54 protein-coding genes and 1 pseudogene (2 of these 55 only partly in view) are annotated in these 57272 nt (G+C 57.5%); 15 read left to right on the top strand and 40 right to left on the bottom strand.

Going from position 1 to position 57272, the window contains the following annotated elements:
• Positions 1 to 717 carry the 3' portion of an alpha/beta hydrolase gene (locus tag J3P85_RS08495; protein ID WP_434705470.1) on the top strand. The gene continues 297 nt to the left of window position 1, outside the view, so the window shows 717 of its 1014 coding nt (coding positions 298-1014); its start codon lies beyond the left edge, outside the window; its stop codon occupies positions 715 to 717.
• 242 nt (positions 718 to 959) lie between these two features.
• Here J3P85_RS08495 and J3P85_RS08490 read toward each other — a convergent pair whose 3' ends face one another.
• Positions 960 to 1529, bottom strand: coding sequence for an elongation factor P (locus tag J3P85_RS08490; protein WP_003199385.1), 570 nt, complete (start codon positions 1527 to 1529; stop codon positions 960 to 962).
• 48 nt (positions 1530 to 1577) lie between these two features.
• On the bottom strand, positions 1578 to 2711 hold the full coding sequence (gene earP / locus J3P85_RS08485; RefSeq protein WP_434705469.1) for an elongation factor P maturation arginine rhamnosyltransferase EarP: 1134 nt from the start codon (positions 2709 to 2711) through the stop codon (positions 1578 to 1580).
• Between the two features lie 121 nt (positions 2712 to 2832).
• Here earP and J3P85_RS08480 point away from each other — a divergent pair, with 121 nt between their 5' ends.
• Together J3P85_RS08480 and J3P85_RS08475 are read left to right on the top strand one after the other, a co-directional pair.
• Positions 2833 to 3219, top strand: a complete 387-nt coding sequence (locus J3P85_RS08480; protein ID WP_434705468.1) for a cytochrome b/b6 domain-containing protein — start codon at positions 2833 to 2835, stop codon at positions 3217 to 3219.
• Between the two features lies 1 nt (position 3220).
• Positions 3221 to 3703 carry a GreA/GreB family elongation factor gene (locus J3P85_RS08475; protein ID WP_434705467.1) on the top strand — a complete coding sequence of 161 codons (483 nt, stop codon included), beginning with the start codon at positions 3221 to 3223 and terminating at the stop codon, positions 3701 to 3703.
• Between the two features lie 7 nt (positions 3704 to 3710).
• On the opposite strand, the gene cysB is transcribed toward J3P85_RS08475, so the two are convergent.
• The 4 genes from cysB to J3P85_RS08455 all read right to left on the bottom strand — a co-directional run bounded on the left by cysB (position 3711) and on the right by J3P85_RS08455 (position 7273).
• Positions 3711 to 4685 carry an HTH-type transcriptional regulator CysB gene (gene cysB / locus J3P85_RS08470; RefSeq protein ID WP_003199376.1) on the bottom strand — a complete coding sequence of 325 codons (975 nt, stop codon included), beginning with the start codon at positions 4683 to 4685 and terminating at the stop codon, positions 3711 to 3713.
• A gap of 110 nt (positions 4686 to 4795) precedes the next feature.
• Positions 4796 to 5296: a universal stress protein gene (locus J3P85_RS08465; RefSeq protein WP_250962368.1), complete on the bottom strand. Its 501-nt coding sequence runs from the start codon at positions 5294 to 5296 to the stop codon at positions 4796 to 4798.
• 96 nt (positions 5297 to 5392) lie between these two features.
• The gene (locus tag J3P85_RS08460) at positions 5393 to 6298 is read right to left on the bottom strand and encodes a 5'-nucleotidase (protein ID WP_434705465.1); all 906 of its coding nucleotides are present in this window, start codon (positions 6296 to 6298) and stop codon (positions 5393 to 5395) included.
• A 21-nt stretch (positions 6299 to 6319) separates the two neighbouring features.
• The gene (locus J3P85_RS08455; RefSeq protein ID WP_434705464.1) at positions 6320 to 7273 is read right to left on the bottom strand and encodes a putative 2-dehydropantoate 2-reductase; all 954 of its coding nucleotides are present in this window, start codon (positions 7271 to 7273) and stop codon (positions 6320 to 6322) included.
• Positions 7274 to 7513: 240 nt separating this feature from the next.
• Here J3P85_RS08455 and J3P85_RS08450 point away from each other — a divergent pair, with 240 nt between their 5' ends.
• A complete protein-coding gene (locus J3P85_RS08450) occupies positions 7514 to 8590 on the top strand; it encodes a 3-deoxy-7-phosphoheptulonate synthase (protein ID WP_003199364.1) in 1077 nt (358 codons plus the stop codon).
• A gap of 166 nt (positions 8591 to 8756) precedes the next feature.
• On the opposite strand, the gene J3P85_RS08445 is transcribed toward J3P85_RS08450, so the two are convergent.
• On the bottom strand, positions 8757 to 9038 hold the full coding sequence (locus tag J3P85_RS08445) for a GNAT family N-acetyltransferase (protein ID WP_186705362.1): 282 nt from the start codon (positions 9036 to 9038) through the stop codon (positions 8757 to 8759).
• A gap of 634 nt (positions 9039 to 9672) precedes the next feature.
• Here J3P85_RS08445 and oprI point away from each other — a divergent pair.
• Positions 9673 to 9924 carry an outer membrane lipoprotei OprI gene (gene oprI / locus J3P85_RS08440; RefSeq protein ID WP_003183784.1) on the top strand — a complete coding sequence of 84 codons (252 nt, stop codon included), beginning with the start codon at positions 9673 to 9675 and terminating at the stop codon, positions 9922 to 9924.
• 140 nt (positions 9925 to 10064) lie between these two features.
• Here oprI and J3P85_RS08435 read toward each other — a convergent pair whose 3' ends face one another.
• From J3P85_RS08435 to J3P85_RS08425, 3 genes are all read right to left on the bottom strand, one after another.
• Positions 10065 to 11036, bottom strand: coding sequence for a L,D-transpeptidase family protein (locus J3P85_RS08435; protein ID WP_434705463.1), 972 nt, complete (start codon positions 11034 to 11036; stop codon positions 10065 to 10067).
• A gap of 231 nt (positions 11037 to 11267) precedes the next feature.
• Positions 11268 to 11561 carry a hypothetical protein gene (locus tag J3P85_RS08430; protein WP_003199347.1) on the bottom strand — a complete coding sequence of 98 codons (294 nt, stop codon included), beginning with the start codon at positions 11559 to 11561 and terminating at the stop codon, positions 11268 to 11270.
• Positions 11562 to 11617: 56 nt separating this feature from the next.
• Entirely contained in the window at positions 11618 to 12223 is a 606-nt protein-coding gene (locus tag J3P85_RS08425; RefSeq protein ID WP_186705364.1) for an arylesterase, read from the bottom strand.
• A gap of 10 nt (positions 12224 to 12233) precedes the next feature.
• On the opposite strand from J3P85_RS08425, the gene J3P85_RS08420 reads away from it, so the two are divergent.
• The 3 genes from J3P85_RS08420 to greB are packed head-to-tail and all read left to right on the top strand — an operon-like array spanning position 12234 to position 15953.
• A complete protein-coding gene (locus tag J3P85_RS08420) occupies positions 12234 to 12917 on the top strand; it encodes an ABC transporter ATP-binding protein (protein WP_060738553.1) in 684 nt (227 codons plus the stop codon).
• Positions 12917 to 15421 carry an ABC transporter permease gene (locus J3P85_RS08415; RefSeq protein ID WP_434705462.1) on the top strand — a complete coding sequence of 835 codons (2505 nt, stop codon included), beginning with the start codon at positions 12917 to 12919 and terminating at the stop codon, positions 15419 to 15421. The genes J3P85_RS08420 and J3P85_RS08415 overlap by 1 nt, the downstream gene beginning before the upstream one ends.
• A gap of 34 nt (positions 15422 to 15455) precedes the next feature.
• Positions 15456 to 15953, top strand: coding sequence for a transcription elongation factor GreB (gene greB, locus J3P85_RS08410; RefSeq protein WP_134923374.1), 498 nt, complete (start codon positions 15456 to 15458; stop codon positions 15951 to 15953).
• 8 nt (positions 15954 to 15961) lie between these two features.
• Here greB and J3P85_RS08405 read toward each other — a convergent pair whose 3' ends face one another.
• From J3P85_RS08405 to J3P85_RS08395, 3 genes are all read right to left on the bottom strand, one after another.
• Entirely contained in the window at positions 15962 to 16270 is a 309-nt protein-coding gene (locus J3P85_RS08405; protein ID WP_053120460.1) for a hypothetical protein, read from the bottom strand.
• A gap of 1033 nt (positions 16271 to 17303) precedes the next feature.
• Entirely contained in the window at positions 17304 to 17738 is a 435-nt protein-coding gene (locus tag J3P85_RS08400; RefSeq protein ID WP_186710836.1) for a DoxX family protein, read from the bottom strand.
• A gap of 100 nt (positions 17739 to 17838) precedes the next feature.
• The gene (locus J3P85_RS08395; RefSeq protein WP_250962378.1) at positions 17839 to 19260 is read right to left on the bottom strand and encodes a transglycosylase SLT domain-containing protein; all 1422 of its coding nucleotides are present in this window, start codon (positions 19258 to 19260) and stop codon (positions 17839 to 17841) included.
• A gap of 236 nt (positions 19261 to 19496) precedes the next feature.
• Between J3P85_RS08395 and J3P85_RS08390 the strand changes: the two genes are divergently transcribed.
• From J3P85_RS08390 to J3P85_RS08380, 3 genes are all read left to right on the top strand, one after another.
• On the top strand, positions 19497 to 20303 hold the full coding sequence (locus J3P85_RS08390; RefSeq protein ID WP_434705461.1) for a TatD family hydrolase: 807 nt from the start codon (positions 19497 to 19499) through the stop codon (positions 20301 to 20303).
• A gap of 247 nt (positions 20304 to 20550) precedes the next feature.
• Entirely contained in the window at positions 20551 to 22032 is a 1482-nt protein-coding gene (locus J3P85_RS08385) for a methyl-accepting chemotaxis protein (protein WP_434705460.1), read from the top strand.
• A 228-nt stretch (positions 22033 to 22260) separates the two neighbouring features.
• Positions 22261 to 22635 carry a terminase gene (locus tag J3P85_RS08380; RefSeq protein WP_434705459.1) on the top strand — a complete coding sequence of 125 codons (375 nt, stop codon included), beginning with the start codon at positions 22261 to 22263 and terminating at the stop codon, positions 22633 to 22635.
• 12 nt (positions 22636 to 22647) lie between these two features.
• On the opposite strand, the gene J3P85_RS08375 is transcribed toward J3P85_RS08380, so the two are convergent.
• The 3 genes from J3P85_RS08375 to J3P85_RS08365 form a co-directional block, all read right to left on the bottom strand.
• Positions 22648 to 23445: an acyl-CoA thioesterase gene (locus J3P85_RS08375; RefSeq protein WP_434571566.1), complete on the bottom strand. Its 798-nt coding sequence runs from the start codon at positions 23443 to 23445 to the stop codon at positions 22648 to 22650.
• 250 nt (positions 23446 to 23695) lie between these two features.
• A complete protein-coding gene (locus J3P85_RS08370; protein ID WP_186710807.1) occupies positions 23696 to 24457 on the bottom strand; it encodes a CHAD domain-containing protein in 762 nt (253 codons plus the stop codon).
• Between the two features lie 109 nt (positions 24458 to 24566).
• Positions 24567 to 24857 (bottom strand): hypothetical protein, encoded by a 291-nt coding sequence (locus J3P85_RS08365; RefSeq protein WP_014337256.1) that lies wholly within the window; start codon positions 24855 to 24857, stop codon positions 24567 to 24569.
• A gap of 208 nt (positions 24858 to 25065) precedes the next feature.
• Between J3P85_RS08365 and J3P85_RS08360 the strand changes: the two genes are divergently transcribed.
• Positions 25066 to 26103, top strand: coding sequence for a patatin-like phospholipase family protein (locus J3P85_RS08360; protein WP_186710805.1), 1038 nt, complete (start codon positions 25066 to 25068; stop codon positions 26101 to 26103).
• A 123-nt stretch (positions 26104 to 26226) separates the two neighbouring features.
• On the opposite strand, the gene J3P85_RS08355 is transcribed toward J3P85_RS08360, so the two are convergent.
• The 6 genes from J3P85_RS08355 to kdpF form a co-directional block, all read right to left on the bottom strand.
• The gene (locus tag J3P85_RS08355) at positions 26227 to 26925 is read right to left on the bottom strand and encodes a response regulator (protein ID WP_411386868.1); all 699 of its coding nucleotides are present in this window, start codon (positions 26923 to 26925) and stop codon (positions 26227 to 26229) included.
• Positions 26926 to 27003: 78 nt separating this feature from the next.
• Positions 27004 to 29655, bottom strand: a complete 2652-nt coding sequence (locus J3P85_RS08350) for a DUF4118 domain-containing protein (protein WP_434705457.1) — start codon at positions 29653 to 29655, stop codon at positions 27004 to 27006.
• A 132-nt stretch (positions 29656 to 29787) separates the two neighbouring features.
• Positions 29788 to 30333: a potassium-transporting ATPase subunit KdpC gene (gene kdpC, locus J3P85_RS08345; RefSeq protein ID WP_434705456.1), complete on the bottom strand. Its 546-nt coding sequence runs from the start codon at positions 30331 to 30333 to the stop codon at positions 29788 to 29790.
• 252 nt (positions 30334 to 30585) lie between these two features.
• Positions 30586 to 32640 carry a potassium-transporting ATPase subunit KdpB gene (gene kdpB / locus J3P85_RS08340; RefSeq protein ID WP_434705455.1) on the bottom strand — a complete coding sequence of 685 codons (2055 nt, stop codon included), beginning with the start codon at positions 32638 to 32640 and terminating at the stop codon, positions 30586 to 30588.
• Positions 32641 to 32650: 10 nt separating this feature from the next.
• Positions 32651 to 34345, bottom strand: a complete 1695-nt coding sequence (gene kdpA, locus J3P85_RS08335) for a potassium-transporting ATPase subunit KdpA (protein WP_434705453.1) — start codon at positions 34343 to 34345, stop codon at positions 32651 to 32653.
• 8 nt (positions 34346 to 34353) lie between these two features.
• Complete coding sequence (gene kdpF, locus J3P85_RS08330; protein ID WP_003218754.1) at positions 34354 to 34443, bottom strand: K(+)-transporting ATPase subunit F; 90 nt, start codon at positions 34441 to 34443, stop codon at positions 34354 to 34356.
• 393 nt (positions 34444 to 34836) lie between these two features.
• Between kdpF and eat the strand changes: the two genes are divergently transcribed.
• On the top strand, positions 34837 to 36201 hold the full coding sequence (gene eat / locus J3P85_RS08325; RefSeq protein ID WP_434705452.1) for an ethanolamine permease: 1365 nt from the start codon (positions 34837 to 34839) through the stop codon (positions 36199 to 36201).
• Between the two features lie 120 nt (positions 36202 to 36321).
• Positions 36322 to 36489, top strand: coding sequence for a DUF2897 family protein (locus J3P85_RS08320; RefSeq protein ID WP_003183831.1), 168 nt, complete (start codon positions 36322 to 36324; stop codon positions 36487 to 36489).
• A gap of 183 nt (positions 36490 to 36672) precedes the next feature.
• Here the strand turns inward: J3P85_RS08320 and J3P85_RS08315 are convergent, their stop codons facing one another.
• The 5 genes and pseudogenes from J3P85_RS08315 to J3P85_RS08295 form a co-directional block, all read right to left on the bottom strand.
• A complete protein-coding gene (locus tag J3P85_RS08315) occupies positions 36673 to 37524 on the bottom strand; it encodes an urea carboxylase-associated family protein (protein WP_434705451.1) in 852 nt (283 codons plus the stop codon).
• 15 nt (positions 37525 to 37539) lie between these two features.
• On the bottom strand, positions 37540 to 38193 hold the full coding sequence (locus J3P85_RS08310; RefSeq protein WP_434705450.1) for a GntR family transcriptional regulator: 654 nt from the start codon (positions 38191 to 38193) through the stop codon (positions 37540 to 37542).
• Positions 38194 to 38335: 142 nt separating this feature from the next.
• Entirely contained in the window at positions 38336 to 38671 is a 336-nt protein-coding gene (locus tag J3P85_RS08305) for a ComEA family DNA-binding protein (protein ID WP_434705449.1), read from the bottom strand.
• 114 nt (positions 38672 to 38785) lie between these two features.
• Positions 38786 to 38928: pseudogene (locus tag J3P85_RS08300) on the bottom strand (hypothetical protein); the annotation flags it as partial.
• Between the two features lie 195 nt (positions 38929 to 39123).
• Positions 39124 to 40215: an acyltransferase family protein gene (locus tag J3P85_RS08295; RefSeq protein WP_434705448.1), complete on the bottom strand. Its 1092-nt coding sequence runs from the start codon at positions 40213 to 40215 to the stop codon at positions 39124 to 39126.
• Between the two features lie 389 nt (positions 40216 to 40604).
• Between J3P85_RS08295 and J3P85_RS08290 the strand changes: the two genes are divergently transcribed.
• Entirely contained in the window at positions 40605 to 42347 is a 1743-nt protein-coding gene (locus tag J3P85_RS08290) for an SGNH hydrolase domain-containing protein (protein ID WP_434705447.1), read from the top strand.
• Between the two features lie 150 nt (positions 42348 to 42497).
• Here J3P85_RS08290 and J3P85_RS08285 read toward each other — a convergent pair whose 3' ends face one another.
• The 13 genes from J3P85_RS08285 to ihfB all read right to left on the bottom strand — a co-directional run.
• Positions 42498 to 43697 (bottom strand): glycosyltransferase family 4 protein, encoded by a 1200-nt coding sequence (locus J3P85_RS08285; protein ID WP_434705446.1) that lies wholly within the window; start codon positions 43695 to 43697, stop codon positions 42498 to 42500.
• Positions 43694 to 44263 carry an acyltransferase gene (locus J3P85_RS08280; protein WP_434705445.1) on the bottom strand — a complete coding sequence of 190 codons (570 nt, stop codon included), beginning with the start codon at positions 44261 to 44263 and terminating at the stop codon, positions 43694 to 43696. The genes J3P85_RS08285 and J3P85_RS08280 overlap by 4 nt, the downstream gene beginning before the upstream one ends.
• The gene (locus J3P85_RS08275; RefSeq protein ID WP_434705444.1) at positions 44260 to 45603 is read right to left on the bottom strand and encodes an O-antigen polymerase; all 1344 of its coding nucleotides are present in this window, start codon (positions 45601 to 45603) and stop codon (positions 44260 to 44262) included. Before J3P85_RS08275 ends, J3P85_RS08280 begins: the two co-directional genes overlap by 4 nt.
• A gap of 9 nt (positions 45604 to 45612) precedes the next feature.
• Positions 45613 to 47073, bottom strand: a complete 1461-nt coding sequence (locus J3P85_RS08270) for a lipopolysaccharide biosynthesis protein (protein ID WP_434705443.1) — start codon at positions 47071 to 47073, stop codon at positions 45613 to 45615.
• Positions 47074 to 47660: 587 nt separating this feature from the next.
• On the bottom strand, positions 47661 to 49655 hold the full coding sequence (locus J3P85_RS08265) for a polysaccharide biosynthesis protein (RefSeq protein WP_186704729.1): 1995 nt from the start codon (positions 49653 to 49655) through the stop codon (positions 47661 to 47663).
• Positions 49656 to 49769: 114 nt separating this feature from the next.
• On the bottom strand, positions 49770 to 50786 hold the full coding sequence (locus J3P85_RS08260; RefSeq protein ID WP_434705441.1) for an MraY family glycosyltransferase: 1017 nt from the start codon (positions 50784 to 50786) through the stop codon (positions 49770 to 49772).
• 18 nt (positions 50787 to 50804) lie between these two features.
• The gene (locus J3P85_RS08255; RefSeq protein WP_434705439.1) at positions 50805 to 51779 is read right to left on the bottom strand and encodes an NAD-dependent epimerase/dehydratase family protein; all 975 of its coding nucleotides are present in this window, start codon (positions 51777 to 51779) and stop codon (positions 50805 to 50807) included.
• Positions 51776 to 52906, bottom strand: a complete 1131-nt coding sequence (locus J3P85_RS08250; protein ID WP_434705438.1) for a glycosyltransferase family 4 protein — start codon at positions 52904 to 52906, stop codon at positions 51776 to 51778. The genes J3P85_RS08255 and J3P85_RS08250 overlap by 4 nt, the downstream gene beginning before the upstream one ends.
• A 205-nt stretch (positions 52907 to 53111) precedes the next feature.
• Positions 53112 to 54134, bottom strand: coding sequence for an NAD-dependent epimerase/dehydratase family protein (locus J3P85_RS08245; protein WP_434705437.1), 1023 nt, complete (start codon positions 54132 to 54134; stop codon positions 53112 to 53114).
• A 42-nt stretch (positions 54135 to 54176) separates the two neighbouring features.
• Positions 54177 to 55460, bottom strand: a complete 1284-nt coding sequence (tviB, locus tag J3P85_RS08240) for a Vi polysaccharide biosynthesis UDP-N-acetylglucosamine C-6 dehydrogenase TviB (RefSeq protein WP_434705436.1) — start codon at positions 55458 to 55460, stop codon at positions 54177 to 54179.
• Between the two features lie 165 nt (positions 55461 to 55625).
• Positions 55626 to 56675: an LPS O-antigen chain length determinant protein WzzB gene (locus J3P85_RS08235; protein WP_434705435.1), complete on the bottom strand. Its 1050-nt coding sequence runs from the start codon at positions 56673 to 56675 to the stop codon at positions 55626 to 55628.
• A gap of 181 nt (positions 56676 to 56856) precedes the next feature.
• Positions 56857 to 57081, bottom strand: a complete 225-nt coding sequence (locus tag J3P85_RS08230; RefSeq protein ID WP_434705434.1) for a LapA family protein — start codon at positions 57079 to 57081, stop codon at positions 56857 to 56859.
• A 26-nt stretch (positions 57082 to 57107) separates the two neighbouring features.
• Positions 57108 to 57272, bottom strand: partial view of an integration host factor subunit beta gene (ihfB, locus tag J3P85_RS08225; RefSeq protein WP_003199243.1) — the 3' portion only. 132 nt of this gene lie beyond the right edge of the window; 165 of the gene's 297 nt are visible here — the last part of the coding sequence; its start codon lies beyond the right edge, outside the window; its stop codon occupies positions 57108 to 57110.

Raw genomic sequence — 57272 nt, 5'->3', positions numbered from 1 at the left:
CCCGTGTTCATGTTCTTCCACGGTGGTGGTTGGGTATTGGGCGACTTCCCGACCCATGAACGACTGGTTCGGGATCTGGTGGCGGGTTCGGGTGCTGTCGCGGTATTCGTCAACTACACGCCCTCACCCGAGGCGCATTATCCAGTGGCGATCAACCAGGCCTATGCGGCGACGAAGTGGGTCGCCGAGCATGGCAAGCAAATCAATGTCGACGGCAAGCGCCTGGCCGTGGTGGGCAACAGCGTCGGCGGCAACATGGCGGCGGTCGTAGCCTTGATGGCGAAGGACAAAGGCACACCGGCGATCCGCTTCCAGGCATTGCTGTGGCCGGTGACCGATGCCAGCTTCGAGACGGCGTCCTACAACCAGTTCGCTGAAGGTCACTTCCTCAGCAAAAACATGATGAAGTGGTTCTGGGACAACTACACCACCGACGCCGGGCAACGCGGCGAGATCTATGCCTCGCCATTGCGGGCAACCACCGCGCAACTCAAGGGCCTGCCGCCCGCGCTTGTACAGACCGCCGAGGCAGACGTGTTGCGCGACGAAGGTGAAGCGTACGCTCGCAAGCTGGACGCGGCCGGTGTCCCGGTCACGGCTGTACGGTACAACGGCATGATCCACGACTATGGCTTGCTCAACGTGGTCAGCCAAGTGCCGGCGGTGCGTTCGGCGATGTTGCAGGTGTCCGAAGAGCTCAAGCAGCACTTGAAGTAATTGCACGCCGAAGCTGAAGTGACTGCACGCCGAAGCTTTTGTGGCGAGGGAGCTTGCTCCCGCTCGGCTGCGCAGCAGTCGTCATCGGGTCAATGCGGTATGACTGGATGACCGAGTTGCCTGGGGTGGGGCTGCTACGCAGCCCAGCGGGAGCAAGCTCCCTCGCCACAGGGGCCGGGTCGAAATAGAAATATAAAAAAGCCCGACTCAATAGTCGGGCTTTTTTATACAGAAGGCTTCGCTTATTTAGCGCGGCCTTTGTAGGAACCGCCTTCGCGGGTATCGATCTCGATCATGTCGCCGATTTCGATGAAGTCAGCAACCGACAGCTCGGTGCCGTTCTTCAGTTTGGCAGGCTTCATCACCTTGCCGGACGTGTCACCGCGAGCGGAGCCTTCGGTGTAGTCAACCTGACGCACGATGGTGGTCGGCAGCTCTACGGAAACCAGGCGCTCTTCGAAGAACACGGCTTCGCAGACGTCGGTCATGCCTTCTTCGATGAACGGCAGAACGCTTTCGATGTCTTCGGCGTTCAGCTCGTACATGGTGTAGTCAGTGGTGTCCATGAACGTGTAGGTGTCGCCGCTGATGAAGGACAGGGTCGCTTCCTTGCGGTCGAGGATCACGTCGTCCAGTTTGTCGTCGGCGCTGTAGACGATCTCGGTCTTGTAACCGGTCAGCAGGTTCTTCAGCTTGGTCTTCATGATCGCGCTGTTACGACCCGACTTGGTGAACTCAGCTTTCTGAACCAGCCAAGGATCGTTTTCGAGACGGATCACGGTCCCGGGTTTCAGTTCTTTACCAGTTTTCATTGCGAATATCCGAATTTGGATGGGATTTACAAAAATCTAGGCCGCGTATCATATCCAATTTACATAAAACTTCACCAGCGCTGCGGCAAGATCGGGTCGCGAGGCCTGTTCCAGACACCACGCCTGGGCGTGTTCGAGCAGTTCCGGCTGCTGTTCGCGGCTGGCTTTCCAATGTTCGGCCATGTCCTGGCCGGCATTCCAGGCCCGCCACAGACCACTGGTCGCTTTTTGCGCGGCTGGCGAAAGCCCCTGATTGTAGAGGGTGAGAAACGCCTCGAGCTTTTCCAGGTGGACGTCCTCTTCCTGCTGGTAGATATGCCACAGCAGCGGCCGGCCGGCCCATTGGGCGCGCACGAAGGAGTCTTCGCCGCGCACGGCATTGAAATCACAGCACCACAACAAATGGTCGTACTGGTCCTGGCGGACGAACGGCAGCACCTGCACCGTCAGCGCGCCGCGTCGATGCAGCGCACCGGTCTTCAGGCCTTCGACACCGAGCCAACGCTCGACATCGCCCAACACCCGCCCTTCGGGAACCAGCACATGGAACGCCTGGGCATCGGTTGCCATTGCGTCAAACCAGCTCGCCAAACCTGCGTTCTCATAGGCAAACAGCGAGATCAGGCAAGTCTCCGGCGCCCGCTCGACGCCCAATCCTTGCAGGAAAATACGTTGAGCCTCGGCATCCTGCTGGAATTGCCGACGACGCTCCAGCAAACCGGCCTCACGCAGCAAGCCACCTGTTCCCTCCCGAAAGCCCGGAAAGAAGAAGTATTTCTGCACGTGTTTGTATTTGACCGACGGCAAGCCGTGGCAACCGATCACCCAGTCCTCGGCGCTCAGGTAATCGAGGTTCATCCACAAGGGCGCGGTCGGGCGCTCGGCCATCGCCTCCATGTAGGCACTCGGCAATTGGCAGGCAAAAGCGGCGATCACCACCTCCGCGGCCTCGGTAGCCGGCCAGTCCGCAGACCAGTGGCGCACCTGTACGCCTTGCTGCCATTGCTCGGACAGGGTGATATCGATTTCCGGACACAGCCGTTCGAAGGCGCGTAGATCGTCAACCCAGAGCCGCACCGCGCATTGGTGCTCGGCCACCAATTGCCGAGCCAGGCGCCAAGTGACACCGATGTCGCCATAGTTATCGACGACGGTGCAAAAAATATCCCAGCGCACAGCCATTCCCGACTCCCTGTGACAAAGGCCTGATTGTCCCGAATAAACCGATCGCGCAGAAGAGCCGACGGCGATTAATCTTCATGCGACAATCACCGCCTGCCCATGCCCCTGCCAGGAAGCAGCCATGCCCGATCACCCGCCAGCCCCACGTCTCAGCGCTTTGAAATTGACCGTCAGTATTGCCCTGGGCCTATGGTTGGGGTTTCTCGCCATCGTCCTGACCGGCTGGCTGCTGTCAAGGTTCCTGTTCGACGAACAACTGGCGCCCGTGGCCGCCGCTGTCCATCAATTGGCGCAACCGCCGGTGGTGCAACCGGCCCCGGAACCGCCCGCCCCTATGTTCGAGCAGTACCAGCAGAACCTGCAAAGGAACGAGCAGCGCCAGGCGCTCGATCAGGCCAGGAGCAATCCGCGCAACCTGTCCAACCCCAAGTGCCAGTTCTGGTTGCAGCAGGACCAGAATGCGCCCAGTGAAAAAAGCCGCGCCAACGTCCTGCAATTCTGCGAATGATATGAACAAACAGACCGTCCACCAGTTGATTCTCGACAAGCTCAAGATTGATCTCGACATCGCCGAACGCGCCGCGCAGACCGCCTACGAAACCGCGACCCACGAAGAAAACATCGCCGAGAACAAATACGACACCCTGGGCCTCGAGGCGTCCTACCTCGCCGCCGGACAAGCCAGGCGCGTGGAAGAAATCCGCCAGGCCCTCACCCTCTGCCAGAATTTGGCGTTGAGGCCCTATGACGAGGAGCGCGGCATTCAGGTCGGCACGTTGATCGGCCTGGAAGATGAGGACGGCCGCCAGCAATGGCTCTTCCTGGGGCCCGATGCGGCAGGCTTGAAGGTTTCGCTGGTGGGCCAGCCGATCACCGTCATCACCCCTCGCTCACCGCTGGGCCGAGGCCTGCTGGGAAAGTTCGAAGGGGATGAAGTGGAGATCGTCGTCGCGGGCGCCCGGCAACAGTTCGCAGTCACCGAGGCGATCTAGAAAGGCCTTAGTGCACCGGCAGCTCGACACCGTCGAACAACTCTTCGAGTTCCTGCTTGTTGTGGCACTGGATGGCTTTGGCCATGACTTCACGGGTCAGGTGCGGCGCGAATTTCTCGATGAAATCGCACATGAAACCGCGCAGGAACGTGCCACGACGGAAACCGATCTTGGTCACGCTGGATTCGAACAACTCGCTGGCATCCAACACCACCAGGTCACTGTCGAGCTTGGTATCGACGGCCATTTTCGCGACGATGCCCACGCCCAGGCCCAGGCGAACGTAAGTCTTGATCACGTCGGCGTCGGCGGCGGTGAACACCACTTTCGGCGTCAGGCCACGATGGCTGAAGGCTTCGTCGAGTTTGGAACGACCGGTGAAACCGAATACATAGGTCACGATCGGGTATTCGGCCAGGGCTTCGAGGGTCAGCTTGGGCAGCTTGGTCAACGGATGGCCCTGGGGCACGACCACGCAGCGGTTCCAGCGGTAGCACGGCATCATCACCAGGTCACCGAACAGCTCCAGGGCCTCGGTGGCAATGGCGAAATCCACCGTGCCGTCGGCCGCCATCTCGGCGATCTGCATCGGCGAACCCTGGTGCATGTGCAGCGCCACGTCGGGGTACTGCTTGATGAAATTGCTGATCACCGGCGGCAGCGCATAACGAGCCTGGGTGTGGGTGGTGGCGATCGAGAGGGTGCCTTTTTTCTCGTTGGAGAATTCCTGGGCGATCTGCTTGATGCTCTCGACCTTGCGCAGGATCTCGCCGGCCGTGGTGATGATGCGCTCACCCGCCGGGGTCACGCGGGTCAAGTGCTTGCCGCTGCGGGCGAAGACTTCGACGCCCAGTTCATCTTCCAACAGGCGGATCTGCTTGCTGATGCCGGGTTGCGACGTGTAGAGGCTTTGGGCAGTAGCGGAAACGTTGAGGTCGTGGTGCGCCACTTCCCAGATGTAGCGCAGTTGTTGAAGCTTCATATGTATCCCTCAAAGCAGTTGGACGCCACGGGCATCAGCGACGGTATATAACTATATGGAAGGTCACGACAATAAATCTAGAACTTTTTATAAAACGCCATCATTTAGCCTCAGGCCTCGCCCTGGCGTCGGCGCTGCACCAGGGGGACCAGGTAGACCGGCACCCGGGATAACTGCAATACCCGCGCAGCGGTCCTGCCCAAGGGGGTTTCACCGCTCGCTCCTTGGCAATGACTGCCCACGATCAACAAATCCACGGAGAGTTTCGCAGCCTGTTCCAGGATGACCTGGGAAGGATCGCCCTGGTACACCCTGACCGATTTGATCAGTTTCAAGTCCTGTTGCCCGTCCCCCAACTCCTCGCGGAAATTATCGAGCACCCGCTGTTCGATATTGGCCATCACCGTACTCAGACCTTGGCGATGGAATTCGTTCAGCGCGTGCTCGTCGAGATAGCTTTGCAACACCGATTCGGCGAACAGCCCCATCGGTTCTACCGCATGCACCACATACAACTCGGCTTCAAACGTCCGTGCCAGCGCCAAGGCATGCTGCATCACATAAGGGGCGTAGAGACCCAGGTCTGTGGCGTACAGCATCGAACGAATCATGTGACCTCCTCGAGTGCCAGAATGGCGGAGATTGATTCAGCTTAGCAGCGCCTTGGAGACTGCGACGTGCGGCCTGACGTCCCGGCCCCGAGGTCGTCAGGGCTTTATTTCGTTACTGATGCCATGGGGCACGTGACCGGTGGCGACCACCTCCCGAGCCAGTTCGCAATGGCCCGTCTGGTCATCGAAAAACACATCGGCGGCGAAGGCCTCCAGAAAGGCCGATTTGGTCAGGCCGCCGAGAAACAACGACTCATCCAGACGGATGTCCCATTCACGCAAGGTCCGGATGACCCGCTCGTGGGCCGGTGCCGAACGGGCCGTCACCAGCGCCGTGCGGATGGGGCAGGCGTCCTCGGGAAACTCGCGTTGCAGCGCATTGAGCGCCGCCAGGAAGCCCTTGAACGGCCCGCCCCGCAGCGGCTCGCGGGCGGCCTGTCGCTCGCTGGCCTGGAATGCCTCCAGACCACCGGTCTGATAGACACGCTCCGACTCATCGGAAAACAGCACGGCATCGCCGTCGAAGGCTATGCGCAATTCCCCGCTGGCGGCGCGACTGGCCCCACCCGAAAGGATAGTCGCCGCGGCAAAGCCGGCGTCCAGGGCGCTGCGCACGTCTTCAGCGTGAGTGGACAGAAACAGATCGCAGTCGAAAGCCTTGAGATACGGGTAAGGGCTACGGCCGCCAACGAAGGCCGCGCGTGAAATCGCCAGCCCATAGTGATGAATCGAGTTGAACACCCGAAGGCCGGTGTCGGCACTGTTGCGCGAGACCAGGATCACCTCGACCCGGGCACGCCCCAGGTGCTCGTTGAGGTCCAGCAGTTTCTGCACGAGGGCGAACGCGTCACCGGGTGCCAGGACTTCGTCTTCATGCTCGATCTGATATTGCCGATAGGCCTCGACGCCACTCGCCAGGTACACCTTGTGGCTTTCCCTCAGGTCGAACAGCGCCCGCGACGAAATCGCCAGCACCAATTTGTCGTCGATGTTGTTTGCCATGCCGCTCCCCCTTTCGCCCGCTCAGCGGTTGTTCCGATCCATGAACGCCAACGCCTGATACAAGGCTTCGATTTTCGGCAGCTCACACCCTGCCGCTTTCGCCGCCGCCAATGGCCGGCCATAGATCGCGTCCAGTTCCAGCGCACGCTTGTGGGAATAATCGTGGTACATGCTCGGCCAGTAGTCGGGCATCTTCTCGGTCATCGCGAACAGGTACTCGGCATAACCCGGCGCGATCTGATGCCCGCAGGCTTGGGCACCGCGAACCACCTCCCCCATCAGTGCCTGGATCAATTCGCGGCTATGGTCGTTGGCCATCAACGGCGTGGTACTGGCGCCCAGCAGAACCGAAAGGCCGTTGTACGGCACGTTCCACACCAACTTCTGCCAGCGGGCCTGTTGCAGGCCGGGCATGGCCTGGGCCTCGATACCGGCGCTGCGGAACATTGTCGTCGCTTCTTCGACGATCGCCATGCGTTGTGCCTGATCGGCGCAAGGACCGCTGTGATAACCGACGTTGACCGCGCCAAGTGCCTGGTGGGCGACGACGCCAGGGCCGACGCGATGCACGCAGATCAGGCACAGGCCACCCAGCAGGTGCAACGAATCGGGCAGCAACGGCCGAAGGTCGTCCTCAACATCGAGGCCGTTCTGCAGCAGCAGGACTTTGGCCCCATCAGCGGCCGCCTGGGCAATGGCCGGGGCCAGGTCGGCATTGCTGGTGGTCTTGGCGCCAACCAGCAGCCAGTCGCAGGGCGGCATGTCGGCTGCCGAGGGATAGGCCTGGACCGGGTGGAGGGCCAGCGCACCGTGGACCGCGCTGTCGATCCGCAAACCGGCTTCGGCCACGGCGGCAAATTCGCTGCGCAACAGGAAGTGCACGTCAAAACCGGCGCGCGCCAGCATCACCCCGTAGAACCCGCCAATCGCCCCGGTGCCGATCATCCCGATCCGTGGTTTAGCGCCTGCCTGCATCGTCGCAACTCCCCTGGTAAAATGCCTGTGCACATCATTACACAGGACCAGCTCCCCGTGGCGACGGCACTTTCCGGCGCCGGGCCGATTGGCGCCCGGCGCAATTAAACCGGGCCCAGCCCATTGTCGAGCAGCCTCGTAACGCGATAAGGTTCGGCTCCCCGACGCGCTTAAAATCCGCTGTGCACCGCCGCGCGGGGATCGCTGGCGGCCGGCACCCGTGACCTGACGAGTAACACGATGGCTGATTTACCGATCAATGACCTTAACGTCGCCTCCAACGAGACCCTCATCACGCCTGACCAGCTCAAGCGCGATATCCCCCTGAGCGACGCTGCCCTGCGTACCGTGACCAAGGGCCGGGAAGTCATTCGCAACATCCTGGACGGCACCGACCATCGCCTGTTCGTGGTCATCGGCCCCTGCTCGATCCATGACATCAAGGCCGCCCACGAATACGCCGAACGCCTGAAGGTGCTGGCCGCGGAAGTGTCCGACACCTTGTACCTGGTCATGCGCGTGTATTTCGAGAAACCTCGGACCACCGTCGGCTGGAAAGGCCTGATCAACGACCCGTACCTGGATGACTCCTTCAAGATCCAGGACGGCCTGCACATCGGTCGGCAATTGCTGCTGGACCTGGCGGAAATGGGCCTGCCCACCGCCACCGAAGCCCTCGACCCGATCTCGCCGCAATACTTGCAGGACTTGATCAGCTGGTCGGCCATCGGCGCGCGCACCACCGAATCCCAGACCCACCGCGAAATGGCCTCCGGCCTGTCGTCGGCGGTGGGCTTCAAGAACGGCACCGACGGTGGCCTCACCGTGGCGATCAACGCCTTGCAATCGGTTTCCAGCCCGCACCGTTTCCTGGGCATCAACCAGGAAGGTGGCGTGTCGATCGTCACCACCAAGGGCAACGCCTACGGTCACGTGGTGCTGCGCGGTGGCAACGGCAAGCCGAACTACGATTCGGTCAGCGTTGCCCTGTGCGAGCAGGCACTGAACAAAGCCAAGATCAAACCGAACATCATGGTCGATTGCAGCCACGCCAACTCCAACAAGGACCCGGCCTTGCAACCGCTGGTGATGGAGAACGTGGCTAACCAGATCCTGGAAGGCAACCAGTCGATTATCGGCCTGATGGTCGAAAGCCATTTGAACTGGGGCTGCCAGGCCATTCCGAAAGACCTTGCCGACTTGCAATACGGCGTCTCCATCACCGATGCCTGCATCGACTGGAGCGCGACCGAGAACACCCTGCGCAGCATGCATGCCAAGCTCAAGGATGTGTTGCCTAAGCGGCAGCGGGGCTAAAAGATCGCAGCCTCGTTGCACTCGACAGCTCCTACGCAGCTCCTACACGCTCCTACGCATGTTTGGGGGATGTAGGAGCTGGCGAAGCCTGCGATCCTTTGCTCCACCAGAAATAAAAAAACGCCGGGCTTCTCAGCCCGGCGTTTTTTATTGGGAATCCGTTTTCTCAGAGCTTCGCCGCGTGCCGCTGGTGACGCTCCATGTAGCGCTCCACGTAGGAGCAGGACGGGATCACCGTGTAGCCCATTTCTTCAGCGTACTTCAGCGCCTCTTCGGTCAACTTCGCTGCAATCCCCCTGCCGCGCAGGGCGTTGGGCACGAAGGTGCGATAGATGTCCAGGGTCTGCTTGCCCAGGTCCATGTAGGTCAGATAGGCACGATGACCGTCCACATTGGTCTCGAACTGATGACCAGCCTGGTCATGGTGGATGGTAACCGCCTCGCTCATCACTACTCCTCGCGGGTCTGAATGCCGACCCCTACCTTACCGATGTTTTTCCGGCGAAGGAACCTCTACGCCACCCCGTGCCTTCCTGGTCACCGAGCGCCAAAACCGATCCGCCCAAACCCGAGCACGTCGTGAATAGTAGGCACCAATGACGCAAATGCTCAAGGCACGGCTGTCATCGAAGGGGTGAACCTGGTCGGGTTTATCGATTGAGCGCCATCGTCGCGCTGTAGTCGGTCACGGTGCAATAGCTGAACATCGCCAGTTGTTGAGTCTTGAGACGAGCGCGCGTAGTTAAAGTCACCGCAAATACCAATAAAGATGTCCGGAGCGCTGCACAAAAAATGTACAAAAGTGTAGGTGAATCAATAAACAACGACGTTAGCGAGGGCTGCGAGAGTTCACCCGGCCACGGAACTTTTTTTCGTCGGCGCGCTCCGGGCAAGGGCTTTGGCCTGTATATTTTTTAAACAACCCCCAGAAAAGTTGCTCGAAAAAGAATCACCGCCTACAATTTTTTTGCTTCTTGCGCTACGTCAGTTTACTTACTACAAGTAATGGGTAGTATGTACGCCGGCTAACTCCTCAGTCTGGGGAGACAGTCACTAATAGAAAGTCCTTGAAGGGGAAACCGATGAACAACGTTCTGAAATTCTCTGCTCTGGCCCTGGCCGCAGTTCTGGCTACCGGTTGCAGCAGCGCATCGAAAGAAACCGAAGCACGTCTGACTGCTACCGAAGACGCAGCAGCTCGCTCCCAGGCTCGTGCAGACGAAGCTTACCGTAAAGCTGATGAAGCTCTGGCTGCTGCTCAAAAAGCACAACAGACTGCTGACGAAGCTAACGAGCGTGCTCTGCGCATGCTGGAAAAAGCTAGCCGCAAGTAATAGTCCTTCGGGATTGTTATCGAGCCGACCCATTCTTGGGTCGGCTTTTTTTTTGGCTTCAAGAGCTACTGACTGGTGTTTTACCAGGCGATAAAAAACCCGCCGACATCGCGAAACGTCGGCGGGTTGCTTTCGGGTTTTTACTGCTGCAGGTCGATCGGCGCGCTCGAAACCATCGGTGCCGAGGTATTTGGAACTGCGATTTCCACTGGCAGGCCATCTTCGGCCGCGACCACGTCCCGCACCACGTCCCAGTTCATGCGCAGGTTGCTGGTGATGTCTTCGCGCTTGAGCATCGCGTTGATTACGGCGGTGTGCTTGTCCACCACCGACGGGTTGCCCTTGTCGTCCAGCGGCGTATGCGCTTCCAGGTACACCTTGCCGCCGCTCAAGCCCAGCTTGTAGGGGTCGTTGATGATCCGCACCGACGTGCCCACCGGCACCATGCCGGCCATTTCCAGTACGTTGTTGTTGAACATCCGGAAGCAACCGTGACTGGTGCGCATGCCGATGCCGAACTTCTTGTTCGAACCGTGGATCAGGTAGCCCGGGGTGCCCAGGGTGAACTTGAAAGGACCCAGCGGGTTATCAGGGCCGGCAGGCACGACATTCGGCAACGGGTCGCCGTCGGCGGCGTGTTCGGCCTTGATCGACGCGGGCGGAGTCCAGGTCGGGTTCGGGGTCTTGGCGATGATGCTGGTGTGGGCGATTGGCGAGCCCCAGCCCTCACGGCCAATCCCCAGCGGGAAGGTGTAGACCACGTTCCGCCCCTTGGGGAAATAGTAGAGACGGTACTCGGCCAGGTTGATCACGATGCCCTCGCGCGGGCCCGGCGGCAGGATGAAGCGAGTGGGCAACACGATCTCGGTACCAGCGCCCGGCAACCAGGGATCAACCCCCGGATTGGCAGCGACCATCTCGCTGTAGCCCAGGTCATAGGCGGTGCCCAGGTCGGCGAAGGTGTCTTCGTATTTGGCCTTGATGACCTGCACCTGGCCGATGATGTCTTCACCCGGCGGTGGCAGGGGCAGCTCCAGGGCGGCAACGGGGCCCGCCATACACAGGGCGGCAAGAGACAGGCAGCGGGCGACGGCAGGCAAGCGCGGCAACATCCGGGAAATCCTTCGCAGATCGAACTGGGGTATGAAAACGGCGATTGTACACTGCCACCTGTTATTTCGGGGAGAGCGCTACAGGGGCGTCCGATGCGCAGCATGTCCGGGAACTGGAATGAAGTCCTGTGGGAGCGAGCTTGCTCGCGATAGCGGCACGTCTGCTTGCATTAATGTTGAATGTGCCGCCGCCATCGCGAGCAAGCTCGCTCCCACACTGGAACAGGGGGATTAAAGTTCGAACCGCAGCTCCGGCCAGATCGGCGAGGTGCCGCGCTTCTGGGATTCCAGGATCGCCCGGCACAGCGAGCACAGGCGATGATCCTGGAAAATCTTGCGATCGACGCTCGACCAGCGCGGCTGGGCCGGCAGCAGGCTGCCGCAGAGGGTCCGGTCGGCCGAGCCTCCGAGTTCCAACTGCCGGGTCACCAGGTGCACCCGTACTTCCTGGCAGGCGAACAGGTCCAACTGCTCGTCAGGCTCGATCAGTTGGTAGGCAAACAGGGACCAGGCGGGACGCGGCATCGGGGGCTCCAAATCGGGGGCGCCACATTAGCCGAAAGCCCGCCGGTAGAAAAGCGTCAAAGCAGCGGTTTCAGCGTCGGCCAGACATTTTCCAGCAACTTGCCCTGGGCCGCGACGGACGGGTGCAATCCGTCACTCTGCATCATGGTCGGAACGCCACCGACGTCCTTGAGGAAAAACGGCACCAGCGGGACTTTCTTCTCCTCGGCCAGGGTGCTGTAGACCCGAGCGAAGGCATCGGTGTAGCGCCGTCCGTAGTTGGGCGGCAATTGCATACCCAGCAAAAGTACCTTCGCACCGCTGGCGCGGGCGCTGTCGATCATCGCTGCAAGGTTTTGTTGCAATTGTGTTGGCGGTTGTCCACGCAAGCCATCGTTGCCGCCCAGTTCCAGGATCACCAGGTCCGGTTTATGGGCTGCAAGCAGCGCCGGCAGCCGCGCCTGGCCTCCGGCGCTGGTGTCGCCGCTGATGGAGGCATTGACCACTTTATCGTCAAAACCCTCGGCCTTGAGCCGTTGTTCGAGCAACGACACCCACCCCTGCCGGGTATCCAGGCCGAAAGCCGCGCTGATACTATCGCCAACGATCAGGACTGTACCCGCCGCTGCGTTCTGGACCATGCACATCAAGGCCAGGCCGGCACTCAAAAACCACACACGCATCGGATTCTCCATGGGCTCAAGCATTCTCACCGCGACGGACCTTAGCAAAGTGGTCGCCAGCGCGGAAGGTGAACTGACCATCCTGCATGAACTCAGCCTGGAACTGAACAAGGGCGACAGCCTGGCCATCGTCGGCGCGTCCGGTTCCGGCAAATCCACCCTCCTGGGCCTGCTGGCCGGCCTCGACCTGCCCAGCAGCGGCGAGGTCACGCTCGCCGGGCAGGCCCTCAGCGCGCTGGATGAAGACCAGCGGGCGCGGATCCGCGCCGAGCATGTCGGTTTCGTCTTCCAGTCATTCCAGTTGCTCGACAGCCTCAATGCACTGGAAAACGTCATGTTGCCGCTGGAGCTGGACGGCCGCAAGGATGCCCGCGAACGCGCCACGCAGCTGTTGCAGCGCGTCGGCCTGGGCCAGCGCCTGACCCATTCGCCGCGCCAGCTCTCCGGTGGTGAACAGCAACGAGTGGCGATTGCCCGCGCCTTTGCCGCCGAGCCCGACGTGCTGTTTGCCGACGAACCCACCGGCAACCTCGACAGCCACACTGGCGAGCGCATCAGCGACCTGCTGTTCGAACTGAACAAGGAACGCGGTACGACCCTGGTGCTGGTCACCCATGATGAACGCCTGGCCCATCGCTGCCGGCGCCTGATCCGACTTGAAGCCGGCGAGATGGTCGCCCCTCTGGAGCCTTGATGGCACGTCTGCCGCTGTTGCGCCTGTTCAGCCTCGCTGTCCGTCAATTGCTTCGCGATGCCCGCGCCGGTGAGTTGCGGGTGTTGTTCTTCGCCCTGTTGGTGGCGGTGGCGGCGAGCACCGCCATCGGCTACTTCGGTGCTCGCCTCAACGGCGCGATGATGATGCGCGCTACCGAATTCCTCGGCGCCGACCTGCTGCTCGAAGGTAGCTCGCCGGCCCGCCCGGAGCAGATCCGCAGCGGCACCGAATTGGGCCTGGAACATGCCCGGGTGGTGGAGTTCTCCAGTGTCGTGGCCACCGACAATGGCATCCAGCTGTCCAGCGTCAAGGCGGCCGATGACCGCTACCCGTTGCGCGGCGAGCTGAAAAGCACCCCTGCCCCGTTCGCCCCGGAAGAAACCGGCGGACGTCCGAACCCAGGCGAGGCCTGGGTCGAGGCGCGGCTGCTGACGGCACTGGACCTGAAGATCGGCGACAGCATCGACGTCGGCAACCAGACCCTGCGCCTGGCCCGGGTGCTGACCTATGAACCCGATCGCGCCGGCAACTTCTACAGCCTCACCCCGCGGGTACTGATCAACCTCAGGGACCTGGAGGCCACCGGCGTGGTGCAACCGGGCAGCCGTGTCAGCTATCGCGACCTGTGGCGCGGCCCGGCACCGGCCCTGCAAACCTACCGCGACCTGGTCAAGCCTGGCCTTGAACCCAACCAGCGCCTGCAGGATGCCCGCGACGGCAATCGCCAGATCGGCGGCGCCCTGGGCAAGGCCGAGCGCTACCTGAACATGGCCAGTCTGGTGGCGGTGCTGCTGTCCGGTGTGGCCGTCGCGCTTTCGGCCAACCGCTTCGCCACCCGACGCTTCGACGCCAGCGCGCTGCTGCGCTGCCTGGGCCTGTCCCGCCGGGAAACCATGGTGCTGTTCAGCCTGCAATTGACGGTGCTGGGCCTGCTCGCCAGCATCAGCGGCGCCCTGCTCGGCTGGGTCGCCCAATTAGGCCTGTTCGCCCTGCTGCATGACCTGCTGCCTACCACCGTTCCGCCCGGCGGCCTGCTGCCGGCAATCGCCGGAATCGGCACTGGGCTGGTGGCGTTGGCGGGGTTCGCCTTGCCGCCACTGGCTGCGCTGGGGCGAGTGCCGCCGTTGCGTGTACTGCGCCGGGACATGCTGCCAATCCCCTCCAGCTCCTGGGTGATCTACGGTGCCGCACTGGGCGCCCTGGGCCTGATCATGTGGCGCCTGAGCCTGGACCTGGTGCTGACCTTCGCCCTGTTGGGTGGTGGTGTCGTCGCCGCGCTGGTGCTCGGCGGCCTCTTGTTGCTATTGCTCCAGAGCCTGCGTCGCCTGCTGGCCCGCGCCGCCCTGCCCTGGCGGCTCGGCCTCGGCCAATTGCTGCGTCATCCCTTGGCGGCGGCAGGCCAGGCCCTGGCGTTCGGCCTGATCCTGTTGTCCATGGCGTTGATCGCGCTGCTGCGCGGCGAGTTGCTGGACACCTGGCAAAACCAGTTGCCCAAGAATGCGCCGAACTATTTCGCCCTCAACATCCTGCCCAACGACAAGCAGGCCTTCACCGACAAGCTGCTGGAATTGTCCGCGCAATCAGCCCCGCTCTATCCCGTGGTACCCGGACGCCTGATCAGCATCAATGGCGAACCGGCCACGGAGTTCGTCACCAAGGACTCGGCGGGTGACCGGGCACTGCAACGCGACCTGAGCCTGACCTGGGCCGCGGACCTGCCGGCGGGCAACGTCGTCACCGCCGGGACCTGGTGGCCGCAGCAGCCACCGGACGATGTCCCGGGGGTTTCGGTGGAAGGCAAAGTGGCCGAAAACCTCAAGATCAAGCTGGGCGATCGCCTGGTCTTCAGCGTAGGCGGCGTCAACCGTGAGGCGAAGGTCACCAGCCTGCGGGAAATCAACTGGGACAATTTCCAGCCCAACTTCTTCATGATCTTCCAGCCCGGCACATTGAAGGACCTGCCGGCGACCTACCTCACCAGTTTCTACCTGGCGGCGGGTCACGACCAACAGATCGTCGACCTGTCCCGGGCCTTCCCGGCGGTGACGATCCTGCAAGTCGAAGCCTTGCTCGAACAACTGCGCAGCATCCTGGCCCAGGTGACCCTGGCCGTGGAGTACGTGCTGTTGTTCGTGCTGGCGGCGGGGATGGCAGTGCTGTTCTCCGGCCTGCAGGCCACCCTCGACGAGCGGATTCGCCAAGGCGCGCTGTTGCGCGCACTGGGCGCCGAACGGCCCCTGCTGGTCAAGGCCCGACGCATCGAATTCGGCCTGTTGGGGGCGGTCAGCGGCCTGTTGGCGGCCCTGGGCTCGGAGCTGGTGAGCCTGGTGCTTTACCGGTACGCCTTCGACCTGCCCTGGCACCCGCATCCATGGCTGTTGGTATTGCCGCTGTTGGGGGCCTTGTTGATCGGCGCGGCCGGGGTGTTTGGCACCCGTCGGGCGCTCAACGCCAGCCCGCTGACAGTATTGCGCGAGGGTTGATAGACTCCCGGCTTCGCTATCACAAGAAGTTGCCATGAGCCGTTATCGCCCACCCCGCACCGCCGGCACCGCGCTGATCACCCCCGAGGGTGAAGCGCGGATGCGCGCCGAATTCCATGAGCTGTGGCATGTGCGCCGTCCCCAGGTGACCCAGGCAGTCAGCGAGGCAGCGGCCCAGGGCGATCGCTCGGAAAATGCCGAATACACCTACGGCAAGAAAATGCTGCGGGAAATCGACAGTCGCGTGCGCTTCCTCACCAAGCGCCTCGAGGCGCTCAAGGTGGTCAGTGAAAAACCCAGCGATCCAAACAAGGTTTATTTCGGCGCCTGGGTCACGGTCGAAGATGAGGACGGCAAGGAATCACGTTATCGCATTGTTGGTCCGGACGAGCTGGATCTGAAACAGAACCTGATCAGCATTGACTCGCCGTTGGCCCGGGCATTGATCGGCAAGGCCTTGGACGCCGAGGTAAACGTCCAGACACCCACAGGCGAGAAACGGGTTTATATCGTCGACATCGCGTATCCGTAATCCTCGTCTCAGCGGCGAGTGATCAGGCCCTGCCGTGCAACACGGGTCAGTTGCCGGATCATTTCAGGAGCATCTTCTGCGCTGGGGGATTGGATGACAGCCAGGTCGAAGCTGTCATTGGCAAAACGTGCCAGTGACTCACCGTCTTCGACGAATTGGATCAGGAAAGCAGCAGGCCCGTGGTTGCGGCGTGGCCAGCCGTCAAGGTAACGCAAGAGTGTTGGCTGGTGGGTGCCGCCCAGGAGAATTTTCGGGTTGCGCTGCACTAGGTTCGCCGTGATCGGCGCAAGACGTACAAGGGGACTGGGTGCGTTCATCGTGTTGTGTCTCTGCCTCAAAAGTCTGCATGGCAGGTGAGAGGCAACACCGAACCAGCGCTTTAGCGGTATTTCGAAGCCGTGTTTTTCCGGCTTCTATCGGCGACTGGATGAGTCACCTGGCGCCCCGCAAGTAGCTGTTTAAATCGGCGCATGAGCGGCATCCTAGAGAAGCTGACTGGTCAGTGTCAAGAATCACTTCCCATAAAAAAGACCCGTGCAAGACGGTAATGTTGTGTTCTGATTAGTTCTGATTATCTGTTCAGAGGGGCGTGGGTTGGTGTGTATATCCGTTTCTTCGGTAACGGCTGCTGGCGGTTCCGCTCTTACAGCGGGTCACTTTTGGAAAAGCGCCAAAAGTAACCAAAAACGCTTTGCCCCACCACTCGGCACCTCGCCTAGGCTCGGTGTGCCCTCACTCCGGCATTGCTCCGTGGGCCGCCGCGAAGGGCCATCCATGGCCCAGCGCGGCTACCTCGGCATCCATGCCGAGGTGCCCACTGCGCAATGCCTGCGTTCGGCCAGCGTGGTTTAACGGGGCGTCCAGATCAAGATCAAGATCAAGATCCAAAGCAAGAGCAAATAGCAAGAGCAAATAGCAAGAGCAAGAGCGGGGCACATGCCGGCATCAATGTGGCTGAGCCACCGCTATCGCGAGCAAGCTCGCTCCCACACTGGATCTCCGGTGAACACAAAATTCATGTCCGACACAGAACCACTGTGGGAGCGAGCTTGCTCGCGATGAGGCCTGCACATCCAACATTTTCGCCGACTGAGGCACCGCCTTCGCGAGCAGGCTCGCTCCCACAGGAAAAACGCTACACGCCTCTCAACAGTGAACCGCCGTCAGGGCGAAACCCTAAGCCGCCGTTACCGCAGCAACGGATATACACACGATCCATCCGGAAAAAGGCGAGTAGATTTTTCCAAAAAGCCGCAAAAAAAACGGCGCTTCCCATTTCTGGAAGGAGCGCCGTTTTTCCTAGGTGAACAGCATTACGTACAAGACGGGCCTCGAATTCAGATCGAGCAATCAACCCGCAACGGCACGATCGACCGACAGCTTGCCCGCCCCTTCGATCAACACGGCAATACTGCCCCCCAGCAACGCCAGGGCAAACTCATAACCGTTGTTGGCCATGAACAAGCCGTTACCAATGTGCACCGAGAAAATCGCCACCAGCGACACAAACGCCAGGCCCAACGCCGCAGGACGCGCCAGCAGACCGATGATCAACGCCAGGCCGGCAAAAAACTCCGTGCCGCCCGCCAGTGTCGCCATCACATAGCCCGGGGTCAGGCCGATGCTTTCCATCCACTGGGCCGTGCCTGCCAGGCCGTAGCCACCGAACAGACCGAAGAGTTTCTGCGAACCGTGGGCGGCAAAGATGACGCCGACGACGATGCGCAGCACAGTCAAGCCGTAGCCGGCGCGGGTGAACAGAACTTTGTTGATGAACGTGCTCATAAGGTCATTCCTTGGGGTAGTGGGGAGTTGGCCGCTATATTAATCAATAAAATTCATGTCAAAAGCGGAAATAATCCGTGATATCAATCAGTTTATTCGATCATTTACGCAATGCAACCTTTTGCTCCTTCGGTTCCAAGGACTCCCGTTCACGATCAAACGCCAGGTAGTACTTATTCACACTATTAACATAGCTGACGGCGCCCATTCCCACCTGCTCCATGGCAATGCGCTCGACTTGGAAAAACCATTGGTTGGGGTTCAGTCCACGCCGCCGAGCCTCGGCGCGCATACCTTGGACGCGCTCGGGGCCCATGTTGTAGGCCGCCAGGACGAAGGCCATGCGTTCGCGCTCGTTGAGCTTGGGGCTGGCGAAGAACTTGCGGCGGATGAGGGCCAGGTATTTGGCGCCGGCTTGCACATTGGCGTCCAGGTTCTGGATGTTATCGACCCCGACGCGCTGGGCCGCCGCCGGGGTGATCTGCATCAGGCCGGTGGGGCCTGAGCCGCTGCGGGCGTTGGGTTGCAGGGCGGATTCCTTGAAGGCCAGGGCCGCCAGATTGAGCCAGTCCATGCCCTGGGCGTCGGCATGTTTTTGCAGAACCGGGCGCAGCTTTTCCAGGCGCTGGCGATTGGCCCGGGCCAGCGGATAGTGGACTTGGTACAAACGCCGATAGATACGCAGGAATGCCGCGTCTTGATTAGAGGGCACCTTGTAGGTCACCAGGAATCGGTCGATGCTCGCCCGCAGCATGGCGGCGTCACGGCGAACGAACCAGTATTCGTCACCCGGCTCGCCAATCAGCACCTGACGGTCGAAGCGCAGCTTGGGCAGGATCTTGCCCCAGCGTTCGGCGATAGGCTGCTCGACGATGGTCAAATGGAAAATCCCACCCTGAACCATCTCCAGGACATCCTCCACAGCCAGGGAGGGATCGACCCATTCAATCTTCACCGGCGGCAGCTTGAGCAGCGCCAGCTTCTGGTTGATCTGGCTCACGGCGTCCCCCGCCGCACTGCCGTTGGGCAGGGCCAGGGTCTTGCCGGACAGTTGCTCCACGCGCGTGTAGCGCTTCTCACCCTTGATGCCCACCAGCAGCAAAGGCACGTCGGTACGGATCGGATTGCTGGCACTGACGGCATGGCCGGCCTGGGGCTCAAGCAACTCACCCGGCGCGACGAGGTCGCCCTCCCCACGCTGCAAGGCTCCGAGCAATTGGTCCTTGGCCTTGGGGATGATCTTGAGGGTGATTTCCTGGCCATCCAGGGCGTGGCCATTGAGGTATTGCTCGAAAGCGCGCAGCCGATGGTATTCGACGCCAATGGGCTGGCCCTGGACTTCACCGGAGCTGTTGCGGCTTTGGTTGACCAGCACCTTCAATACACGGCTGCTACGGATCTGCGCCAAGTCGCGCACGGTGCCCGGCGCCACCGCCTGCACCGGGCCAGGCAGCCGCGCTTCAGCCGGCATCGGCAACAGCAGCGAACAACACAACAGTAGCAACACCTGGGGACGTGTCATCCACTCTCCGGAAGGAATACCGCCGACCGCCTCCGTTGAAAAACGAGGCTGAATCGACAGAAACAGAGCGCCTGAGACGCTGAAAAAGTGCGGAAGACTGGCACAGTGAGGGCTTTTATACCAACCCGATGTGTCTCGCGGCCTTAACAGACAGCCTCAACTCGTTGTAGTTCTTGGCTTTTCTTATAAATCTACAGCTCTGATATGCTTTCCGGCCTTTGGGCCGAGGTAGCACCATGCAACTCATCGATATCGGCGTCAACCTGACCAACCCCAGTTTCGCCGACAAACACCAGGCGGTACTTGAGCGCGCCTATGAATCCGGGGTCTGCCAATTGGTCCTGACCGGCACCAGCCTCGAGGGCAGCGAACAGGCCCTGGAACTGTGCCAACAGCTCGACGACACCGGGCAGCGGCTGTTTTCCACCGCTGGCATTCATCCCCACAGCGCCAGCGAGTGGACCGCCGACAGCGCCCGGCACCTCAAGGACCTGCTGATGCACAGCCGCGTGCGTGCGGTGGGCGAATGCGGGCTGGATTTCAACCGGGACTTCTCTCCTCGGCCCCAGCAGGAAAAAGTCCTGGAGGAGCACCTCGCCCTGGCAGTCCAGTTGCAACTGCCGGTCTTCCTCCATGAGCGCGACGCCGACCAGCGCTTGCTGGACATCCTCCGGGATTTTCGCGATCAGTTGCCGGCGGCCGTGGTGCATTGCTTCACCGGTGAAAAAAAGGCGCTGTTCAGCTACCTCGACCTGGACCTGCACATCGGCATCACGGGCTGGATTTGCGATGAACGCCGGGGCACGCACCTGCACCCATTAGTGCGTGAAATACCCCGCGGTCGGCTGATGCTTGAAAGCGACGCGCCCTACCTGCTGCCCCGCACGCTGCGGCCCAAACCCAAGAACGGGCGCAACGAGCCGGCCTACCTGACGGAGGTCCTGCGCGAAGTGGCCTTGCACAGGGGGGAAACCCAGGAAGACCTGGCCGACCACAGCACCGCTTGCGCCCGGGCGTTTTTTGGGTTGCCCACTCTTTCCTGAGGTCTACAGATTCCTGTGGGAGCGAGCTTGCTCGCGATAGCGGTGGATCAGCTTGTACACAGGCTGGCTGACCCACCGCTATCGCGAGCAAGCTCGCTCCCACAAGGGTAATTTGTTGCCTGTCGGCCCGCATCAAAACCGCGGAATCCGCATTGCCTGTTGACCCACATCAAAACCCAGCCTCCTGAGTAGCGGCACAATAATGGCACCTTGCCAATGCTGTTTCCGCTATCAGAGAAAACCTTCCATGGGTGCCTGGCTTAGCAATATCTCGTTGAAATACAAATTCTGGGCGGTCAATGCAGTCGCCTTTATCACCACGTTGCTGCTGGTGCTCTACGCCGTGCACCTCGAACAGCAAGCCCGCAACCACGCGGCCCAGGCAAACGCCCGGGCCCAGGCACAGGTGCTCGACGCCTGGCCTGCTGGACAACCCGTGCCCAAAGCCAACAACCTTTTGGCATTCCGGCGCGGGCAGATCCCGGTGTTCAATGAGCAACCGTTGCCCTCGCTGGTGCAGGCCGAGGGCTGGGTCGAATTCGATGCCGGGCCGCTGTTGGGCGACAATCCGCTGCTGGGTGCCCAGGTGATCCGTCGAGGTGACGGCCAGCAACTTGCGGTGTTGGCCCATGGTGCAAGCCTGAGCCAAGTGTTCGGTGAACGCTTCAGCCAATACGCCGTGGCGGTGTTCGTGTTGATGCTGGCGATGTTGGGCGCGTCGCAACTGTTGATCCGCTTTTTGCTCAGCCAGCTCAACACGCTCAAGGATGTGATGCTGCACGTGGAAAAAACCGGCGACTTGTCCGCCCGCGTGCCCCTGGCCTGCAAGGATGAAGTGGGCCAGATGGCGGCGGCATTCAATGCCATGCAAGCCGGTTATCAACGGGTGGTCGATACCGTTGCCAGCACCGCCCGGCAGTTGGACAGTGGTGCGGCGCGCCTGGCGTCGAGCATGAACGAGGTACGCCACGGCATGCTCGGCCAGCAAAGCGAAACCGATCAGGCGGCCACGGCGATCAACGAAATGTCCGCCACGGTTTATCACATCGCCCAGCACGCCGGCGCCACCCGCGACCTGTCGAAAACCGCCGACACCCTGGCCGGCAATGGCCACGAAGTGGTCGGCCGGGTGCAACAGTCGATCACCGGGTTGTCTTCGGGCGTGCAGCAGACCGCCGAGATGATCCAACGCCTGGCCGAAGACAGCCAGAAGATCAACGGCGTGGTCAATGTGATCCACAGCATCGCCGAACAAACCAATCTGCTGGCCCTGAACGCGGCCATCGAAGCAGCGCGGGCTGGGGAAATGGGCAGGGGGTTTGCCGTAGTGGCCGACGAGGTGCGCAATCTGGCCAAGCGGGTCCAGACGTCCACGGACGAAATCACCACCATGGTCTCGGCCCTGCAAGCCGGAACCCGGGACGCGGTGGACTTCATGCAGGAGAGTTCGCTCAAGGCCGACGACTGCGTACAACAGGCCCGCGAGGCCGGCGATGCGTTGGCGCAGATCACCGCAGCGGTGGCGCAGATGCGCGAGAGCAATACCCAGATTGCTGTCGCGGCCGAGCAGCAAAGCCACGTCGCCGAGGAAATGAACCGGGCGGTGGTGAGCATTCGCGACGTGACCGAAAACACCGTGCGCCAGACCGTGGATTCAGCCACCACCAGTGACGAACTGGCAACATTGGCGGGGGAGTTGAGCAAGGCAATCGGGCAGCTGAAACTTTGAGGACGCCTTCGCGAGCAAGCTCGCTCCCACATGGGTCTGTCGGGTTCACACCCTTTGTTTCCAACTCGATCCAATGTGAGAGCGAGCTTGCTCGCGAAGAGTCCAGAACAGTCAACATAAATACAACTTTCGGGCCCCTATCGTCCCGATAACCAACCTTGATTCGCAGGCCCTCTGGGCGGCACCTATTCTTCAAGCATGAGTGGACACGAATCGAGGAATAGCATCATGGGCAAACGTCACCCCAACCTTCCGGCCTGGCAATGGCGCGCCTACCCCGACAATCATCGCCACCCCACCAACCTGGTGTTGCACCTGATTGCCGTGCCGCTGTTCATCATCGCATTTCTGCTGATTGTGTCGGGGGTGTTCAGCTTGAGCCTGGGCGATGTCGCCATCGGTGTCATCGGCCTGCTCGCGGCACTGGGCTTGCAGCGCCACGGCCACAGCCTGGAGGCCCAGGCCTCCGAACCGTTCAGCGACCGCAAGGATGCAGTCTCACGCCTGTTGGTGGAGCAGTTCCTGACTTTTCCACGGTTCTTTCTCAGCGGTGGCTGGTGGCGCGCCTGGCGTGATCGCCACCGTCACAACCGCAAGCCTTAACCGAGGAAAGCGTTAACCAAAGATCGTTACGGTCTGCCGGCTCAGGGCGATCAAGCGGCCATCGGCGCTCCAGAACTTCGCGGCGACATGGCCGTAGCCGTCCTGGGCATGCTCGATCTCGGCCAGGTATTTGCACCAGTCCAGCGTCGTGAGCTCCAGCAACGGCTGGACGAACTCGATGGTCCACGTGAGCGTACTGCCGGGGGCCATTTGCGAGAGGTGCGGCAACAACGCCGGCGGCCAGGCGTCCACCAAGGCCAGGATATGGCTTTCGTTAAGCGGCTCCTCCTGCACATCACCGCGCAAGCGCACCCAGCCGCCCATGCTCCGGGATTTATTGCCGCTGAACGGCAAGCCGCCGACGCTCCAACGCATCGCCAGGTGCCGCATGAATTCCGGGGTCATGCCTTTGACGTAAGGCAGTTCCTGGCATTGCTCCACACTTTTGAAATCCGGCGCGGGGTCGGCCTGCACCGCCACCACGGACGAGCGCGAGGCGCCAAAGCTGCCTTGCACCACGGTCACCACTTGGCCGTTCTGCACCGCCCGCCCCAACACTTGGCTCACCGCCTTGCCTTCACGCAACACATCAACTTCAAAACTCACCGGCACGTCGGGCTCGACCGGGCCGACGAAGGTGATCGCCAGCGAACGCACCGGGCGATCCGCCGGCACTCGGGCACGCATCGCCTCATATTGCAGCGCCGCCACCAACCCGCCAAAACTGGCCCGACCCTGGCCCCATTCTGGCGCGATGGTCACCGCGCCTGGCTGCCGGCGCACGGCATCGATCAACTCGGAAAAGCGCATGACGACCTCGAAAACAGGGGAAAAGGATGAAGGCATCTTAACCAGCCCGGACGGGCGGCACAGGGCTCATTCCGGCCAAAGAGACTGACAGAAAAGCCGAGGATCTAGAATCTCCCCAATCCCCTGTGGGAGCGAGCTTGCTCGCGATGGCGGTGTATCAGTCAATTCTTATACAAGCTGACCCGCCGCTATCGCGAGCAAGCTCGCTCCCACAGGGGGGAAAGAGTCCCATAGGGGGAATGCGGTGGGTTCAGGATTTTTCGAAGCAACTCGCGATCAACTTGTCGAGCACCTTGTCGGACTTGGCCTCGGCCTTTTCCATCGTGGCGTGCCAGGTCGGCACGCAAGCGTGCAGATCGGTTTCTTCCTTGGCCCTGGCCAGCCATTGCCAGCAATCATGCCAGTCGCCCAGCGCGCCCTGGGCGGATTTGAGCCGGGGCATGGCCGCTTCAGGCAGGCGGTCGAGCTCAGGGTAAGCTTCGATGGCGTAGCGCACGCGCTTGATCAACAGGCGCAAACGGTGGCGGTCATGGGCCGGATCGCGCAGGGCTTCGTCGAGTTTCTTCCATTGCTTGTCCAGGCGCTTTTCGATGCGCTTGCGCAAGCCCTTCAGCAACCCCTCACGCTGGGCGGCGCGAATGAAGCGCGGGAACGCATCGAGGATCATCAGCAACTGGGCCAGCTCGACACTGGCGGCCACGGCGGGATAGGCATCGGCCATTTGCACCTGGCGTCGCCGCGCCGCCGCGGTCTGGCCGTGTTGCTCAAGGTAAGCCGCCAACACTTCGCGGTCGCGCAGGGGGGTGGTCAACGTACCGACCGCCGAAGCCGCCGTTTCCAGTTGTTCGACGCCGGGCAATCCACGCAGCGGACGCAACAAGCTGCGCAAACGGCGTACCGTGGTGCGCAGGTCATGCAGGGCTTCGCTGTCGGTGTGGGCATTCAAGCGGGCCTGACAGGCCAGCAGCCGGACTTCCAGGCCCAATATGCGGGCCACCAGCCGATCGATCATGGGGCGTACTCCGTACGCAGCTTCAAGTAGCAAGCTTCAAGCTGCAAGTGGGGAGCGATGTGTAGCGCCCTCTTGCAGCTTGAAGCTTAAAGCTTGCAGCTGCCTTCTATCATCTTCCCGCGCGGGATTCGCGGATGTAGAAACGCGCCTTCTCGGCTTTCTTGGCGCAGCCTTCGAACGCTTCGAATTGCTGCTGGGTCTTGGCGCCGGTCAGCAGGGACAAGGCCTTGGAATAGCTGACGGTGCCGGCAAAACCTTCGGCCTTGGCCAGGTCCAGTTCACGCCAGGCGCTGTCGAGTTGGCTGCCACAGCTGTCACGGTAAGCGGTTTTGCCTGCGCAACCAGCCAGGGCCAGAACCATCAGGGAAGCCACCAGGGGCAGGCAGATCCGGGCTTTCATCGATTACACCTCAAGTCAGGAAAACAGTCGTGCTGGTAAGACGGTCACACCGGCAAAAAGTGCCAAGGCCCGACCGGGTAAATTCCAGTGTGGGGAAGAATACGCAAATGCCGCGCTGGCGTATCAAATAACGACGCGTGCGCCACAATGATTGAGCCGAGCCGTCGATGAGTGCATTGTTGAAGTCTGTGAGACAAGAGGCCGGGTCATGACAAAACGTGTCGCATTGGTATTGGGTTCGGGTGGGGCCCGGGGCTATGCCCATATCGGGGTGATCGAAGAAATCGAACGGCGTGGCTATGACATTGCCTGCATCGCCGGTTGTTCCATGGGTGCTGTCGTCGGCGGGATCTATGCCGCGGGCAAGCTCAAGGATTACCGCGACTGGATCGAAAGCCTCGACTACCTGGATGTCTTGCGGCTGGTGGACGTCAGCTTTCGCCTGGGGGCGATTCGCGGTGAGAAAGTGTTCGGGCAGATCCACAAGATCGTCGGCGACATCAATATCGAGGACCTGCGCATTCCCTACACCGCCGTGGCCACCGACCTGACCAACCAGCAGGAAATCTGGTTCCAGGAAGGTTGCCTGCACCAGGCAATGCGCGCCTCGGCGGCGATTCCCAGCCTGTTCACGCCCGTGATGCAAGGCAACCGCATGTTGGTGGACGGTGGTCTGCTCAATCCGTTGCCGATCGTGCCGGTGGTGTCGAGCCACTGCGACCTGATCATCGCGGTCAACCTCAACGCCACCAACCAGAAACAGTATCGATTACCGGTGATTCCGCGCCCCGCCGCGTTCAGGCGCCGCTTCGACACCCTGGTCAGCTCACTGGGTTCGCGCCTGCCGTTTCGCCGCAAGCAGGCCGAACAACTGTTGCTGCTGGAGCAGGAAGCCTTGAAGGCCGAGGCCGCCGACATCAACCCATGGATCGACTCGGCCGAGCCCGAAGGCCAACAACCGGCTGCCGCGCCGGAGAATGAAGGCGCGCCGAAATCCGCCACCGGTTCATTCATCATCGATAACGTCGGCCCAGCCTCGTTGCTGGACTTGATCAACCAGAGTTTCGAAGTGATGCAGACCTCCCTGGCCCAGTACAAGATCGCCGGTTACCCGCCGGATGTGCTGATCAACGTGCCGAAGCGGGTGTGCCGGTTTTTCGAGTTCTACAAGGCGCCGGAATTGATCGCCCTGGGGCGGGAGATTGCCAGCGATACCCTGGATCGGTATGAGCGTGAGCAGAACTAGGGATTTGCGGTGGCTGTGCGGGCCTCATCGCGAGCAAGCTCGCTCCCACAGGGGCAGTGTCCACCGCAGATCCAATGTGGGAGCGAGCTTGCTCGCGATGGCCACAGCCCAGACAACACAGCACTAAAGCCCACCCTCCCCCAACAACCGATACCCCACCCCCGCCTCGGTCACGATGAACCGCGGCCGGGTCGGGTCGTCGGCCAGCTTCTGGCGCAGGTGACCGACCACGATCCGCAGGTAGTGACTGTCTTCGGTGTGGGTCGGGCCCCAGATGTCCTTGAGCAGTTGTTGCTGGGTGATGACCCGCCCCGGATGCCGCGCCAGTTGCGCCAGGACGGCGTACTCCTTGCGGGTCAAGGCCACTTCGGTGTCGTCCAGCAGCACCCGTCGATAGGCCAGGTCCACCGTCAACGGTCCGAACTTCAGCGCAGCCTCCTGGGGCTCGCCGGTCGGGGCCTGGCGCAGCAGGGCGCGAATACGGGCGAGGAACTCCTGGATGCCGAACGGCTTGGTCACGTAATCGTTGGCGCCGTTGTCCAGCGCCTCGACTTTTTGCGCTTCGCTGGCTCGCACCGAGAGCACCAGCACCGGCACCGTCGACCATTGGCGAAACTCGCGCAACACCTGCTGGCCGTCCATGTCCGGCAGGCCCAGGTCGAGCACCAGCAAGTCGGGTTTGTTCAGCGCCGCTTGGGCCAGCCCTTCGGCGCCGGTGCCGGCTTCCAGCACCTTGTAGCCTTGGGAGCTCAGGCTGATGCGCAGGAATTTGCGGATCTGCGGTTCGTCGTCGATGACCAAAAGGGTCGCGGTCTGGCTCATGGGGCTCGTTCATTGCAATCAAATGGAAAGGCTAGCAGGTCGCAAGCTGCGGGTAACAAAAGAGTATCTCAGCCGGGCTCAAGCTTCATCGTCCATGCCTGGTTGCGCCTGCAACGGCAGGTGCAACGTGATGCAGGTGCCGCGTCCGTCGAAGCCTTCGGCCACGCTGATTCGCCCGCCGTGGGCGCCGACCATACCCTGACAGATCGCCAACCCCAACCCCGTGCCCTGCCCGCCCCGATCACCGCGCGCGGCGGTATAGAACATGTCGAAGATTTTCTCCCGTTCCTCTTCAGGAATCCCCGGCCCTTCATCGGCCACGGCAAAAAACACCTCGCTGTCGGTCGCCCCGGCGCTCAGCAACAGGCGTCCTTGAGCCGGCGAGAAGCGCGCCGCGTTCTCCAGCACGTTCACCAGCGCCTGCTCGATCAATGCCGCATGGACATACAACAAGGGCAATTCAGCAGGCACCTCGACACTGAGCGCCAGCGGCGCCAGCACCGCCCGCAGGCGGTTCAGCGCGCTGCCGACGATATCGGCCGGCGCCACCCAGTCCCGCGCCAGCTTCAGGGCGCCGTGGCCGAGACGGGTCATGTCCAACAGGTTCTGGATGTAGCGATCCAGTCGCTCGGCTTCATCGCGGGTGCCTTCGAGCAAGTCGCGACGATCGGCCAGCGGGATCGCCTCCCCCAGCGCCAGCAGGCTGTCGATGCTGCCGCGCATGGCGGTCAGCGGTGTGCGCAGGTCGTGGGACACTGAAGCCAGCAAGGCGCTGCGCAGTTGTTCGGTTTCGCCATGCAGACGCGCCGCCTCCAGGTCCTGGGCCAGTTGCGCCCTCGCCAGCGCCTGGGCCAAGGGTTGACTGAGGGCCGCCAGCAAACGGCGGCGCTGGCCACTCAACGGCTTGCCTTCTTTCGGGCATACGCCCAGCAATGCCAGCGGCCCGCCTTCCGCCGATAACGGCCACCACCACCAACGCCCGGAAGGCAGTGTCCCGGTGCCGGCGCCGGCCGGTTGGTCGTGCTGCCAGGACCAGTCGGCTGCCGCGCGCTCGGCCTCGGTGAACGTCAGCTGCTCACCACTCTCGATTTTCCAATTGGCCTGGCCGTCACGGTTGAGCAGGCACAGTTGCAAGTCGTGCCAATCGTTGAAGTGCTGCACGGCCGCGCTGATCACCGCCTGGCGGTCGGTGGCGGCCGTGAGTTTGCGGGACAGGTCGAGCAGCTCGCCGGTTTCCTGTTGGGTATCGCGCAAGGCCTGCAACTGGCGACGCTGGCGAGCGGCAAGATTGCCGGTCAGTGCCGCCATGAGCAGGAAAAACACCAGCGTCAGCACGTCTTCTTCGCGCTGGATGGTCAGGGAAAAGTTCGGCGGGATGAACAGGAAGTCATAAGCCAGGAACGACAGCGCCGCGCAGGCCAGCGCCGGGCCGAGACTGCTGCGCACCGCCACCAGCAACACCGCCATCAGGAACACCAGGGAGATATTGGGCAACGCCAGCAACCCCGAGACTCCCCAGGCCAATGCGCTGGCCGCCGCGGTCGCCAGCAATGCCAGTACATAATCGAACCCGGTCTGGACGGCGCTTGAACGCACCCGCGCAGGGCGCGGTTGCTCATCGCTGTCCAACACGTTGATCTCCAGCCCCCGGGCATCGCGCAGCAAACGCGAAGCGAGGCCGCCGCCAAACAGGCATCGGCGCAGACGTGGCCGGGACTGGCCCACCAGCACCAGCGTGGCGCGCCTTTCAGTGGCATGCTGGATCAGCGTCCTGGCCACTTCGCCGGCCCGCAGCAGCACCACTTCGCCACCGAGGCGTTCGGCCAGTTGCTGGGCGTTCTGCAAACGCTGGCGCGAGAGTTCGTCACGGGCACTGCCGTTGTCCACATGCACCAGGCTCCACGGCAGATGCCGACGCTGGGCGACGCGGCTGGCATGGCGCACCAGGCGTTCCGCCTGCACGTCACCGTCCACGCCTACCAACAAGCGTCCGCGCACCGCCGGCGCGGCCTGGCCCAGTTGTCGATAACCCTGGGCCAAGTCATTGTCGACCTGGGCGGCGGCCGTCTGCATCGCCAGCTCACGCAACGCGGTGAGGTTGGTCTGGGAGAAAAACGCATCGATCGCCGCCCGAGCCTGCTCCGGCACGTAGACCTTGCCATCGCGCAGGCGCTCCAGCAGCTCACGCGGCGGCAGGTCAATCAGCAGCAGTTCATCGGCTTCCTGCAGGACCCAGTCCGGCAACGTCTCACGCACCTGCACGCCGGTGATGCCGCGTACCTGGTCGTTGAGGCTTTCCAGATGCTGGACATTGACGGTGGTGTAGACATCGATACCCGCTGCGAGCAGGTCTTGAATATCCTGCCAGCGTTTGGCATGGCGGCTGCCGGGCGCGTTGCTGTGGGCCAGTTCGTCCACCAGGACCAAGGTCGGCCGGGCGGCGAGCAGACCGTCGAGGTCCATTTCCTCGAGCATCACACCGCGATACTCCGAGCGCACCAACGGCTGCTGTACCAGGCCGCCGAGCAGCGCTTCGGTTTCGCTGCGACCGTGGGTCTCCACCACCCCGGCCATGACCCTCACGCCTTGGCGCAATTGGCTGTGGGCCGCTTGCAGCATGGCGTAGGTCTTGCCGACACCCGGGGCCGCGCCCAGGAATACCTTGAGCCGGCCACGGCCGTTGCGGGGCAGATTGGCTAACAGTGCGTCGGCGCGGCCGGAGTCGCTCATGTTGGGGATTCTCATCTTTCGAATAGGTCAGTCACCCTGTGGGAGCGAGCTTGCTCGCGATAGCGACAGGTCAGCCGACATCGATGGCGACCGATACACCCTCATCGCGAGCAAGCTCGCTCCCACAGGTTCCTACATTTTTTCCAGGGCCAGGTTCAGCGCCAGCACATTCACCACAGGCGGTCCCACCAAGGGTTGCTCGGTGTTGGCATCGAGTAATGGCTGCAACGTCGAGATTGGCAGGTTGCGCGCCGCGGCGACACGCGCCAGTTGATAGGCAATCGCCGCCGGAGGCAAGTGCGGATCCAGCCCGCTGGCGGAGGTGGTCAACAGCGCCAGCGGCACCGGGCCCTGACCGGGCACCTGGAGCTTGCCGGCGGCATCGATCACCCGTGTGGCCAGGGCCGGGTTGCTCGGGGAGAAGTTGCTGGCACCGCTGGCGACCGTGGCGAAGGCACCGGCCGATGGCCGTGGGTGAAACCAGGCATCACCGGTGAAATCCTGGGCGATCAGCGTAGAGCCTCGGACCTTGCCGGCGGCGTCGACGATCAGGCTGCCGTTGGCCTGGGCGGGAAATGCCACTTGCGCCACGCCGGTGACTACCAGCGGGTAAGCGACACCGGTGATCAGGCTCATCAGTAATAACAGGCTCAAGGCCGGGCGAATCAGAGTGGACATCTCAAAACCCTCGAAAAAGAAAACAGCTGATTTGCAGGCATATCCATTTGTGGCGAGGGAGCTTGCTCCCGCTGGGCTGCGCAGCAGCCCCGTGGACCTGCGACGCGGTGTGGCAGATAGATTGCGTTCAGCTTCTTTGGGGCTGCTTCGCAGCCCAGCGGGAGCAAGCTCCCTCGCCACAACGGCCTCACCTGCCACAACGACTTCGCTTGCCACAACGACTTCGCGTGTCACAACAACCAAGCATCAGGCTCAAACCAGCCCCAACGCCGTCAGCAACATATCGATCGCCTTGATCCCCACGAACGGCACCACGATCCCGCCCAGGCCATAGATCAACAGATTGCGCCGCAACAACGCCGCCGCGCTTGCCGCTTGCACGCGCACGCCGCGCAGGGCCAGGGGGATGAGCACGACGATGATCAAGGCGTTGAAGACAATCGCCGACAAAATCGCGCTCTGCGGGCTGCTCAGGTGCATCACGTTCAACACACCAAGCTGTGGATAAATCGAGGCGAACAGTGCCGGCAGGATCGCGAAGTACTTGGCGATGTCGTTGGCGATGGAAAAGGTGGTCAGCGCCCCACGGGTCACCAGCAACTCCTTGCCGATCTGCACCACGTCCAGCAGCTTGGTCGGGTCGCTGTCGAGATCGACCATGTTGGCCGCCTCCCGCGCGGCCTGGGTACCGTCGTTCATCGCCATGCCGACATCGGCCTGGGCCAGGGCCGGGGCGTCGTTGACACCGTCGCCGCACATGGCCACCAGCCGACCGTCATTTTGCTCGTGACGGATACGCGCCAGTTTCTTCTCCGGCGTGGCCTCGGCCAACACATCATCGACACCCGCCTCGGCGGCAATCGCCGCGGCAGTCAGCGGGTTATCGCCGGTGACCATCACCGTGCGGATCCCCAGCTTGCGCAACTCGGCGAAACGCTCGCGGATGCCCGGTTTGACCACGTCCTTGAGATGGATGGCTCCCAGCAACCTGCCGTCCATGCACACCAGCAACGGCGTGCCGCCACTCTGGGCGATCTTGTCGACCTCCCGCGCCAGCGCCGACGGCAACTCACTGCGTGCAAGGCCGATGAAATCCAGCAAGGAATCCACGGCGCCCTTGCGGTAGATGCGGCCCTGATAGTCGACCCCGGACAAACGGGTTTCAGCACTGAACGGCACAGCCGTCAGCGCGTCGATGCCAGGCTCGGACTGCGGATGCAAACCGCGCAGGTACTCGACGATGGACTTGCCCTCAGCCGTCTCGTCAGCCAACGAGGCGAACAGCGCGCCTTCGGCCAGTTCCTTGGCGGTCACACCGGGGGCGGCATAGACCGCCGTGCAGCGACGATTGCCAAAGGTGATGGTGCCGGTCTTGTCCAGCATCAACACATGCACGTCCCCCGCCGCCTCGACCGCGCGGCCGGATTTGGCGATCACGTTCAGGCGCACCAAGCGGTCCATCCCGGCGATGCCGATGGCCGAGAGCAAGCCGCCGATGGTGGTGGGAATCAAGGTGACCAGCAGGGCCACCAGAAACACCAGCGGCAGGCTGGCGTTGGCGAAATGGGCGAACGGTTGCAGCGTCACCACCACCAATAGGAAGATCAGCGTCAGGCCGATCAACAGGATATCCAGCGCCACCTCGTTCGGCGTTTTCTGGCGCTTGGCGCCTTCCACCAGAGCGATCATGCGGTCCAGGGTGGACTCACCAGGATTGCTGGTGATGCGTATTAGCAGCCAGTCGGAGACCAGTCGCGTATTGCCGGTGACGGCCGAGCGATCGCCGCCGGATTCGCGGATAACCGGCGCCGACTCGCCAGTGATCGCCGCCTCATTGACCGCGGCGATGCCTTCGATCACTTCACCGTCGCCGGGGATCATGTCGCCGGCCTCGACGCGCACCACATCACCTTTGCGCAGACGGGTGGCGGGGATGATTTCAAACCCGCTGGCGGTCTGGCGACGGGCGTTGAGGCCTTCGCTGCCGGCCTTCAAGCTGTCGGCCCGGGCCTTGCCCCGCCCTTCGGCCAAGGCTTCGGCGAAGTTGGCGAACAGCACCGTGAACCACAGCCACAGCGCAATTTGCGCGGCGACGAAGGTCGGCACGGCGCTGTCGGGAATGAAGCACAACACGGTGGTGAGGATCGCGGTCAGTTCCACCACCAGCATCACCGGTGCACGGTGCAACTGGCGAGGATCGAGCTTGACGAAGGCTTGCACCAACGCCGGGCGCCAGAGGGCCGACAGGTGAGTCTTGGGTTGCTCCGGCGCCTTGGCGGCGATGGTTTTGCTCATTGGCATATTCATCATCAAGTCCTCAGAAGCCCATGCTCAGGTGCTCGGCAATCGGCCCCAGCGCCAGGGTCGGCAGGAAGGTCAAGCCGCCGACCAGCAGGATGGTCACGGTCAACAGGGTCACGAACAGCGGGCCGTGGGTGGGAAAGCTGTTCTGGCCAATCGGCGCGGTCTTCTTCAAGGCCAGGCTGCCGGCCAACGCCAGCACCGGCAGGATGTAGCCGAACCGGCCGATCAGCATGCCCAGGCCCAGCATCAGGTTGTGGAAGGGTGTATTGGCACCGAACCCGGCGAATGCCGAACCGTTGTTCGCCCCCGCCGAGGTGTAGGCGTACAACAACTGGCTGAAACCATGGGCGCCAGGGTTGCTCACCGCCGCGGCCGGCCCGGGCAAGCTGGCGGCGACAGCACCCAGCACCAGCACGCTGACGGGCATCACCAGCAGCGTTGCGACCAACAGTTGCACCTCTCGGGCGCCCAGCTTCTTGCCCAGGTATTCCGGGGTGCGACCGATCATCAAGCCGGCCAGGAACACCGCGATCAGCACGTTCAACAGCATCCCGTAGAGCCCGGCCCCGACGCCGCCGAAAATCACCTCGCCTACCATCATGTTCACCAGCGATACCATGCCACTGAGCGGATTGAGGCTGTCGTGCATGCCATTGACCGAGCCGTTGGACGCGGCCGTGGTGGTCACCGACCACAGCACGGTGGCGGTGGTGCCGAAGCGGGTTTCCTTGCCTTCCAGCGGTGCGGTTTGTTCGACGGCCGCGTTGTCCAGGGCCGGGTTGGGCTGGTATTCGGCCCACAGTGACGTCGCGCCGCCGATCAAGAACAGGGCCAACATGCAGGCGATGATCGCGCGGCTCTGGCGCAAGTCCTTGACGTAATGACCGAAGGTGAACACCAGCGCGGCGGGAATCAGGATGATCGAAGCGACTTCGAACAGGTTGCTCCAGGCCGTCGGGTTTTCGAAGGGGTGCGCCGAGTTGACGCCGAAGAAACCGCCGCCGTTGGTGCCCAGTTGCTTGATCGCGATCTGGCTGGCGGCCGGCCCCAGCGGGATGACCTGGTCGGCACCCTGCAGCGTGAGCCCATGCACATAGTGGGCGAAGGTCTGCGGCACGCCCTGCCAGACCAGGAATAACGCCAGCAGCAGGCACAGCGGCAACAGCCCGTAGAGGGTGGCGCGGGTCATGTCGACCCAGAAGTTACCCAGCGTCGTGGCGGACTTGCGCCCGATGCCGCGACACAGCGCCACCAGCACAGCCAGGCCGGTGGCGGCGCTGACAAAGTTCTGCACGGTCAGGCCGACCATCTGGCTCAAGTAGCTCAGGGACGCCTCACCGCTGTAGGACTGCCAGTTGGTGTTGGTCATGAAGCTCACGGCCGTGTTGAAGGCCTGGGTCCACTCCATGCCGGGCAGCTGCTCGGTATTGAGGGGTAAATATCCCTGCAGCAGCAGAATCGCAAACAGCAAGACAAAACCCGCCAGGTTGAACGCGAGCAAGGCCAGGGTGTATTTCTGCCAGCTCTGCTCAACGGTGGCGTCGACACCGGCCAGGCGATAGCAACCGCGCTCCACCGGGCCGAGAATCGGCGAAAGCCACGTGCGCTGGCCTTCCATCACTCGGTAATAAAACCGCCCCAGGAACGGCGCCGGAACCAGCACCAGGGCGAAAAAGGCGAGGATCAGCCCGAAGTCATAACCGTGCATAACCGCTCCTAGTTCCGATCGGCGCGCAACAGCGCAACCAGCAGATAAATGAACAGCGCCACTGCCAGCAGCAGCGACACCCCGTCCAGAACACTCATGGGATTTCTCCGTGGTACGGCGTCGTGCCGCGTGTGGAGTGATTGTCGACAGGGAGGCTGTAAAGGAACGAGATCGAGAGGGGGATTGGGGGATAAAGAATCTGTAAAAAGTATTGGCTGGGCTGGCCTCATCGCGAGCAAGCTCGCTCCCACAATGGTTCTGTTGTGAATACAGAATCCGCGTCCACTGAGAATCCCTGTGGGAGCGAGCTTGCTCGCGATGAGGCCAGCCCTGGCACCAACGCTCTGAACTGGGGCACAAAACCAAGCCATCCGGCAGCGAACATCCCCGATACGACACGATTTCACCCATTACGACTGCCCCCGCCAGCCTGGCACGCCCGCTGCACAGCCCTCCCTAGCGCATTTGCTATGGATCGAGGGGAGCCACCGATGAACACACAACTCAAACCCACCCTGGGCACCCTGCATTTATGGGGCATTGCCGTCGGCCTGGTGATTTCCGGCGAGTATTTCGGCTGGAGCTACGGCTGGGGCGTGGCCGGGACACTGGGCTTCCTGGTGACCTCCTTCATGGTGGCGGCCATGTACACCTGCTTCATTTTCAGTTTCACCGAACTGACCACCGCCATTCCCCATGCCGGCGGGCCGTTTGCCTACAGCCGTCGCGCCTTCGGCGAGAAAGGCGGATTGATTGCCGGGCTGGCAACACTGATCGAATTCGTCTTCGCCCCGCCGGCGATTGCCCTGGCCATCGGCGCCTACCTGAACGTGCAATTCCCAGCGTTGGACCCAAAACACGCCGCCGTCGGCGCCTATATCGTGTTCATGGGCCTGAACATCCTCGGGGTCAAACTGGCCGCGACGTTCGAGTTGGTTGTCTGCGTACTGGCGGTGGCCGAACTGCTGGTGTTCATGGGCGTCGTCGCCCCGGCGTTCAGTTTCAGCAGCTTCGCCCTCAACGGCTGGGCCGGCTCAGATGTGTTCGGCGCACCGGCCATCGCTGGCATGTTCGCCGCGATTCCTTTCGCCATCTGGTTCTTCCTCGCCATCGAAGGCGCGGCCATGGCCGCCGAAGAAGCCAAGGACCCGAAACGCACGATTCCCAAGGCCTACATCAGCGGCATCCTGACCCTGGTGGTCCTGGCGATGGGCGTCATGTTCATGGCCGGCGGCGTCGGCGATTGGCGTACCCTGTCGAACATCAACGATCCCCTGCCCCAAGCCATGAAAACCGTGGTTGGCGAAAGCTCCGGCTGGCTACACATGCTGGTGTGGATCGGCCTGTTCGGCCTGGTGGCGAGTTTCCACGGGATCATCCTCGGCTACTCACGGCAGTTCTTCGCCCTGGCCCGCGCCGGCTACCTGCCCGCCTCCCTGGCCAAACTGTCACGCTTCCAGACCCCACACCGGGCCATCATCGCCGGCGGACTGATCGGCATTGCCGCGATCTACAGCGACGGCCTGATCAACCTCGGCGGCATGACCCTCACCGCTGCGATGATTACCATGGCCGTGTTCGGTGCCATCGTCATGTACATCATGAGCATGCTCAGCCTGTTCAAGCTGCGCAAAACCGAGCCCAACCTGGAACGTACTTTCCGCGCACCGGGTTACCCGATCGTGCCGGGGATCGCCTTGGTGCTGGCGGTGGTGTGCCTGGTGGCGATGGCCTGGTTCAACGCGCTGATCGGGCTGATCTTCCTTGGCTTCATGGCGGTGGGTTTTGTCTACTTCGTCCTCACCGCACAACTGCGTGCGGATGCTCCCGCCGATGCGATGCTGACCGGGCTGTGAGGTGAAGCCGGCCGAACGGGCGTAGTATTGAACCACTGCGAACAACATTCGCTCATAAGTGGTAAGTGCGATGGATTGACGAAACGTTCGTCTGTCCATCGCGCCCTTAAGGAGAGCCCTATGCCCTGGTATGCCTGGTTGATTCTGATTGTCGCAATCGGCTCGATCGTGGGAGGCCTGATGATGCTGCGCGACACCGCCAACAAAGTCGAACTCACGGACGAACAGCGCAAGCGTGTTGCGGAGCGCAATGCGGAAATGGATGCGAAAGAAGCCAAGGATCGTTGATTACCTGGCTTGCTTAGTGCTTTTGTGGCGAGGGAGCTTGCTCCCGCTGGGGCGCGAAGCGGCCCTCACCCTGCTGGCGCGGAGTGTCAGGCTAATCGAGTTTTGGCCGTTGGGGCTGCTGCGCAGCCCAGCGGGAGCAAGCTCCCTCGCCACACAAGCAGGCACCCGATAGCAAACGCGGTGCTATTTTTCCCAATCCGCCTTGGCAATATGCAAGCCATGCTGCCCGTTGTACGCGGCCCGCTCAGGCTGGCTCCAGCCCTCCAGCAATGAATCCTCCAACCGATAGATCTCCACACCCAGCGGGCGGCAGACGCTGAGAGGATCCTGCGCCTCCGGCCCCCACATCGCCAGCGACAGGTCTCCACCCGGGCAGGTGGACAAGGCACACAACAAATCGATCTCGGCAAAAAACTCCAGGTAATCACCCTTCTGCGCCGGACAGGCCTTCATGAAGTACATGTCGTCATGATTGAGCCCTGTGCACTGGAAAATATTCAGCACATCATGCACGTCGAACTCCGTCAGGCCGTGGGGCAACACCGCACGGGTCAGGTTCGAATGGCAGTGATGATGGAAGTCCTCCCCGGTCAGCATCTTGTTCACATACGGATCACAGCGCGTACCCAGCAGATCATGCAATCGTCCACCATGCTCATCGATGCCATAGCCAGCCAGGCTGTCGTCGGTGATGGTCACCAACGGCCGCAGGAATGGCAGGTTCGACCACAACCGATCATGGGTGCTGACATGAGCGCCCTGAAGCTGACGGGTGCGCGCCGCCCAGAGGCGCTCCCGCGGGTCATGGGCATTCCAGACGTTGAAGTCCCCCACTTGCGGCCCTACTGGGGTGGTGACGCGGAACACATGACCCGCGGGCACGTGCCAGGCGCGGCCGGTGCGGATGGGTACTTCGAACTGCTCGATCAGGCTGCGTTTGTCCTGCTCGGTGCGGATACGGTCGTAGAAGGGTTTATCCACCTGCAGGGCTGAACCTTTGCTGACCTGGTAGGCGGCTGGGTAGTCTTTGTGCATGGCGCGGGTCCTTGATCAGGGGTGATGGGTGGGAGCCAGCATCTGCAAAAGCAGTTGCTCGGAATCATCGAGATAAAGGCTCATCGCTTCGTGAGCCGCCAGCTTGTCGCCTTCGGCCAGCCAATCATGGATGCGTCGGTCACGGGCCAGCCACGGTGCCTGGAAACGCGCCTCATCGGGTGCGGAGCTAAACACCAGGCGCAGTTGTGCGATCACATTAGTAAAGAACTCATCCAGCAACGGACTGCGCATTAAACCAACGATGTGCTGATGGAACGCCAGGCCATGAGTACCGACCGAACGCCAGTCCTCACGCTCCCGAGCCAGATCCGCCGCCTCGAGTGCTTCGAGCATCCGGTCTGACTGATACTCGCGTAATGGTTGGCTGCCTAGGATGGCCTGAAGCTCCAAGGTGCGACGGACCTTGAACAAATCTCGCACGTCATCGACACCGAGCCTGCGGACCATTACCCCTTTGTTGCGCACGTAACGGGTCAGGCCTTCCTGGCCCAGGCGGTGTAACGCTTCGCGAATGGTATTGCGCGAAGCGTTGTAGGCCGAGACCAGGTTGTTCTCTACCAACGCCATGCCTGGCAGAAGGCGGCCGCCAATGATGTCGGCGCGTAGCTCCAGAGTGATCTGGTCGGCGAGGGAGAGAGTGTTGGTCATGGATGAAGGCCTTTGATTGTTGAACAATCGATTGGCTGTAGATAATCATTATTTATGCCAACCACGGAAAAGCCTTCGGAATTTGCAAACACCAGTTAGCAAAAAGGCCAGTCTATTCGACCGGCCTCCTTCAATCACAAACTCAATTCACTTCCAGCTTGTCACGGTTCCTGTCGAGAATCGACTTGCCGATCCCCTTGACCTCCAGCAACTCCTCTACCGAAGAAAACGGCCCATTACTCTCCCGATACGCAACAATCGCTTCGGCTTTGCCCTTGCCTATGCCTGACAGCTCGCGCTGCAACGTTGCAGCATCCGCCCCGTTTAAATCCACCTTGGCGCCCTGGGTTTTGGCTGGCTGCTCCATTGCTTGCGGCGCAGCGGCCGACTCTTTTTTGGCCGCTGGGGCGGCGATAGCGCCAATCGAGACGCTGGTCAGAAGGGCAAAAATCAAAGAGTAGAAGTAGCCTGTACGCATAAATGACGCTCCATGACATCGTTAAGAGAGAAGCAGCTTTTCCGAAGCTGCCTCTCAAACTTAGGTGATTATGTGTCGCTGTCAAAAATGTGTACGTTACGACATGTGTAACAATCAGGGTTCGAGACGGAGTTGCTGGTAGATCCAGTCGACAATCTCTCCGTCCGGTGCGTAACCACTGACGGTATCGCGAAGCAGTTGACGGCTTCTGGTGGACAATCATCCCGCTCGATGACGATCAGCAATTCCGCCAGCTTGAACGGCATCGTCATGCAATGCTCCAGCAGATCAAGTTACGCAAGAACCGCATACCGTCCGAGAAGGTCCGCGACATCCACTTCCTGGATGTCATCAACTTCGAGCCGGTCGCTCGCTGAGTGCTGAACTCCGGGACGTCGAACCTTCGAGCACCGCCAAAATCCACTACCGAAGCATAGGGTCAGGCGATGATGTCATTTCGGCCGGTATGATTTCAATCGCTCAAAACCTCCCGAAAACAGCACCGCAATTTTATTACTAATGTGGTCTAGAACGCGTCTTAGCTGCCGCGCCATAGCCCTTTCAAACACAACATGAATAAACAGGGACATGGCAATCATAAGCGCCATTGTCCCCCATAGTAATAAATGCGGATTGACAGCCGGATAGAGTGCGTTAAAGACCATATAGCCAACATTTTGATGAAGCAAATAGAGTGGATATGTAATTACGCCCAGCACCACCCATCTGCGCCCCGCCATCCACCCCATCTTCTTTTTGGTTACCAAACCCATGACTACGTAACAGATAAAAATTATCGCGGCCACTATAAAAGCGTCAAAGTCAACGTGATAGTGGCGCTCCAACCTAGGCAGCATATTAACACCTTGATAAATAGCGAATAAACACGAGCTTATTATCGTCGCCCATCTCAACTTCGAAGCACCGCTCAGCCACACGTGATAAAACATGGCCCCGGCAATAAAGTAAGTTGAGTATTCGGTAATGAAAAACCTCCGCCACCCTCTGGCATCGGTGAATTCAAGCGCTACAGACAACACGAGCCAAACACACAGTAGCGCCTCTATTCGATGAAGTTTTCGAAAAAGCATAACGAGCGCTATCAGGAAATAAAAACGGATCTCGATAAACAACGACCAATACACGCCGTCAATTGGACGAATTTCGAAAAAATCGCCCATCAGCGTCAAGTTACCAAGGTACTGAGGAACTGTCGCAGAAAAACGATCCCCACCCAAAGCAAGCATCACCACGAAAGTTATTGAGCAACACACCCAGAACGCCGGATAAAGGCGGACCGCCCGCGATATCAAAAACTTCCTGAAACCCTCCCCCCCGGCGGTCATCATGATGACAAAACCGCTGATCATGAAAAACAGCTCTACACCCAAATAACCATATTTTGCCACAGGTGCTAATAACGGATAAGGCAGGAGCGACCTGTCATCGGCGGCGTAGCCCCGAAATGTATAATGAAAAAAAACTACCGACATAGCAGCTATGAACCGGAGCAGATCTATCTCATTAATTCGCTTTTGGTTCATTTGCTGCCGTTACCTTACATTTTTAAAGCGCGCATGATACCGAGATCTCTGTTTTTATAGAACCTTTTTGAGTTAGAAGGCCAGCCACAGACTCCCGCACCCTGCATCACCGCACCAAGCCCTGCGTGAGGGTCTCTCTTCTACTCCGGGCACGGTATGAGTGATGCTGGCGAAATCAAGCTGTCCGAACAGGAGCGAACCTGCGTCTTCGGCGCGCAAATATATGATCTCGGAAAGACGCCGACAAACACTGGCCATCACGCCGACGCAGATCCAGTGATCAAACACACGCAAGACTTCCGTCGGTACCGGTTTGCTACTTATTTTTCATGAGGTTAAACTCGGCGGCCGCGCACATTTTTTCTGGATATTTAATTACCGGAATTCTATTGAATGGTGCTGCAAAGGGCAGGTTAAACATCCTGAGTTTTTACTCGAGGCGCATCCGTAGATTGTTCCCGGCGTTAATCCTGGTCCTCTTTTGTTGCATGGGGTTTGGTTGGTACTTTTTATTTGACCCAGAGTACAAACAGCTTGGTAAACACGTTGCTTCAGGCATAGGCTTTGTAGCAAATTTGAATTTGTGGGGCGAGTCCGGTTACTTCGATTCGGCCGCTGAAATGAAGCCACTCCTTCATTTGTGGAGCCTTGGAGTTGAAGAGCAATTTTATCTGATTTGGCCCGTAGTAGTTTGGATGGGATGGACATTCAGGAAGACCTCCTTAGTTATAATTCCCGCGTTGATCCTTGCCTCCTTTATTTACAGCGTCGTAATGGTTGATTCTGATCCTGCAGGTGCTTTTTACTCACCATTTACGCGGTTTTGGGAGCTTGCGTCAGGAGGATTACTAGTCTACGGATATGCATATTTTAAACGGGGCAATACCGCTCGCACGATTCCGGTGTGGATGATTGAGGCGAGCTCTGTCGGCGCGCTCGCTCTGCTGATGTGTGGTTTCATTTTTATTGATAAGAGCAAACAATTCCCGGGTTTCTGGGCGGTATTGCCTGTGGCGACCTCCTTGTTACTTATTGGTCCGGCAGAAGGGTCCTGGTTAAATCGAAACATACTGGGTAGCAAATTATTCGTATCGATAGGCTTACTCAGCTTCCCACTTTATCTTTGGCACTGGCCCCTCTTGTCGTTTGCCACGTTGACAGGCGGCGAGCTTCCAAATGCTGGCTACAGGGGGGGCGCAATAGCGGTCGCGGTCGCGGTAATGCTTGCATGGATAACATATAAATATATTGAAACGCCAATAAGACATTCCGAGCGCAGAAGCGTGGTTGGAATGCTTGCCTCGTTGGGCTTGATAGTTGGCACCCTGGGCTTTTATGTATATACCGGCGGTGCCACTCAACTTAGACCGGGCAAAGAAATAGCTGGAGAGATTGGGCACGAGCAGTTCTTTAACTATCTTACCGATAATTATCAGGTGTGCTCAGAGCCCAGCATTAGAAGTGTCGCGCTGATTTACGAACGCCATGTGAGATGCATGCAGTCAAAGGTCGACTCTAAAATTGACGTGGCGATCATTGGGGATAGTCATGCCGAGCATTTATTTAACGGTATGGCAAAAGCATTACCAAGTCTAAACGTCGCATATTATATTAAAGCCAGCCCACCCTTTGTGAGCAATACAGAATTCAAGGAAGTCTATGACTTTCTCGCGCGTGAGGATGGACCAGAAAAAATAATCATCACGATGCATTGGATAAAACGTCTTAATCAAGTTCCCGTAGGTTCGACTGTTGAAGATGAGCTTTTCGCCTCGGTTGAGAGGCTGCTGGCTAGCGGCAAAGAGGTGTATTTATTCGACGACGTGCCTCGGTTTCCATTCGACCCTAAGAAGTGCATCACGAAAGCTCGGGTCCTAAAAAATGAATGTTCCATTCCCTTGGCTACTGCCAATAAAGAATTCGATATATACCGAAAGCAACTGCTTAATGTCGTGCAGAGAGAGCCGCGTGTTAAATATGTCCCTATTAGTCAATACGTTTGCCGAAATGGGCAATGCGGCATGACTCGCAATGGTCATCTTCTCTATCGAGACAAAAACCACCTGAATGTTACCGGCTCCAATTTTATAGGTAGTTCAATAGTGAGGGATAATCCTGACTTGCTTCGTTAGCGAGAGTCGCTGTGACAGATAAGTGCAGTTGCAGAGTCTTATGCGTGGCTGCGCCAAGCACTGGAGCGCCCGCCACAGGCATCCTCGCTCAAATTACGATGCCTTGTCGTCGTGGAACTGCAAGCCTCGGCTCCACGGCAAGCGCGCTCTCTAGGTGCGGTTTATGGGTCGATTGGACGCGATGTATTGCCCGAAAGAAGACCAGAAGGTTGTACGTCGGGTATCCAATACCGGTTGGTAGTATGACTGGGCTCTTTCGAAATTTTCCCGCGCCAAACGTAACATCGCTCCGTTATCCTGAAGCAATGCAAGAATCTTGCTCGACAGCGTCGCGTGGTCACCCGCCGCGATCATCTCGGAATCCTTTAACAACTCGGGTATACCTGCTATTGAAGTAGCAACGGCCGGACAACCGCGACTCATGGCTTCGACCAAAGCGCGAGGCAACCCTTCCTGAAAACTAGGCTGCAGATACAAATCGACAGTATCAAGCCATTCGTATATCGCGCTGCCCGAAGGTTTCGTACCGACAAACTTGACCTTTTCACCCACGCCGAGCTTATGAGCCAAATCGGTATAGACGCTCGCATCGCCTGAACCGACTACCTGAAATTCCCATTCAGGAAGCCTTTCATCCACCAACGCCATTGCGCGAATGGCCACATCAATCCCTTTGTATTTGGATGAGTAATTTCCGATTAAGCCGATAACAACTTTTGTTTTATGTGATTCAATACGGCGCTGTCGGGCAAACAACACCTCATCCGCAACAGGCTGAATGTTCACATTGGAACAAAAAGTAGTGACTCCTCCTTTGCATGGGTAGCGTTTTTGTAGAAATTTCTCTGTGACGTATAGAGCAAACGGCGCCGAAGCTACCGCTTGCCGAGTTTTCAGAGCTTCTATCGGTGCCAGAAACTTTCCTTTCCAACTACCATGGTCCCACAATGAACCCCATGCGCATCCCACCACCTCCACTGCGTAGGGTTTTCCTTGTCTTTTAGCCTCTTTAACAAACAAGTGACCCAGTCGACTTGGAAGACGCGCGATCACGCCTTCGGAGTCAGCCACCAGAGATCGGCAAACGGCCTCCACACCAGCATGGCCTAAAAGCAAACTCTTTAAATTTGAAATACCAGGAAGCAAGCAAAAATCGACTCCACTTGCGGAAGACAGGGTATACCCTTCTTCCCCTTCGATAAGAGCACCACCATCCCGTCCAACGACGGTGAGTGAAGGAAAAACCTGCAGGTAGCGGGGCCATATGGCAGCAGGCAGCCCTCCCCCGGAGTAATACGCATTACCACGGTATTTGAAAATATGGTCATGAACAAACAACACGCGCTTCATACGATACTCTTGATAATTTTCGCCGGCACTCCCGCAACTATGACGCCGGGGGGCACATCGTTTGTGACAACGGAACCCGCTGCAATGATGGAGCGTTTGCCAATGACAACGCCGGGCAGGATACGCACGCCGCAGCCAATCCAAACGTCATCTTCAATGATGACGGGGGCTTTTTCTATCGGGTTATATTTTATAGGCTGACTCATATCCGACCAAGTGTGATTGAACGTAATGATAGACGTTTGATGCGCGATGGACACATCAGCCCCTATCTTCAATCCACCAATAGCATCCAAATAGCAGGAATCATGTATCGAAACGTTATTACCCACTGAAAACCCTGCGGGATTTTTCAGAACTACTGACTTTCCAAAATAGATATTGTTCCCAAAATTCTTGGCACGACCTGAAACAATACAATACCGCAGCAAAACCGCGACTTTACCACCAAAGGGTGAGACCAGATCCCACAAAAACCAGGCGACGAATGAGGGCAGTAACTTAAAGCAAGCTGAAACAACCCAAATCAAGAAAGAGAAATACTTGAAAAGCATTCTACCGTTCATAATTGCCCCTTATTAAGATCACCACTTCCAGAAGGCCGCCTCAACAAATAATGCGCCATAAAAACAAACAGAACACACAGTCCGGATATCTTGAAAACCTGAGATAGCAAGTTGGCCAAATCTGCCCGCAGCGCGTATACAAAGGCTGCAAGCGCGAGGATATAAAACGCATACCAGTAAAGTGAGCGCCATCTTCGATTATAAAGAAATGCGAGCAGCCATGCATAAAACGCCATTATCAGAACAATACCCGCCAGACCGCCGACTATGTAACCAAATCCCACTATTGTAAAGCCCCAACCTGACGTGCCATCAAACCCGTGCTCAGGCCTAAATACACGATCAAACCAAGCGACGGTACTTTGCATACCGTAATCACCCAGCAATGCGGTCGGTACAAAGGCACGCACCACGTCACTGAGCAGGAATGAAATATTTTGGCCAGCATCGAAAACCAATAGGGAATAGAAATTACGCGAAGAAGACATGAATTCGCTATACAGAATCAAATCTCCACCAAAGCGATCAAAATTTACCGTACCCGACAATAAAACACTTTTGAAATACTGGGACACTGGAACAACAAACAAAAGCGCACCAAAGATAGCGATCATCTTCAGAAAATTAAAGTTTCCACGCCGGTCATAATATATGATCATAAAACCGAATAACAACTTGAACAGACTGTCGCGCTCTCCAGTCAACAACACATAGAACACGCAAAACACCAAATAAAGCATCAAGAACAAATCTTTGTAAAAAAAGCGTCCTATTCTTGCCGCGCGCAAAAACACAAGAACAGTAAGTATCAATATCGAAAAGTCACTGATTGTTTTTACAGAAGAAAAACTGTCCAGCACTTCGCGCTTAGATGTCGCATCCGAAGTCAGGATGATGACCAATGAATAAAAAACAAAGGGCAGCATAAAGACGAACAACAGCCGTTCCGAAGACGTACTACGAACCTGTTGAGAACAGAATGTTGAAATTTCTACTTGTCGCACGTTACTAATCAATAAATTTGAGACCGCAACAAAAACCAGCATTGCGATAAATTGCAACCGCAAACTGAGGATCAATACGCCCTCATCGAATGGTAGATTCTCCGACCCATACAAATAAGCACGCAACGGGAAAAACGTAAAATACACGGACATAAAGGCCAAAGGAAATACCCTTGGATCCGCCACGCCTTTTTTTGCGTAAAGGAAAACGATTATCCCTGTATAAAAATACACCAATGTGACTATGACCGGAATAGAGTCAATCACACCGATGAGACAAAGCATGAAAATGCCAAACAGAAATACTTGCAACTTCGAAAATAAACTATTCATCATTCACCACATTCATCGCTTGGCAACAAGCTTGAGAACTCCAAGCTCGTCTTTCAAGTACCTTGCAAATACGACCAACACCACTCCGAATGAAGCGACATAAATCAGACTGGACACAACGAACCCCAAGAGCGGACTTGCAATATCAATCAACCGATTTAAAAACAGGAAAATCAGAAGCGAGATTGAAAACAAACCAAGCACTTTGAGATGACGAAGGAATACTACGCCCACGTTAAAGTTTAATATTCTCCAGACAAGCATCATCATCATCAGATAATTAAGAACTATCGCCACCACCACACCTATCGAAGCGCCTATCAATCCCCACCCACTTCCCAACACCACGAGTACCACAACAGAGAGCGCGTAAAGGAATTGAATGCCCGCACGGGCATAGACTTTCCCAACCGCCATCGTTAAGCAATCGCTAAATTTATAGCCGATTCGGAAATACAAACCGATTGACATAACTTCTATCAGTTTAGCTACCTCACCCCACCCATCACCGAAGAGAGCACCTATCAGTTGATCGGAAAAAATATAGATATAACCGCTCAGATATACAAATATAAGCAATGAAAAATAAATCGAAGAGAGGTATAGCCTTTCGAGCGCCTCATTATTATTCTGCATTTTTGCCATCAGTGGAAAAAACACTTTATCCACTACGCTGCCAAATAAGATCGCGGGCATGGACATGATTTGATAGGCCCGCCCATAGAGCCCAACCGACTCCGCGCCGAGGAGCTTACCTACAACGAGGTTATCCCCCTGGCCTGCGGCATAGTTACAAAGCCGGGCCATCGAGTAACCTACGCCGAAGTCCAGCATCCCCTTGGCGCTGGGGTAGCTAAAACCGACCTTCGCGGCATCCCTGCACAGTATCAGTATCAATATCAGAAAAATTATCGACTGAATCCAGAATGCAGCAACCAAGGACCACATGCCATATCCATGCAGCGCCATGTAAACCGAAACGCCGCCATAAGCAACCAGATAACTTGAAAACGTAACACTCGACAACTTCTTAAATTCGAAGCGTCGTTGAAGCAACGATTGACCTACCACAGAATATGAAATGACAGGCAACATCAAGGCCAGTGTTCTCAATACTTCCGTCAGCTCCGGCATACTGAAAAAAAGTGAAAAACTTTCAGCTAAAAAATATAAAGATATGGCCAGAATGACGCCCAATAGCAAAGACATCGAATTGGCTGTTTTGATGTCCACCGAGGATATTTCTTCTTTTTGAACCAGAGCAGGCCCTACTCCGACCTCAGAAAAAATCCTCAAAAACGCTATGATGGCGGCACCAATGCCAACGACCCCAAATTCTGCTGGCGTCAGGATTCGAGCTAGAATGAGAATTGAAATGAGCTGTACGGCGTTTTGACCAGCGGTCCCCAATAACAACCAAAAAAAACCACTTCTACTTTTTTCATTGGCCGTACTTATTGCTTTTGTCTTCAAAGTCAATCCTTGTATTTACTACAAACTTATTTATCAAGCAAAATAGTACACAATACAAACTGCAAATCGCTTGATGATTTCCGGCCTAGAGTATGCCAGAGGCTCTCAATACGCGCTCAGTCAACGACACATCGTGCCTTTTTATGCGGAAACTGTCCATCTGAAGGATGATGTCTGCGATTTTCTCCAGACACGGATCGCTGTGTGCTCAAAATCCTTGCACCGTTCGGAGGCCAGGCCGAGCTTGATAATTGGAATGATTCTTGGAAAGGTCGATCTGCGACCAGCCCACGGCATGGCGAGGCCGGATCAAATCACGTCAAACGACCGCTTTGGGCCTGCACAAAATACGATAGGACTGAACGTACCGGCTCTGTCTAACCTGAAGGAAGGGTTGGAGCATTGCTCAACGCAGTAGGCCTAGAAGTGGGCTTCATAAATTACAACGGCGCCTACCTACTTTCCTCTAAGCATCGATGACGCTCCATGACATCGTTAAGAGAAAGCAGCTTTCCGAAGCTGCTTCTCAAATATTAGCGATGGTGAAACGCTGTCAAAAACCTGCACGTTACAGCATGTCAGATATGTTAAGGCTCAAGGCGACGCTGTTGATAAATCCAATCGACAATCTCGCCATCCGGGGCATATCCACTCACCGTATCCCTAAGCAACTGTCGAACCCTGGCGTAATCATCACGGTCAATGGCAGCGAGCAGCTCGGTCAAGCTGGCCTTCAACAGCTCCCAAGGCAGGTGATCCTCATTGGCGCTCATGATCATAGGGTGTTGAGTCGCGACCACGTTGTTGCCGATCAACAGCTCTTCGTAGAGCTTCTCTCCGGGACGCAGGCCAGTGAATTCTATCGAAATGTCCCCGTGGGGATTTTTTTCAGAGCGGACACTTAGACCTGACAGGTGGATCATTTTTTCTGCTAGCTCGATGATTTTTACCGGCTCGCCCATATCTAAAACAAATACGTCCCCACCCAACCCCATGGAGCCCGCTTGGATTACCAACTGAGCGGCTTCAGGGATTGTCATGAAATAGCGCGTGATCTTGGGGTGCGTAACGGTCAAAGGCCCCCCGGATTTGATCTGTTTGTGAAACAGGGGAATTACTGAACCGGAAGAGCCCAGTACGTTACCGAATCGAACCATAGTGAAGCGGGTCTTATTGACCCGTGAGACGTTCGCCCTGTCGCCAAATAATACGGGGGCCAGCTCTCGACTGAGGGCTTGTAAAGTCAGCTCTGCGAGTCGCTTCGTACTGCCCATCACATTGGTGGGTCGAACTGCCTTGTCTGTAGAAATAAGCACAAAATTTGACACACCAGCCTGCAATGCGGCCTGCGCGGTATTAAGCGTTCCGATTACGTTGTTCAGAACACCTTCCGCAATATTATGCTCTACCATGGGCACATGCTTGTAAGCCGCAGCGTGATAGACCGTGTTGACGCTCCAAGTCTTCATCACGTCCAGCAATTTGTTCTCATCCCGTACCGATCCCAGAATCGGCAACACCCTTACAGACAAGGACTCCCGGGCTATTCGGGGTTCAAGTTCAGACAAAATGCTATAAAGATTGAATTCGCTATGCTCATAAAGCAACAGTGTAGTGGGTTGAAGGGCCAGGATTTGGCGGCACAATTCAGAGCCGATTGACCCGCCGGCACCGGTCACCAATACCGATTGCCCTGCTATACAATGCTCCAGCAGATCAGCCTGGGCCGGTACGGAATCACGCCCAAGTAAATCCGCGATGTCCACCTCTTGGATGTCATCCACCTTGACCCGGCCGCTTGCCAGATCCATGAATCCCGGAACACTGCGAACGTGTAACGGGAACCCCTCCAGCAATGTCAGTATTTCCCTACGACGACCGCGTGACGAAGAAGGAACGGCCAACAGGATTTCCTGCGCGCCGGTCGCGTCAATCATCTTCTGGATATGTTTGGGCTGATAGACCTGCAATCCTGCGATAACCCGGTCAGCGATACTCCGATCATCATCAATAAATGCGACAGGCCTCATCACCCTCCCCATACGCAGTGCGGCGACGAGCTGGTTGCCTGCCGCACCCGCACCGTAAATCGCAACCTTGGGCAGGCCATCATCGCGATTCGCAAATGGCACATGCTGGGCTGCGGAGAACCAATCACCCAGAAAATATTGCCGCATCATCAAGCGCAGGCCGCCAAGCATGATGAGGCTCAGCCACCAGAAATTGAAAATGATAGATCGCGGTACCAAGGTCGTATGGTTGCTGTACCAATACACCACAAGCGCTAATAGCAATGCCGAAAGACTGACGGCCTTGCAAATGGTAATCAACGCATCATTGCCGAAATAGCGCATCACCGCGCGATACATTCCGAAGCGAATGAAAATTGGAATCGCGATCACCGGGGCAGACGCAAAAAGCCAGAGATGGGTCTCGATGGGGGTCGCCCATACGTCAATACCTAACCGGACGACAAAAGCCAACCAGAGCGCGGCCCAGACTAAAACCACATCCGTGGTCACCTGGATTGCCCGCTTATGACGTCTGGGCAGCCCCAGCAACGCTGTTCTTACTTTATCCATAACTACCTTCACGCACCCTGACCGGGCTCTAATGCATCCATTACTGAAGTACGTTGTGAATCCGTTGTCCATTGGACAATTGCCAAACAGAAAAAACCATCCATCAGTCTGGCGTCATACCTTGTCGAGCTCCCCTGCATGAAATCTAACAGCCAGGAACACCAGCGGCGCATAAGCCACTGTCAGCGCTACCCCTCCATCGACATTCCACCATACGACACAAGCGGCCAGGGGTAGGAGCCAGAATAGATTAATGGCACCGACGGCGAGCGTCACTGGTAAATGACGCCCGTACTGGCGTGAGGCGAACTGATAGGCATGGCTGCGATGAGCTTCGTATACCTTGTCGCCCCGCAGGAGGCGCCTCATAAGGGTGACGGTAGCATCCACGATAAAGACACCGAGTAAAATCAGCCACACCCATAGAAGCTTCGGAGAAACCCAAGCGGCTTGCAAGGAAAGCAGCCCAAGGATGATCCCTAGGAACCCACTGCCCGCATCGCCCATGAAGATACGTGCTGGGGGAAAATTCCAATAAAGAAACCCCGCGACTACCATCGCCAACATCAGCGGCGCCACGATAAGGCCGTTAAACCCACCCAACCAGTAAATGACACATGCGCCGAGGCAAACGCATATCGCCTCCACGCTAGCGATACCATCGATACCATCCATGAAGTTATAGAGATTGAGCATCCACACCAAATAAACGACCGCCAGTACGTGTCCAAACCAACCCAACGCAAACTCATGACCAAACAAGTTAATCGTGGGCAGACCACTTAGCCAACATAACGCCCAAATTGCAGCGGAGAAATGGCCAAGCAACCTCCAGCGAGCTGCTATGTGACCGTGGTCGTCCAGAAAGCCGAGAACGGCGACCCCGATACCCGCTCCCAACATCGCCCAGGCCGCAGACCAAGACAGAAAATCGTTGCCTGCAAGTAGCGGCAGCGCCAAGAGAAAGACAATGACAAATGCCAAGCCGCCCCCCCGGGGGGTGGGTATGGTGTGTGAGCTACGCCCCCCCGGGATGTCGATAATGTTCTTATGAATGGCATATGAGCGCAAAATCCAGGTTAATACCAATGAGGTACCGGTGCTGAGCAAAAGCAAAACAAATATTTTCATTACAGAACACGCCTATGCTTAAACATCTAACTTTTTCTGCATCATATATTTACGACCTGACTGATGCAGCGCATCAATCACCGAGATGGGCGGAGTCCAACCCAGCAGGTTACGAGCCTTCGATGAATCAATAACTAATGAACCACATAGCTGCGTGTAGATTGATTGTTTCCGAAAGACCCTAGCACCAGTACGGAGCAAAAAATCAGGTACCGAAATGAGTCGAGGTTTCAGTCCCATGCCCTGGGCCAGCGCGGTTATCATCTCGCTTGTAGACACCGGCCTGATATCTGACACCAGAAACAGCTCGTTAGCCGCTGCGGGGTGTTCGATGCAAAGACAAAGAAAGTCAACCAGGTTTTCCAGCGAAATTAGGCTTCTAAGATTTTTTATAGCGCCGAGGGGTAAAGGCAAGCCCTTGGACACCAAACGCATCAAACGCTGGTAATTGCCTGGGGCATTCGCCGCATAGACTAAAGGTGGCCGAATAACCACCAACTCCATCGAGCTTTTTTCTACCAGAGCGCGCAATGCACATTCAGCTTCTAGTTTGGATACAGCATAGTCCGCATGCGGTTGTGGAGCTGCATCCTCATTAAATGGAGCGGAATATGTTACAGAACCGTTAACCCCGATAGAGCTAACAAAAATGAATCTTTTGGCTCCAGCCTCCATTGCTTGACGCGCCAGGTCAAGTGTAGCTTCAACATTAACGAGCCTGAATTCATGCAGAGGACTTTCGGATTTATCGTCTAATATGTGTGCCCGTCCCGCCAAATGAATAACAGTCGCCCCCTTACTAATAGATAAAGGACGCTGAAAGGGCTTCTCCGACGGCACGACAACCTGATCTACACCTGATAAAAAATAGTCAACCTGTTTTCGAACCAACAACGTCAGCTTATAATCTGAATTACCTTGCAGTTTTTCGACTAGAGCCCGACCAACGAATCCTGTTGCGCCGGTTATAACTATGCTCTTTGGCAAGTTCAAGATTCAGCCTCAAGTGTTTGATAGACATCCAAATGTACTTTCACCACATTCTCAATGGCGAACTCACGCTCCGCCCATTTTCTTCCAGCACGACCCATGTCATGCCTTAACTCTGCATTCGAAACCAACTTCTCAATCGCGATCGCTAATGCTTCGGCGTCTTTAACCGGCACAAGCAGTCCGGTTTCTCCCGCTATAATAGCATCACGGCAGCCGGGAACGTCAGACGTGACAACTGGCCGCGCACAGGCCGCAGCCTCGATCAGGACTTTTGGTAATCCTTCTCGATAAGAGGGCAAGACTACGATATGCGAACGAGAAAATATCTTGGCCAGATCACTCTGATAACCGAGTACACGTACATTCCCCTCGACTGTCAGGGCCTCTACCTCAGCACTGGAAAGGCTGGTGGGGTTGCCTTCATCCACGTCACCAACCAGTTGAAAGATTACATCGTTCTGACGACGCTTGACTAATTGAGCGGCCTTGATAAATTCATGGACACCCTTGTCCCTAAGGAATCGTCCTGCAAACGTAACGGTTATCGTGCCGATTGGCTCTGGCAAAACCGGATAAGAAGCCAGATGGACCCCCGAACCACGAATCAACACCGCCTTATCAGCATCCAAGCCGCTCATCTTCATCACCAGGGCACGGTCGCAAGGGTTCTGAAAGATCGCCCGAAGATTGTGAGTGCCCAGCGCTAATCGATACATACGTCTCAAAACAAACGACAGAACTTTCGACCGCAAGTCTCTTCCAATAAACACAGAGCCCATGCCAGCGATGGCGGATACAACCCCTCCGACAGGAGCAAGGCGAGCAGCCATCCCCCCATAAAGAACCGGCTTAGTCGTCACCAAATGCAAAAGAGTCGGCCGTAGACGCCAAAGCAATCTCACGAACGATATCATCGCAAAAAACTCAAGAAATGGATTAATACCACCGCGCTCTAACTTGATCGTGTGATAAACAAAGCCTTCTTCAACAACTTTTCCTGACAATGGGCTCGCAATGCTCGCAACGTGCACTTCATAGCCCTTCCCTTGGGCTGCCTTGGCTATCGGCAATCGGTGCGACAAAAAATACCGAGGATCATTGACTACAATTAGCAGTATCCGACTCATTCCTCCCCCACATAAACTGTCAAATTAAAAATATATCCAGTTGAAGACCATGCACTCTTACATCAACCAAGAATAAGTCGTGCAATTCACAGCTGACAGTCACAACCCATCATCAGAGTGCATCAAACCATACGTGCTGAAGACAACTCTTCCAAAGTCAGAATGACTGGATACATTTCTAATCGAGACATCAAAGCAGCGCCCATCATACGTTTTTCAGATACCAAGGCATTGCCACTCTCAAGCCCTCAGCGACACTATGATCGGGAGCGTAGCTCAAATTATTTTTGATCTTTTCGATACTTGCCTGAGAATGCAGGACATCTCCAGCCCTGAAGTCTTTATATACAGGCTCCCTTGCATAACTTACGCCCAAATCTGCCAACATAGCCTTCAACATGGAAAATAACTCTTCCAGGCTCGTTCGTGCATTCACCGCCACATTGTAAACATTATTCAAAGCATGATTTTTTTCTTCGGTTGCAGCCAGAAGATTGGCCTGAACAACGTTCTCGATAAAACAAAAATCTCGGCTTGTTGAGCCATCTCCGTTGATATTGATGCTCTGATCCAAAATCATCGCAGCGGTCCATTTAGGTATTACGGCAGCATAGGCTCCGTTCGGGTCCTGCCTTTTTCCAAACACATTAAAATAACGCAGGCCGATCGTATTAAAACCATAGCTCTTGTAAAAAACATCGGCATACAGCTCATTAACATACTTCGTTACGGCATAGGGTGAAAGGGGCTTACCGATGACATCTTCGACTTTTGGCAAAGCCGGATGATCGCCATAAGTAGAACTACTCGCCGCATAAGTGAAGCTTTTTACCCCCGCATCACGGGCAGCGACCAACATATTCAAAAAACCGTCTATATTAGATGCGTTAGTAAGAATGGGATCGGCCAATGATCTGGGTACAGAGCCCAACGCCGCTTGATGGAGTACATAATCCACGCCTTCGCACGCATTTCGGCAATCATCCAGAGTGCGGATGTCTCCAACTTTTAACGTGAAACGAGCCCATTGATCAGCTGAAACTTCGCCCTTGACCTCATCGAGATTTCGCTGATGGCCAGTAGCAAAGTTATCAAGGCCGATGACGCTCTGATCCAGTTTTAATAGCGTCTCAAGCAGGTTAGAACCTATAAACCCCGCAACACCAGTAATGAGCCATACACGCGGGCTCTTCGGGAGAGTGGCAACCAGCTCATTGTATCGACTCATACGACCTCCAAATTCATTCTGCAAAACAATAGACACATATAATTAAAGTCGGATATCCGACTCATCATTATCAAGCAGATATTTAAGGTCATAAAGCACGTGATTTGCCTTGCCTAATGAGCGAATGTGACGAGCCCCCATATCGGCAAACTGAGAGTGCGCGACAGCCAGAACAATTGCGTCATACGAATCTGGAGCGGGCGTGGAAAGCAGCTTAATTCCATACTCATGCTCTGCCTCCTCAGCCGCTGCCCATGGATCAAAAACGTCGACAACGATATTATAGTCAGCCAGCTCACTAATGATGTCGATCACTCGCGTATTTCTTAAATCCGGGCAGTTCTCTTTAAACGTAAGCCCCATTATCAATACTCGCGCACCGTCCACGTGTATGCGCTTCTTAACCATCGCCTTCACGAGTTGGGAAACGACGTATTCTCCCATGCTGTCATTAAGGCGCCGGCCGGCCAGGATAATCTCCGGATGGTACCCGATGGACTGTGCTTTGTGCGTCAGATAGTAGGGATCTACGCCAATACAGTGACCGCCCACCAAACCAGGACGAAACGGTAAAAAGTTCCACTTGGTTCCTGCGGCTTTCAGGACAGACTCCGTGTCAATGCCCAGCTTATTAAAAATAATCGCCAACTCATTGATTAGCGCGATGTTCAGATCCCGCTGAGTATTTTCGATGACTTTAGCAGCTTCAGCGACTTTTATTGAGCTGGCTTTATGTGTTCCAGCAATGATAATTTTTTTATACAGATTATCAATTTTGGTGGCTACTTCCGGCGTGGAGCCCGACGTCACTTTCTTGATCGTGGTGACACGATGCTCTTTATCGCCTGGATTGATCCTTTCAGGACTATATCCAACGTAGAAATCCGAATTAAATTTCAGGCCCGATACACGTTCTAAAACTGGGACGCAATCCTCTTCGGTTGCCCCGGGATACACGGTTGACTCGTAAATTACCACGTCACCTTTTTTTAACACACTCCCAATAGTCTCAGATGCCTTCAACAACGGAGTCAAATCCGGATTGTTATACTGATCTATGGGCGTTGGAACGGTCACTATGAAGATATTGCAATTACTTAGTTTCTCCACACTGGTGGAGAACTGCAGATTCTTAGCTTCGCCCAGCTCTTGCTCACTGACTTCGAGCGTCGAATCTCGACCTCCACTCAGCTCTTCAATCCTGCGCTCACTGATATCGAAACCCAAGACGGAATAGTGCTTGCCAAACTCCACAGCAAGAGGCAGCCCCACATAACCCAAGCCTACGATTCCAAGTTTTACACTTTCAAAGTTTTGATTATTCAATTTCATATCCACTATAAATTGGTAGTTAGCGCAGCATTGAAATCTACCATTGTAGAATAATAGTCACTGCCGACTGAATATATACGAGCGCAATCTCCAGAACACTCGACCCGCACCGTCGCTGAGGGGCGCTTACACTATGTTCAGCCCCCTTATGAACAACGCTTAAACCGGATTCTTGTCACTTCGACTGAACAAGATACGAAGCAACGCGACAGAACAGCCTAGCAAAACGCCACCTATCACACCTAAGAGCAGGATCAGCATCTTCTTCGGCTTGATGGGGCTCTCCGGCAGCTCTACTGTGCCGTCTTGGCGGTAGACCGAGATGCTCTCAGGATCGATGTTCAATTTGCTATAAAAATAGTATCGCATCTGAAGCGATCGCAAATCAGGAATAAACGCATCATCGGAAGAGCGGGCCTGCAGTGCGTCTACCTCCGCAGATAACGCTTTACTACCCCTTTGATAGTCCAGCTTGTTTCCTGTTTCGACCGTAATATCAACCGCAGCCGTAGAATTCACGCTGGGTGTCGTGAGACCGATTGCCTGGGCGATATTTAAGGCTTCACGTAGCTGCTGTACTCGATCCTCTCGAATGCGCTGGGCGTTTTCCCGCAAGCTGATAATCCGCTGCTCCAGATTCCGTGCCCTAACCGACGCTTCTGCCTTTACGTTCTTGATAAGCTCAGATTCGGCTGCTTCGCTGGCGAGCTTCACATACGTTTTGGCCCACTCCGTGGCGCGAACGGGATCTTCGTTTTTCACAGCGACTAAATAACGATCCGGAGCATCCTTACCGGGCTGCTTGATGACCAGTTCGCGTGAAAAACGCACGTAGACCTGGTCGAGCGCCCCTTCTCGCTGCGATTCGCTCAATGATGGAAGGTAAACCTCGTTGAAAAACCTCTGACGAAGTGATTCTGCTTGTAAGTTACGAGCAAAAACTCCGTAGACGTGGTCTATGGAGTAGATGTCGAGCTCGCTACTTTTACCCCTGCCATAGTTGAGCTCAGCTATACCATTCTGAGTAGGCGGCATGATAAAAAGCTTGGCTTCATAGACAGGCTTACTGAGAAACGCATAAAGACCCGCGCCAACAGCAACCAAAAGAGTGACACCCAAAATCAACCCTTTCTGAGCCCAGAGGCCCCGGACCAGCTCGATCAGATCAATTTCGTCATCGCGACGCGCATCAATACGATCATTTTGCATGGAAAGCCTCGCTTGGCATCGCGTTCGCATACACACCAAACGCATTAAACGGCAAGACGGGCAAAGCCGCGTCGGACACAGCGGCACACTGAGCTAGATTAAATACGAACAAAACGCACCCAAAGTCAGAAAAAATTGTAGACAGTGATCCTTACCAAGACTCCTGGGCTCACACATCCATTTATTTCGATCGCCTACGCGCCCCCATGAACCACGCGAGCAACGGGCCAACCATCATACCAGCGAGAAGTGACACTAGCACGCAAACTGAAACAGGAAGTTGCGGTGATGACCAGCCCAGAAACAGCAATGCGACCGACTGGTTGTTTTCAAGCACAAACAGGACGACTGCCGAGGCCACGAGCAGCGCAAGTACAACAAGGACCAGGCGTTTAAAGTTCCGCATGAGAACTCCTTTGTCTTAGCGCTCCGTCAGAGCTCATCCCCCTCCTCCTCATTCACCCGATCCCTAAGCTCTTTGCCTGGCTTGAAATGAGGAACAAATTTTCCATCAAGGCTGACGGACTGGCCGGTCTTTGGATTGCGACCTACCCGCGGGGCGCGGTAATGCAGGGAAAAGCTGCCGAAACCACGGAT

The sequence above is a fragment of the Pseudomonas sp. Z1-12 genome, assembly GCF_051132015.1.
GTDB classification, from domain to species: Bacteria; Pseudomonadota; Gammaproteobacteria; order Pseudomonadales; family Pseudomonadaceae; genus Aquipseudomonas; species Aquipseudomonas zanjanensis.
The sequence above is the reverse complement of the archived record's forward strand: the minus strand, read 5'-3'. Positions and strand labels throughout refer to the sequence as shown.

Bases quoted from the DNA above. Each gene is read 5' to 3' on its own strand.
- J3P85_RS08490 (WP_003199385.1), bottom strand. From the start codon at position 1,529: ATGAAAACTGGTAAAGAACTGAAACCCGGGACCGTGATCCGTCTCGAA.
- earP (WP_434705469.1), bottom strand. From the start codon at position 2,711: ATGGCTGTGCGCTGGGATATTTTTTGCACCGTCGTCGATAACTATGGC.
- J3P85_RS08480 (WP_434705468.1), top strand. From the start codon at position 2,833: ATGCCCGATCACCCGCCAGCCCCACGTCTCAGCGCTTTGAAATTGACC.
- J3P85_RS08475 (WP_434705467.1), top strand. From the start codon at position 3,221: ATGAACAAACAGACCGTCCACCAGTTGATTCTCGACAAGCTCAAGATT.
- cysB (WP_003199376.1), bottom strand. From the start codon at position 4,685: ATGAAGCTTCAACAACTGCGCTACATCTGGGAAGTGGCGCACCACGAC.
- J3P85_RS08465 (WP_250962368.1), bottom strand. From the start codon at position 5,296: ATGATTCGTTCGATGCTGTACGCCACAGACCTGGGTCTCTACGCCCCT.
- J3P85_RS08460 (WP_434705465.1), bottom strand. From the start codon at position 6,298: ATGGCAAACAACATCGACGACAAATTGGTGCTGGCGATTTCGTCGCGG.
- J3P85_RS08455 (WP_434705464.1), bottom strand. From the start codon at position 7,273: ATGCAGGCAGGCGCTAAACCACGGATCGGGATGATCGGCACCGGGGCG.
- J3P85_RS08450 (WP_003199364.1), top strand. From the start codon at position 7,514: ATGGCTGATTTACCGATCAATGACCTTAACGTCGCCTCCAACGAGACC.
- J3P85_RS08445 (WP_186705362.1), bottom strand. From the start codon at position 9,038: ATGAGCGAGGCGGTTACCATCCACCATGACCAGGCTGGTCATCAGTTC.
- oprI (WP_003183784.1), top strand. From the start codon at position 9,673: ATGAACAACGTTCTGAAATTCTCTGCTCTGGCCCTGGCCGCAGTTCTG.
- J3P85_RS08435 (WP_434705463.1), bottom strand. From the start codon at position 11,036: ATGTTGCCGCGCTTGCCTGCCGTCGCCCGCTGCCTGTCTCTTGCCGCC.
- J3P85_RS08430 (WP_003199347.1), bottom strand. From the start codon at position 11,561: ATGCCGCGTCCCGCCTGGTCCCTGTTTGCCTACCAACTGATCGAGCCT.
- J3P85_RS08425 (WP_186705364.1), bottom strand. From the start codon at position 12,223: ATGCGTGTGTGGTTTTTGAGTGCCGGCCTGGCCTTGATGTGCATGGTC.
- J3P85_RS08420 (WP_060738553.1), top strand. From the start codon at position 12,234: ATGGGCTCAAGCATTCTCACCGCGACGGACCTTAGCAAAGTGGTCGCC.
- J3P85_RS08415 (WP_434705462.1), top strand. From the start codon at position 12,917: ATGGCACGTCTGCCGCTGTTGCGCCTGTTCAGCCTCGCTGTCCGTCAA.
- greB (WP_134923374.1), top strand. From the start codon at position 15,456: ATGAGCCGTTATCGCCCACCCCGCACCGCCGGCACCGCGCTGATCACC.
- J3P85_RS08405 (WP_053120460.1), bottom strand. From the start codon at position 16,270: ATGAACGCACCCAGTCCCCTTGTACGTCTTGCGCCGATCACGGCGAAC.
- J3P85_RS08400 (WP_186710836.1), bottom strand. From the start codon at position 17,738: ATGAGCACGTTCATCAACAAAGTTCTGTTCACCCGCGCCGGCTACGGC.
- J3P85_RS08395 (WP_250962378.1), bottom strand. From the start codon at position 19,260: ATGACACGTCCCCAGGTGTTGCTACTGTTGTGTTGTTCGCTGCTGTTG.
- J3P85_RS08390 (WP_434705461.1), top strand. From the start codon at position 19,497: ATGCAACTCATCGATATCGGCGTCAACCTGACCAACCCCAGTTTCGCC.
- J3P85_RS08385 (WP_434705460.1), top strand. From the start codon at position 20,551: ATGGGTGCCTGGCTTAGCAATATCTCGTTGAAATACAAATTCTGGGCG.
- J3P85_RS08380 (WP_434705459.1), top strand. From the start codon at position 22,261: ATGGGCAAACGTCACCCCAACCTTCCGGCCTGGCAATGGCGCGCCTAC.
- J3P85_RS08375 (WP_434571566.1), bottom strand. From the start codon at position 23,445: ATGCGCTTTTCCGAGTTGATCGATGCCGTGCGCCGGCAGCCAGGCGCG.
- J3P85_RS08370 (WP_186710807.1), bottom strand. From the start codon at position 24,457: ATGATCGATCGGCTGGTGGCCCGCATATTGGGCCTGGAAGTCCGGCTG.
- J3P85_RS08365 (WP_014337256.1), bottom strand. From the start codon at position 24,857: ATGAAAGCCCGGATCTGCCTGCCCCTGGTGGCTTCCCTGATGGTTCTG.
- J3P85_RS08360 (WP_186710805.1), top strand. From the start codon at position 25,066: ATGACAAAACGTGTCGCATTGGTATTGGGTTCGGGTGGGGCCCGGGGC.
- J3P85_RS08355 (WP_411386868.1), bottom strand. From the start codon at position 26,925: ATGAGCCAGACCGCGACCCTTTTGGTCATCGACGACGAACCGCAGATC.
- J3P85_RS08350 (WP_434705457.1), bottom strand. From the start codon at position 29,655: ATGAGCGACTCCGGCCGCGCCGACGCACTGTTAGCCAATCTGCCCCGC.
- kdpC (WP_434705456.1), bottom strand. From the start codon at position 30,333: ATGTCCACTCTGATTCGCCCGGCCTTGAGCCTGTTATTACTGATGAGC.
- kdpB (WP_434705455.1), bottom strand. From the start codon at position 32,640: ATGAATATGCCAATGAGCAAAACCATCGCCGCCAAGGCGCCGGAGCAA.
- kdpA (WP_434705453.1), bottom strand. From the start codon at position 34,345: ATGCACGGTTATGACTTCGGGCTGATCCTCGCCTTTTTCGCCCTGGTG.
- kdpF (WP_003218754.1), bottom strand. From the start codon at position 34,443: ATGAGTGTTCTGGACGGGGTGTCGCTGCTGCTGGCAGTGGCGCTGTTC.
- eat (WP_434705452.1), top strand. From the start codon at position 34,837: ATGAACACACAACTCAAACCCACCCTGGGCACCCTGCATTTATGGGGC.
- J3P85_RS08320 (WP_003183831.1), top strand. From the start codon at position 36,322: ATGCCCTGGTATGCCTGGTTGATTCTGATTGTCGCAATCGGCTCGATC.
- J3P85_RS08315 (WP_434705451.1), bottom strand. From the start codon at position 37,524: ATGCACAAAGACTACCCAGCCGCCTACCAGGTCAGCAAAGGTTCAGCC.
- J3P85_RS08310 (WP_434705450.1), bottom strand. From the start codon at position 38,193: ATGACCAACACTCTCTCCCTCGCCGACCAGATCACTCTGGAGCTACGC.
- J3P85_RS08305 (WP_434705449.1), bottom strand. From the start codon at position 38,671: ATGCGTACAGGCTACTTCTACTCTTTGATTTTTGCCCTTCTGACCAGC.
- J3P85_RS08295 (WP_434705448.1), bottom strand. From the start codon at position 40,215: ATGAACCAAAAGCGAATTAATGAGATAGATCTGCTCCGGTTCATAGCT.
- J3P85_RS08285 (WP_434705446.1), bottom strand. From the start codon at position 43,697: ATGAAGCGCGTGTTGTTTGTTCATGACCATATTTTCAAATACCGTGGT.
- J3P85_RS08280 (WP_434705445.1), bottom strand. From the start codon at position 44,263: ATGAACGGTAGAATGCTTTTCAAGTATTTCTCTTTCTTGATTTGGGTT.
- J3P85_RS08275 (WP_434705444.1), bottom strand. From the start codon at position 45,603: ATGATGAATAGTTTATTTTCGAAGTTGCAAGTATTTCTGTTTGGCATT.
- J3P85_RS08265 (WP_186704729.1), bottom strand. From the start codon at position 49,655: ATGGATAAAGTAAGAACAGCGTTGCTGGGGCTGCCCAGACGTCATAAG.
- J3P85_RS08260 (WP_434705441.1), bottom strand. From the start codon at position 50,786: ATGAAAATATTTGTTTTGCTTTTGCTCAGCACCGGTACCTCATTGGTA.
- J3P85_RS08250 (WP_434705438.1), bottom strand. From the start codon at position 52,906: ATGAGTCGGATACTGCTAATTGTAGTCAATGATCCTCGGTATTTTTTG.
- J3P85_RS08245 (WP_434705437.1), bottom strand. From the start codon at position 54,134: ATGAGTCGATACAATGAGCTGGTTGCCACTCTCCCGAAGAGCCCGCGT.
- J3P85_RS08235 (WP_434705435.1), bottom strand. From the start codon at position 56,675: ATGCAAAATGATCGTATTGATGCGCGTCGCGATGACGAAATTGATCTG.
- J3P85_RS08230 (WP_434705434.1), bottom strand. From the start codon at position 57,081: ATGCGGAACTTTAAACGCCTGGTCCTTGTTGTACTTGCGCTGCTCGTG.